The following is a 57,671-nucleotide window of genomic DNA, read 5'->3' as shown; positions in this document are numbered from 1 at the left end:
GCCAGCAGGCGCCAGCATATCGTGCATGTCGAGCTTCCCGCGGCGCTGCCCGGCTACGTGGCCGGGCTGCGCCAGGGCTGGGCTTTCGCCTGGCGCTCGCTGATGGCGGCGGAACTGATCGCGGTGGGCGGCTCACTCGCCCTGGGCGTCGGCTCGCTGCTGCAGCGCGGCCGGGATCTGGCCGACCTGCCCCTGGTGATGTTGGTCATACTGGTGATCCTGCTGGTGGGCGTGCTGATCGAACTACTGTGTTTTGCCCCGCTGGAACGCAAACTGCTGCGCGACCGCGGAATGACTCGAACTGGAGAAAACCATGGCTAACGGACATATCACCCTCATCGGCGGGGGACCGGGCGACCCGGAACTGATCACGGTCGCCGGCTACAAGGCCCTGCTCGCCGCGGACGTGGTGCTGGCAGACCGGCTCGGGCCGACCGAACTGCTTGCGGACCTGGCTGACGACGTGATCGTGGTGGACGTGGGCAAGGCCCCGGGCTGCCACGTGAAAACCCAGGACGAGATCAATGAATTGCTGGTCAAATACGCTTTGGAGGGAAAGAACGTGGTGCGCCTGAAGGGCGGGGACCCGTTCGTGCTGGGCCGCGGCGGCGAAGAGCTGCTCTATGCGGCCAAGTTCAACATCCCCACCCGGGTGATCCCCGGCATCACCAGCTCCATTTCGGTTCCGGCGGCCGCCGGCATCCCGGTGACCCACCGCGGGGTGGCCGCAGGTTTCACTGTGGTCAGCGGCCATACCGAGCTGGCGGACGTGCCCATCCGCAGCGACCACACCCTCGCCGTGCTGATGGGAGTCTCGAATTTGCCGAAAATTGTTGAGACATTGCTTACCCGCGGTTTACCGTCAAGTACGCCAATTGCGATAGTTGAGCGAGGTTACTCACAGACGCAGCGGACAACTATCGGTACGCTAGAAGGGATTGTAATGCGAGCCCGCAAGGCCGCAGTGGCGAATCCGGCCGTCATCGTGATTGGTGATGTCGTTCGGCTAGCCCCGGAAGCCTCCGACAGCCTGGCAGGCCTCCTGCCGCTAGAGAACGCCGACGTCCCTGCGGCGGCCACATTCGTTGACTAAGAAAGAGATGTTGTTTGATGAGTGAACTGATCGTCCCCGAGCACCTTTCGGCCCGCGCCCTGCGCGTGGCAATTGTCGGCGCCGGCCCGGCAGGCATCTATGCCGCTGATCTGCTCAACAAGAGCCAGCCGGTCTCCTCCGGCGCGCTGAGCCTGAAGGTAGACCTGTTCGACGAGCTGCCAACCCCGTTCGGCCTGATCCGCTACGGCGTGTCCCCGGACCACCCGCGTATCAAGGGCATCATCACCGCCCTGCACAAGGTGCTGGACAACGACTGGATCGACTTCTACGGAAACGTCGGACTGGGCCGTGACATCACCCTTGAGGACCTGCGTGCCCGCTACGACGCGATCATCATCGCCACCGGCGCCCAGAAGGACGCGGACCTGAACATTCCAGGCATCGACCTGGACGGTTCCTTCGGCGGCGCTGACTTCGTGTCCTGGTACGACGCCCACCCGGATGCAGACAAGGACTGGGACCTGTCGGCCCGCGAAGTCGCTGTCATCGGCAACGGCAACGTGGCGCTGGACGTGGCCCGCATCCTGTCCAAGCACGCCGACCAGCTGCTGGAAACCGAAATCCCCGCCCACATCTACGCGCAGCTGAACGACTCAGCCGTCACCGACGTGCACGTGTTCGGGCGCCGAGGCCCGGCCCAGGTGAAGTTCACCCCGCTGGAACTGCGCGAGCTGTCCCACTCCAAGGACGTGGACATCGTGCTGTACCCGGAGGACTTCGAATTCGACAAGGCCTCGGATGAGGCCATGAAGACCAACAACCAGACCAAGACCATGGTCTCCACGCTGACCAACTGGCTGATCGAGCAGGAAGAGCGCGAAGAAGCTCCAAGCGCTTCGCGCCGCCTGCACCTGCACTTCCTGCAGTCCCCGGTCGAGGTACTGGGCGAAGACGGCAAGGTGACCGGCCTGAAGGTCGAGCGCAACGAGCTGGACGGCAACGGCGGCGCCCGCGGCACCGGCGAATTCATCGAGTACCCGATCCAGGCGCTCTACCGCGCGGTGGGCTACTTCGGCTCGGCCGTCGGCGAGATCGAATACGACGGCGCCAAGGGTGTGCTGCCGAACGTCGAGGGCCGTGTCCTGGACGCAACCGGCACCCACGTGCCCGGCCTGTACGCCACCGGCTGGATCAAGCGCGGTCCGGTAGGCCTGATCGGCCACACCAAGGGCGACGCCCTGGAGACCATCAACCACCTCTTGGAGGACCTGGGCTCCCTGGCCCAGCCGTCCATCGAGCAGTCCATCGCGGATCTGCTGGACGAGCGCGGTGTGCAGTTCTCCGACTGGGATGGCTGGAAGTCCCTGGACGCGCACGAGAAGGAGCTGGGCGCTGCCGAAGGCACCGTGGCCACCCGCTTCGGCGACATCACCCGCGACCGCATCAAGGTTGTAGAGCGCGAAGACATGTTGGAATTCTCCCGCGCAAAAAAACTAGCTGAGAGTCTGTAAGCTCCACCCCAGACTCTGACATCTCAGGGATGGTCCCGCCGCACTGCCGGCGGGGCCATCCCTGGGTGTTTGTGCAGTGAACCGGTCCTGAGGGCGGTTCAGGCGAGCAGCGTGTCCCAGAGGTAGTCCTCGGACACCACTGGAATGCCGTAGTCCCGGGCCTTCTTGGCCTTGCCTGACAGGGAATCCGGATCCGCGGCCACCAGCAGGCTCACCTTCTTGGTGATGGCGCCATGCGGAACATAACCAGCGGCCCGGAGGTCCTCCTCGATCTGCGCGCGGGCCCGGGACATGTCCCCGGTGAGCACCACCAGAGATCCGGGAGCGAGTTTTCCGGCTGATGGCACCGCCTCAGCCGTGGCTAGTTCGATATCCGCAGGCGGTCTCAGCGCTCCCTGCACGCTTTGCTGCCCAAGCCCGAGCAGGCCGGCGACCGTCTTGAGATCCAGAAGTTCTTCCTCGGTCAGCGTGCCGTCGGCCCAGGCTGCGCGCACCAGCTGCTGGAAATACAGCTCGTGGAGTTCCAGCGCCCCGGCCCGGTCGAGTCCCAGCTCCGCGGCCAGCGAGATCAGCTGCTGTTCCTCGTGGGCCGACAAGTACCGGTCCATCAGCGCCCGGTCGAGGATCGCCAGGTAGTCGTCCTGGGCTTCGGTGCCGGTGAACTGGGGCAAGCGGGTGGTCAGCCGGTTCAGGAAGTGGCGGGCCGGTTCGGCGTCGGCGGCGGCCCGTCGCACAGGAATGATGCGCCCTCCCGGGGACGCCTTGATCCACGCCGATTGCGCCGCCCGGCCAAGGCGCAGATCCCATTCGGGATTCTGCTCATCGAGTTCCATGTAGCGCGAGAGCAGGACTGCGGTGGCGGCCGCGTCCCCGGCCGCGCTGTGGGCTTCCAGGAGCTCGATGCCGAAGGAATCGCAGCAGTCCTGCAGCGAGCGCCCGGCGCCGTGCAGGTACTGATGGGACATGCGCATGGTGCACAGCCCATGCTCTAGAAAGTGCCCCGGCACCGGCATGCCGGCCCGGCGGAACTCCGCGTCCAGGAACCGTGCATCGAAGGAGAGGTTGTGGGCCACCAGCACGGTGCCTGACAGCCGCCATGCCAGTTCTGCGGCCAGGTCGCTGAACGTCGGGGCACCGAGCAGATCACAGCTGCGGATTCCATGCAGCGACTGCTTGCCCAGGTCCCGCTGCGGGTTGACCAGCGTTTCCCAGCGGTCCAGCACTTCGCCGTCGCGGTTCATTCTCACGATGGCGATCTCCGCGATCCGGTCATGTCCGCCGGGGAACAGCCCGGTGGTCTCGGTGTCGAGGACGGAGAAGACTCCGCTGGCCATTTTCATATTTCCCCCTGTACTTTTCTCCGGCTGAATCCGGTAACTCCCATTCTGCCCACCGGATGCGCGTGGCTGAAACCCTGGGGTTCACATATGATCAGTTCACAGTCGCTTTTTCGTTCAGGTCGATCCCGACGCCCCAGGCCTCGGCATGAAATGGATGGTGTACCGTTTATGCGCAACGCTTTTCCTTCATCCCTGCGCCACCTCGCCGAGGGGACACGGCTGTATGGCCGGGACCAACCAGGGCAGATGGCGGCCATTCTCGCCCTGAGCATTTACCTTCCCTTGACCCTGCCGCTGCTGCGCGAGGGAGTCTGGATCGGCTTTTCCGCGTGGGTTGAAGCCGTGACGGTACCGGGTCCCGGGCTGATTCTGGCAGGCTATGCGGTGATTGTTGCCATCGTGATCGCGTTGGCCCTGGCAGCTCCGGGCCTGGCCGCCACTGCGCCGCTGGCGCCCTACCCTGTGGAGCGGCCGGTGAAGATCCGCATCCTGCACAATTGCCGGCTCTTCCTGGGCAGCATGATCGGTATGGGCGCGATCGGGGTGCTCTTTACTTCCGGCATTGAGCGCCTTGAACACATCGTCTGTGTTGCCATCGGCGCCCTGCTGCTGCAATTGGGCCATCTTGACGAGGTCAACGCGGCGCAGGCCGACGCCGTGCTTGGACTTCTGGGGGAAGAACCGCTGCAGGCCTACGACCAGTGGTATGCCAAGCAATGGGGGAGGCCAAGAGCCGGTGGACGGGTCCGCGCCCGGGCTTCGCTGGTTCGCCGCAAGCTCTGGATCATCGCGCTGATGATGCTGGTTCATCTGGGTGTGCTCGTGGCCTACATTGCGATTGTCCACGGAACCGCGGGCTTGGCCCGCCACTGGGCGACGGTGCTGTTCCTGTCCGCTGCCGCGTCGGTGGTGAACCTCTTGATCATCGACGCGGTCCTTATGACGCTGCTGGCGATACGGCACACCAGGGGGAGCCGTCACAGCAGATGGGTTTCGCATCCGGAAACGTATTTCGCGCTCATGGCCATGGGCGCCAAGGTCCTCGCCACCGCGGCCATGGCCGCGCTGCCGGCGCTGTGGATGAACGAAGAGAATCGGCAAACGTCGCTGGCGTACCTGCTCTTCCTTGGCATTGAATTGCTCCTGGTTTTTGTGCTGGTGCTGCTGCTAGTTCGCAGATGGCTTGCACCGGGCAGCTTGCCTCCGCAGCCGCTGGGACGATACGACGGCGATGCGATGGAGGTGCTGCTCAAGAAGCGGGCGGCCCGGGACCGCGCAGCCATCCGCGGGGCGGTTGCCTACCGAAGGCATTATGCCGCCGCCATGGCATGGGGCAAGTCTTCCTGAGCCGAACAAACGCCGCGGCCGTTCCCGGCTGAATCGGGGGAACGGCCGCGGCGTTATTTAGTCGGCGGGTGCTAGGCCCTTAGGCGCCAACAGCCTTCGAAGCCTTGGCGGCAGGAACGCTGCGGCGCAGCATGACGAACAGCAGAACCATGCCGACCGTCAGCGCGATGTGCCCCAGCCCGGCGATACCTGCAATCATGGCGCTGGATTCCTTGCCCAATACGGTCAGCGATCCGTGCACGGTGAGCATGGCCGCGGTCAGGACGACACCGATGTTGTAGGTCCACATGAACCATGCGTAGAGCTTGGCATGGGCGCTGATGTTGAACGCCTTCTCCAGCAACAGGACCATGAGCAGGACCATGAATCCGAGCACCAGCAGGTGGGTGTGGACGACTGACAGCTGGGTCCAGCCGCCTTCCGGGAAGTCGTTCATTTTGGTGAATTCGCGGTAGAACAAGCCGGAGGCCACACCGACGGCCATGTAGATGAACGAAAGATTGACGAGCTTACGCATTGATGGAGCTTTCTGTCGAAGGTGAAGTTTCGGATTCAACGGCATACTGGACGCCTGAACCCTTGCCGAAGACCGGCTTGTTGTTGGAACCGAGGACTGCGAACAGTGCCGGCAGCAGCAGGGTGCGGACCACGACGGTATCCAACAGGACGCCGAGGCCGACGATGAGTCCCAGCTGTCCCAGAACCATCAGCGGCAGGGCGGACAGGGCTGCGAAGACTCCGGCAAGGACCAGGCCGGCGCTGGTGATTACCGAGCCGGTGCTGCGTGCCGCATTGGCCACGGCATCTGTCAGCGAGGACGTGGCGGAGTTCTGGCGGACTCGCTGGGTGAAGAAGATCGTGTAGTCAACACCCAGAGCGACCAGGAACACGAAGGCCAGCAGCGGAACCTGGACGTCCAATGCCGAGACATCGAAGACCATCGACGAGATCAAGGAGCCGAGTCCCACGGCCGCCGCGGCGCTGAGCAGGTTGACCAAACCCAGAGACAGGGCCGTACGCCAGGAACGGGTCAGCCAGCCGAGCATGGCGAAGCAGATGATCATGATCATCGGAGCGATGACATACAGGTCGCGTAGGTGGCCCTGATGCGAGTCGTACTGCGATGCGCTCTGCCCGCCCACCAAGACCGTGGCAGTGCTTGCCTCGTCGGCGGTCGAACGGATCTGGGCGACTAGATCCATGGCCTCGGAGCCGGAAGGATCATCCGAGGAGATCACGGAGAACTGCTGCCAGGAGGAATCCCCGAGTTCGCGGGCTTCGCCGACGCGCAGCACCCCGCCGAGGCCCTTGAGCCGCTCCTGCAGGACAGTGGTGTCGGATCCATCAACCAGCACGGTGATTGGCTGTGCTTCGCCGGCCGGGTAGTGCTCGGAGAGCACGGTCATGGCGCTCGCCGATTCGGTCGGGGTACGGAACTGCTGGGTCTGGTCCAGACCGAGACGGGTTCCGGTCAGCGCGCCGGCCAAGACCAGCAGCAGCACAACCAGGGCTGCGAGGTTGGCCCCCGGTTTGCGCATGACCGCGGTGGCGGCTTTGCCGAAGTACTTGCCGCGGGTGTTCGGCTGGCCCGGCTTGGGAACCAGCGGCCAGAACACCTTGCGTCCGCACAGTGCGAGGACCGGCGGCAGCAGCAGGAAAACGAACAAGGCTGCGATGAGCAAGCCGGCGGCGCAGACGATGCCCAAGCCGCGGGTGTCTTCCATGACGGCAAGAGACAAGGTCAGCAGAGCCAGGACTACGGTGAGGTTGGAAGTGAGGATTGCTTCGAAGCTGGCGGCCCAGGCCTTGGCCAGCGCCTTGCGGTGGTCCTCGTTCTTCTGCAGTTCATCGCGGTAGCGGGAGATCAGCAGCAGCGCGTAGTTGGTGCCCGCGCCGAAGACCAGCACGCTGAGCACGCCGGGATCGAAATGCAGGTCCCAGGCGTTGCCAAAGACGTTGGCGACCATCGAGGCGCTGCGGTCGGCCAGTGCCACCACGGCCAGCGGAATCAGCCAGAGAATGGGGGAGCGGTAGGTGGCGATTAGCAGCACCGCCACAATGCCGACGGTGACTGCCAGCAGGGTGAAGTCGGCGCCGGCGAAAGCCTGGCTGACGTCAGTGGCGAAAGCGGTTGAACCAGTCATCTGCAGCTGGACGCCGGACAACTCGTGCGCGCCCAGCCAGTCGCGGATCTCGGTCAGGGTCTGCTTGTCGGCGTCCAGGTCGACGGTGTCCCAGGAAACTGGAACCATCACGGCCTTGGCGTCCTCGCTGGGAAGAGCTGGACCTGCCTTGACCGCCAGGTCGGAAGCCATCTGCGGGGCGAGCTTGGTGACCTGATCGATTTGGCTGCTGCTCAACGCTTGCCCAGTGGAACCATTGGCGACAAGGATGGCGGAGGTTGTGGTGCTGTCGCTGTTCTGTGCCAGCAGTTCGGCGACCTTGGCGGAATCTGAGCCGGCAACGAGCGAACTGTCTGCGCGCTTGGGGGCATCCACCCCGCTCAAAGCGCCAAAGAGCAACACGACCACGGCGAGCAGGGCCACGGTCCACCAACGGGCTGAACGCCGGGAAGTCAGCGAACTGGCGACGCGGGAAATGACTGGAACTTTCATACTTCCAGTCAACTCGGATTAACAGTTTCTGCCATCGTGGCTTGTGCTGATTCAAAGATCAACCGAACGGTTGAGCCGGCCTCGGGCGAGTCGCCATGGCTTCCGCCTGGTTAGAGCAGGCCGAGGTCCTTGGCTGCATGGATTGCCCCCGTGCGGGAGCTTGCCTGGAGCTTGTCGAAAATATGCACCAAGTGGGTTTTGACTGTCGCTTCCGAGACGAAGAGGGTCTTGGCGATCTGCTTGTTGCTGGCACCGGTCGCCAGCTGCTGCAGCACTTCGGACTCTCGCTGGGTGAGTTCCACCTTGGGACGGCGCATCCCAGCCAGCACCCGCTGCGTCATTTCAGGTGCCAAAACCAGCTGCCCTGCCGCAGCCTGGCGGATCGAGTCGATGATGGTCTGGGACGAGACGTCCTTCAGCAGGTAGCCTGCCGCTCCGGCCTCGATGCACTGGATGATCTCGGCATCCTTGTCGAAGGTGGTCAGAATGAGCACCTGCGGGGGATTAGGCATCGCCCGCAACGCAGCAGTGGTCGCCACGCCGTTCATGCCGTCGCCCAGGCGTAGATCGCACAGCACCACATCCGCCGGATCCTTCTGGGTGATCGCGACCGCTTCCTCGCCGCTGGAGGCCTCCCCGAGCACTGAGATTTCCGGGTAATTGGCCAGCAGCGCCCGCAGTCCGGTGCGGACAATGGGATGGTCATCAACCAGCAGCACTTTGATCACTGTGCATCCTTCCGAGGAGTCATTGGCAGGTGCGCGCACAGGGCGGTGCCTTCACCTGGTGAGCTTTCAATGTCCAGACCGCCACCGAGCTCGCCCAATCGCTGGGTCATTGCGGTCAAACCAAAGCCGCCGGCTGGTGTTGCCCCGTGTCGCGGTGACTCGACATCAAATCCTATGCCGTCATCAACGATATCCATGCGCACCTCGTTGGCAAGCACCCCAAGGTTCAGGCTGACCCGCGTGGCCTGCGCGTGGCGCCTGACGTTGGACAGTGCTGACTGCGCCGTACGCAGCAACGCAATCTGGATGCCCGGATCCAGCGCGGGTATGCCTTCCTCGATGTTCAAGCGAGTCGCGACTTTCGAATCAGTTTCGAATGACGCCAGAACACGTTCCAAGGCTCCGGCGAGCGCCTGGGCGTCCAGTTCCGCCGGGGCCAGTGCAGCGATGATCCGGCGCAAGTCGTTGAGCGACTGGCCTGAGAGCTCATCAATACGCGCCAACGCGTCAAGGGCAGTCTGCGGATCCGCGGCTGCGGTGGCCGCCTTGGCATGGAGCCCGATCGAGGAAAGCTGCTGGGCCACGGTGTCGTGGATCTCCCGCGCCAAGCGGGTGCGCTCGGCAGCGATACCCGCCTCATGCTGCGAGCGGGCCAGTTCTTCCTGGAGGTCCGCCATTTCCTGCTGGGCGCGCATCAGCGAATCAACCAGCTTGCTGCGGATCTCCGCATCGCGTTCAAGCTGCAGGTAGCCGCGGGAGATGCCCCAGGCGAATAATCCGCCAACCAAAGGCCCGACGACGGACGCCAAGGAGGACTGACCGTTGTGCAGGTACGGGGTCATGATGGTGAAGGCGTAAAGCACCAGAGACCACAGGATGGACGGAAGCAAGGGCAGCTGGTGCCCCAGCAGCAGCCAGAGACTGAACGCCAGCCACATGAACTCCGGGGTCGTCCATAGGCTTCCCACCCAGATGGCCAGGAGCACGGCAATCCACCAGGAAGGAAGCTTGGCTTCCCCGCGCATCGCCATGCGGACGAAGCCGGCTACGTACCACCCGGCAAATAGCGTGGCCGCCAAGAGCACCGGCCAGAGGCTGGCTTCCGTGGAAAGGCCGCGCAGCACCACCACCGCGAGAAGGATGGCAGTGACCACGTGCTGGCCCCAGCGCAGGATCGCCGGCGAAGTGATCAGCTGGTGTCCTGATTCCAGATATGGTGCTGAAGACGGGTAAAGACTCATGTCTTGAGACTATCTAACAACCTTGGTTGGCCGTGTCCATCTTCTGAGGAAGGGAAGGTATGTGCGCTCGCCGATTTCACTGGCTCCAATCCGATGTCTTATACCTCGGCAAAGTTGCTGCCCGAATGGGGCAAGGCAAAAGGGGACATAGGAAAAACACCTCCAACTATGCTCAGTACATGTGCATAACCTTCGTCCAGATGTCGGCCAGTGATGCCGACGACCTGCTCACTTTCCTGACCGCCAATCAATTTCCGTTCCATGTCCAGCAGACACCTCGCGAAGAAGACGTGCGGGCAAGAATCGGAAGCAGCTATTACTGGAATGAGGATCGGCAAGGCTACTGGGTAAGACAAGGGGAACAACGCCTTGGCATGGTTGTCTTGGAGGACTTGCAGGACGCCGAATCTCCGCTGTTCGATCTGCGTCTGGCCGAATCGTGTAGAGGGCAAGGCATCGGGGTGAAAGTACTGAGGGCCCTATGTGACTTGGTTTTCGAATCCATGCCGAAGACTCTTCGCTTCGAAGGACAGACGAGGGAAGACAACATCGCCATGCGCAAGACCTTTATTCGCTCTGGATTTCTTAAGGAGGCGCATTACCGAATGGGATGGCCAACGACGGATGGTCGACCCATGGCCTCGATCGCCTACTCGATCCTGCGTGACGACTGGTCCAGCGGAACCGTCACCCGATTCGAATGGGAAGATATCGAGCCGTAGGAATTTTCTGCCATTCGTCATCGGTTCCCGCAATCCGCCGGACTTCTCTAGATGCCTCGTCGGTTCATAGGGTGCCTGTTCCAGCCGCATCGCACAGCACCACAAGCTGCGAGGTGGCTCGGGTCATGGAGACATAGCGTCGCACGGCACCTTCCACTCCTGAGCCGAAGCGCTCGGGCCGGTAGAGCAGGACAAGGTCGAATTCCAGCCCCTTGGCCTGCTCAGGGCGCAACACGGCCACCCTCGGCCGCGGCGCGAACGTGTTGTGGCCAATGACCGCGGCGATACCTTCAGCGTGGTTTTCCAGCCAGACATCGAGAATCGGCTCCAGTTCATCGGGGTGCACATAACGTACCGGTGCGCCATCGGAGCGAATGGACACGGGAACATTCGCCTCAGGCATTTGCTGGCGGATGACACTTGCCGCGGCGTCCATAACCTGGGCGGTGGTGCGGTAATTGATGTTCAGCTGTGCCACATGGACGTCCCGTATGCCTGCCCGGGCCAGGCGCCCTGCCCAGCTCCCGCGGAAACCTACAGTTGCCTGCGCCCGATCGCCGACAATCGTCAGGCTGCCCGAGGGACAGCGCCTGCGCACCATGGCCCACTGGGCATCGGTCAGATCCTGGGCTTCATCGACAATCACGTGGGAGAAAGGCCCTGCCAAGGCATCGCCTGCCGGCTCCTCGACGGCTTGGTGCCGGACCAGACGATCCTGTAAGTCGGTATTCATCAGCTGCGAGGACAGGTCTTCCTTGTCGTCGGCGGAAGCGATCAGGTCGTCAATGACCTGTCGCATCAGCCTGCGCTCCGAGGCGAACTTGGCAGCACGCCGCAAACGGACTTGTTCACCGTGCGGGTCGCCAACCAGCGCCCGTGCCGCATCCAGCAACGGCACATCAGACTCGGTCCACGCGGTCCCGGCCCCTGCTTCCAGCAGCGCGTCGATGTCGTCCAAACTCAGCTGCCGGGCACAATAGCGCAGCAAGTGTGCGTTCGAATACAGGGTCCGCAGGAGATGCTCCGGATCCAAGACAGGCCAGTACTCTTCCAGACAGGCATCCAGCTGGTCGCTGGTAGCAACTGCATGCCTGGCTTCTGAAACGCTGACCTCGTCGCCGGATAGCCTCGCAGCCAACTGGTCGACAAGTATCTCGCGCAACTGGGAGCGCGCGGCGTTATGGTCCAAACCCGATTCAAGCGAATCCACCGCAGCCGCCCAATGGGCAGGGGAGAGCGTGAGATCATCCCACGGGGTTTCAACGACGAGCGGCAGCACGGGAGGCTGCTCGAACACCTGCACGGCTCGTTCCACGGCGTCGACCATGGCGGCGTCGGACTTGATCCTGCCAATTCGCGGGTCGGGATCCACGCCGACAACACCTGCATTCGAAACCATGTTCGAAAGTGTTGAAACCAGGACCTCGTCCTCTCCCAGGTTCGGCAAGACGTCGGCAACGTAGGCCGTGTAGGAATCATGCGGACTCACCACGAGCACCCGTCCGCCCCGGCTTTGCATCCGAGCGTCCGAATACAGCAGATAAGCGGCGCGATGCAGTGCTACTACGGTCTTGCCCGTCCCCGGGCCCCCATCCACCACGAGGGCCCCGGCCGAGGGACGTCGGATGATCGCGTCCTGGTCGCCTTGGATCGTGGCCAGGACATCCTGCATCTTCCCGGTGCGCTGTTCACCCAGCGAAGCAAGGAAAGCCGAATGGTCGTCCAGCGAGGTGCTGTCGCCCAGATGGTCCAGGTCGAATACCTCGTCGTAATAGCCGGTAATCAACTGCTTGCGCCAGCGGTACCTCCGGCGCATGGCCAATCCCAGCGGGTTCGCATGGGTCGCAGCGAAAAACGGTTCGGCAGCCGGTGCCCGCCAATCAACCATCAACTGGTTTCCCTGTTCGTCGCTCAGGCCCAGGCGCCCAATGAAAAGGCGCTCGCCGGAAGACGTCTGCATGAATCCCAGGCAGGCTGGCGGTCCGACGCGGTCCAGCTGCGCCAGCCGCTGGCCCAGCTCGCTGACTTCCACGTCCCGTTCCAGGGATTGCTGCAGCACCCCCGCCCGGTCGGCTCCACGCTCGATGAGCCGGTGCCGGGTTTGGGCTCGAAGGTGCTCCACCCGCTGCCCAATTTCCTGCAGCCGCTCATTGTCCGCGTCGAGCGTCCCGGCAGGCACGTGGCAGGCCTGCGCGTCGGACAGCGCGAAAAACTGGGGTAGCGGTGCGCTGGCGGCTGAAGGGGGAAAGGGCATTCAAGGACTCCTGAAATTTCATCAAACTAGCGGGGCAAACATCGATTATGCGCCCTGCCCGGGGCCTTGCGGCAAGGGGGTGCGAGTGGGCTATTCTGAAAATGCAGGATAGGGGTTGTCCGGTTGTACGCAGCAAGATATGTGATTGATGTAAGGTTGCCCATCCGTGACATTGGCCTCGGTTGATGCGGAGAGTCGGAGAATATCAGTATGAGTAGTTTTCAATTTTCTCTCAATTCGTCATTGAGAACTACGATAGAGTTCGTTTTACCTGCCGTTCAATGTCCAATTATTCGCCGATAAGACATCAACGTGAACTTGGCCTCCCGTAGAAGGAATGTGACCTGTGTCCCTAGAAGATAAAAATGCTCGTGGTGTCGTAGTGCGTAAGTACGAAACGGATGGACGCAGCACTTCAGTATTTGAGTTCACTGGTGAGTTAAGAGAAAAACTCATTGGCAGTTTCATGACGCAGTATTTGGCCACTGGCAATTATTCAGCGGGGGCGAGAGCTGTCTCGCCCCAAGGCGCATCCTCTATGGCAGTTGCTGGAGCGGCAGCCGGTGCAACGGCTCTGTCTGCCGCGTTTTCCTCGACCCTATACGTGGCAACGGCAGACCCTTCTTCGCTGATGCAATTGGGCGCTGGCTTAGGGACTGCGGTAATGGGGCAATCCGGGATTATTGGGCATGCACCGTTCATTGCGATTCCCGGGGCGCTGCCAGTCGTTGGGCCGATCCTTGGAATACAAGCGCTAGCGACGGCTGTGATTATGCAGCAGTTCAAAAGCGTAGATCGAAATCTTCAACTGATTAAAAAGAAATTGGATGATGTAGTAATCCGTGCCGAAATGACTGAGGTGGCCCAATTGTTGGTCGCATCTCGCGTTATTGAAGATATCTACGTTCAGTTTGAAGCTGCGGGCGCATTTTCCCAAGACATGTTGATCCGACTGGCGCTCGCAGAAAAGGATGTTAATTCGATCGCAGAAAAGTTCAGGTGGCTGGTTGAAAAGCACGACGAGGCGACTTTGATGGACTATGACGCATCCGAGTCCAATCGCGACGCGAACAATGCGTTACTAGCAACTTTCTTGGGGATTCGGATCTCATATTTGAGGGTTGGTGTTGATTTGCAGGAGAATCCTAAATCAACTTCCAGATCCGCTCAGGCGCTTCGCGATAAGCTTAGGCAGGAAATCGAATTTTGGGAGAAGATTCTTGACCGCGATAAGAAGTTCAAAGATCAGATGGCATCACTGAAATCCGAGATTGATGATCAAAATGGAGTTCTAAAGGCGTTTAAATCTCGGCAGGGTGACTCACTGGAAAACTTGTTGAAGCGGGCCGATGATGCGCATCGGGCAACGCTTGAGAACGGAAAGTTCATGGCAACGGAATTTAGCAACCTTGTGTCTTCTGCCAAGGACATGCTGCACAGCTTTGAGCGGATGGACCCCAAAGAGTTGGCGGCAACTGCATTGGTGTATTGGAAAGATGACACTGGTGAGCACTCGTTCGCGGTGGATGCTCAAGAGCTGCACCAAATTGCGGCTTCCGAGGATATTTAAATTCTGCGCATATTTATTGATCGGATTGCGAAAGTGTGATTGTGCGCTCATCAGCCTTGTGGATGGCTGCAGGGAATTCCCTGCAGCGCACCCTCCGCGCTAAGATGGGAGGACCATGACTTTGAACCGGCCATCACCGGGGAGTCGTCGGAAGAACAGCGTTTTTCGATCAAGTTCGCCGAACGCCAAGTAGAACCGACCGGGTCCAGCCCGTCACAGCTGAAGAGAAGCGATTTTCCGCCAGTGCCCACAGCGCCCGGCGGGGGATAAGCGGGGTGGTACCGCGGCGCATGCGTCGTCCTCGTAGGCAAGGATTTATCGACCCTACGCTTGAAGGACGGCCAAAGCGATGAGCTTCTACCCGAAGGTCACTACTGACCCAACCGGTTCGACCCCGGCTTCGCCGCGTTTCCCAGAAATTGAGAAGCGCGTGCTCGACTACTGGAAGAACGACAACACTTTCCAGGCCTCCATCGACCAGCGCAAGGGCGAAGAATTCGTCTTCTACGACGGTCCTCCATTCGCCAACGGCCTGCCGCACTACGGCCACTTGCTGACCGGCTACGTCAAGGATCTGGTTGCCCGTTACCAGACCCAGCGCGGCAAGCGCGTTGAGCGCCGCTTCGGCTGGGACACCCATGGCCTGCCGGCGGAGCTGGAAGCCATGAAGCAGCTGGGCATGAACGACAAGCAGCACATCCTGGAGATGGGCATCGACAAGTTCAACGACGCCTGCCGCACCTCGGTGATGAAGTACGCCGACGAATGGCAGGACTACGTCACCCGCCAGGCGCGCTGGGTCGACTTCGAGAACGACTACAAGACGCTGAACGTCGAATACATGGAATCGGTCATCTGGGCCTTCAAGCAGCTGAGCGACAAGGGCCTGACCTATCAGGGCTTCCGCGTGCTCCCGTACTGCTGGAAGGACGAGACCCCGCTGTCCAACCATGAGCTGCGCATGGACGACGACGTCTACAAGGACCGCCAGGACCAGACCGTCACCGTGGGCTTCACCATCCTCGCCGGCGATAACCCGGTCTCGGCCGAGCTGGCCGGCGTGCAGGCCCTGGCCTGGACGACCACCCCGTGGACCCTTCCGACCAACGAAGCCCTGGCCGTGCACCCGGACGTCGAATACGTGGTGGTGCCCGCGGGAGAGAACGGCGTGAAGGCCTCCGAGGCCGCCGGACCGTTCCTGCTGGCCAAGGATCTGCTGGGCTCCTACGCCAAGGACCTGGGCTACAAGGACGCCAAGGCCGCCGCCGCTGCCATCACCGCCAGCTACACCGGCGCCCAGCTGGCCGGCGTGCGCTATGCTCCGCTGTGGGACACCTACACCGACACCGAGAAGTACGGCACCGAAAACGCCTGGCAGATCCTCACCGCCGACTACGTCACCACCGCGGACGGCACCGGCCTGGTCCACCAGGCTCCCGCCTACGGCGAGGAAGACCAGAAGGTCTGCGAGTCCAACGGCATCCCGGTGATCCTCTCCGTGGACGAGGGCGCCAAGTTCCTGCCGGTCTTCACCGGCGGCCCGCTGAACGACATCGCAGGCGTGCAGGTCTTCGAGGCCAACAAGACCATCACCAACGTGCTCAAGGCCGACGGCCGACTGGTCAAGCAGGCCTCCTACGAGCACTCCTACCCGCATTGCTGGCGCTGCCGCACCCCGCTGATCTACCGTGCGATCTCCTCCTGGTATGTCGAGGTCACCAAGATCAAGAACCGCATGCTGGAGCTGAACGAGCAGATCAACTGGATCCCGGGCAACGTCAAGCACGGCCAGTTCGGCAAGTGGCTGGAGAACGCCCGCGACTGGTCGATCTCCCGCAACCGCTTCTGGGGCTCCCCGATCCCGGTCTGGGAATGCGACGGCGTGGAGTGCGAGCACCGCGAGGTCTTCGGCTCGCTGGACGAACTGAAGAACTTCTTCGGACGCCTTCCGGTGAACCACGACGGCGAGCCGGATCTGCACCGCCCGTTCATCGACGAGCTGACCGCCGCCCATGAAGGCTGCGCCGCCGGCGGCACCCTGCGCCGCGTCGAGGACGTGCTGGATGTCTGGTTCGACTCCGGCTCGATGCCCTACGCCCAGGTGCACTACCCGTTCGAGAACCAGGAATGGTTCGACGGCGGGCACAATCCTGCGGACTTCATCGTGGAGTACATCGGCCAGACCCGCGGCTGGTTCTACACCATGCACATCCTGGCCACCGCGCTGTTCGACCGCCCTGCCTACACCAACGTGATCTCCCACGGCATCGTGCTGGGCTCGGACGGGCAGAAGATGTCCAAGTCCCTGCAGAACTACCCGAACGTCACCGAGGTCCTGGACCGCGACGGCTCCGACGCGATGCGCTGGTTCCTGATGGCCAGCCCGATCCTGCGCGGCGGCAACCTGATCGTCACCGAACAGGGCATCCGCGAGGGCGTGCGCCAGGTCCTGCTGCCGCTGTGGAACGTGTGGCACTTCTTCAACCTCTACACCAACGCCGCGAACAACGGTGCCGGCTACGAGGCCAAGTTCTCCACCGCCTCCACCGACCCGTTGGATACGTACATGCTGGCCGCCACCGGCCAGCTGGTGCGCGAGGTCACGCAGGCGCTGGATTCCTACGAGGTCTCCGACGCCACCGAGGCAGTGCGCCGCTACATGGACACGCTGACCAACTGGTACGTGCGCCGTTCGCGCCAGCGCTTCTTCGACGAGGACACCCAGGCCTTCGACACCCTGTACACCGCGCTGGAAACCCTGGTGAAGGTGACCGCCTCGCTGCTGCCGCTGGCCAGCGAGGAGATCTACCGCGGCCTGACCGGTCAGCGCTCGGTGCACCTGACCGACTGGCCGGACGCCAATGACTTCCCGACCGACGCCACGGCCCTGGAAGCCATGGAAACCACCCGCAAGATCTGCTCGGTGGGCTCCTCGCTGCGCAAGGCCAAGAACCTGCGGGTGCGTCTGCCGCTGGCAGAGCTGAAGATCGTGCTCACCGATGCCGCCCGCCTGGCCGGCACCTACGAGTCGATCATCGCCGACGAGCTGAACCTGAAGTCGGTCACCCTGATCGATGCGGCCGGAGTGGACTCCGCCAGCTACGGCATCAGCCAGCAGCTGGTCGTCAACGCCCGCGCCGCCGGCCCGCGCCTGGGCAAGAACGTGCAGCAGGCCATCAAGGGCGCCAAGTCCGGCGACTGGTCGGTCACCGACGGCGTGGTCACCGCCGGCGGCCTGGAACTGGCCGAGGGCGAGTACACGCTGGACACCGTGGTGGACGACGCGGCGGACATCGCCGCAGCGGTCATCGACGGAGGCTTCCTGGTGCTGGACACCGAGGTCACCGCCGAGCTGGCCGCCGAAGGCACCGCCCGCGACATGATCCGCTCCATCCAGTCCGCCCGCAAGGACGCGGACCTGCAGGTCTCGGACCGCATCCGCACCGTGGTCACCGCTAAGGCGGAAACCATCGCGGCGCTGGAAGCCAACCGCGAGCTGGTGGCCGGCGAGACGCTGACCGCGCAGCTGGAGCTGCTGGTCGACGACTCGGTCGAATCCGAGCAGGTCACCGTCGTCGTGATGCAGGACGCGGCCAAGTGAGCGAACTGAGCCGCGTCTACCGCGAACTGCTGGACCGTGCGCCGGAAAACAAGATGGAACCGCGCATGGACCCGATGTTCCGCGCCATGGAGATCCTGGGCGAGCCGCAGAAGGCCTGCCCGGTCATCCACATCACCGGCACCAACGGCAAGACCTCGACCGCCCGCATGATCGAGTCCCTGCTGCGCGCGCACGACCTGCGCACCGGCCGCTACTCCTCGCCGCATCTGGTCTCCGTGACCGAGCGCATCAGCGTGGACGGCGAACCGGTATCGGAGGAAACCTTCGTGCGCGTCTGGGACGAGATCAGCCCGTTCCTGGAGATCGTCGACGCCGAGCTGGACGAGCGCGGGGAAACCCGCCTGACCTACTTCGAGGCAGTCACCATCCTGGCCTTCGCGATCTTCGCGGAGGTGCCGGTGGACGTGGTGGTCCTGGAGGTGGGCCTGGGCGGCATCACCGACGCCACCAACGTGGCCGACGGCAACGTCTCGGTCATCACCCCGATCTCGCTGGACCACACCGACCTGCTGGGCGACACCACCGAGCTGATCGCCCAGGAGAAGGTGGGCATCCTGAAGCCCGGCGGCTACCTCGTCTCCTCGGTGCAGCCGGTGGACGCCGCCGACGTGCTGCTGGCCCGCGCCCGCGAGCTGGAGGTCCCCACGGCCTTCGAGTCCCTGGACTTCAAGCTGCTGGACCGCCAGGTCGCCGTGGGCGGCCAGCTGCTGAGCATCCAGGGCCAGGCCGCGACCTACGACGAGATCTTCCTGCCGCTGTTCGGCGCCCACCAGGCGCAGAACGCCGCGGTGGCGCTGGCCGCCGTGGAAGCGTTCCTGGGCGGGGGAGAGCGCGAGCTGAATGCGGACCTGGTCCGCGAGGGCTTCGCCGAGACCTCCAGCCCCGGACGCCTGGAACTGGTGCGCACCGCGCCGAGCATCCTGGTGGATGCCGGGCACAACCCGGACGGCATCCGCGTCTCGGCCGAGGCGATCCGCGAATCCTTCGGCTTCTCCCGGCTGGTGCTCATGGTGGGCATCCTGCAGGAGAAGGACGCCGAAGCCATGCTCTACACCATGCGCGAGGAGTACGGCGACCTGGTGGAGGACCTGTGCATCACCCAGTCCTCCTCGCCGCGGGCCATCCCGGCCGGGGAACTGGCAAACATGGCGCTGGCCGCCGGCTGGCCTGAAGAAGACATCCACGTCACCGAAGACCTGGAAGACGCCATCGAGTGGTCCGTCGGCCGCGCCGAGGCAGGCAACGACCTGTCCGGCGGCGTGCTGGTGACCGGCTCGATTACACTGGTGGGCGAGATTACGACCCTGCTCAAGGGAGGAGCCTAGTCATGGCGAAGCTGACCCGCGCCCAGCGCGAGTGGCGCCCGGGCATGCAGAAAAAGCAGCGCTCGGTTAAAACGATGTTCGCCTCCACCGTGCTGGTCTGCGAGGCCCTGCTGGCGGTATTCGTCACGCTGGCGGCCTTCGGGCTCAAGCGCGGCGAGCCGGCGGTGATCCTCAGCCTGGGCGCGGCGGTCGCGGTGCTGTGCATCGTGACCTGCGCGCTGCTGACCAAGAAGATCGGTTTCATCATCGGCTGGGCCCTGCAGGTGGTGTTCTTCCTCAGCGGTTTCATCCTGGTGGACATGTTCTACCTGGCCAGCGCGTTCACCCTGTGCTGGTGGTACGCGCTGTCCAAGGGCGAAAGCATGGACCGCGAGAACACCCAGCGCGCCGCCGCCCAGGAAGCCTGGGACAAGGCCCACCCCGAACAGGCCTAGGCCCGTTCGACCACGAAGTTTCAACCACCGATACGAAGAGGTAGTCACATGACTGAACGTACCCTGATCCTGGTCAAGCCGGATGGCGTCAAGCGCGGCTTGACCGGCCAGATCATCGCCCGCATCGAAGCCAAGGGCTACACCATCGCCGAGCTGAAGCAGGTCACCGCGACCCGCGAAGTGCTGGCCCAGCACTACGCCGAGCACGAAGGCAAGCCGTTCTACGAGCCGCTGGTAGAGTTCATGCTCTCCGGCCCGGTTGTCGCGATTGTGGCCGAGGGCCACAACGTGATCACCGGCTTCCGTTCGCTGGCCGGCACCACCGACCCGACCACCGCCGCTCCGGGCACCATCCGCGGCGACCTGGGCCGCGACTGGGGCCTGAAGGTCCAGCAGAATCTGGTTCACGGCTCGGACTCGGAAGAGTCTGCAGCACGCGAGATCGGCATCTGGTTCGGCAACTAGTTGATGAAACAAGCAATCCCAGGGACCCATCGGGGTCCCTGGGATTGCTTGTTTAAAGGGGATGCCTACAACCAGCCATCGAGGTTGTTGTTGGTTCCGGGAGGAGGGGCTGCCAGCGTGGGGGCCGGGAGGCCGCCGGTGCTGATCGAATCGAAGTCGTCCTTGGAGATCAGGACCACCGATTCATGGTTAGCACCTTGGACGGTGATGACCTCATGGCCGGTCACCACGTTGTCCAGCAGGTGCGGAAAATTCTGTAGGGCTTCTTCATAGCTGAAATTCAGCATGCAGATTCCTCCTGGTGTCATGTGCTCAAAGCGTCGAGGATGGGGCGATGCCTGCACCGTGGATGGAGGCCACGGTACTAAACGGCCAAGTGGCCGTCCGGGGGAGTATGTTCTCTGCACCGCTCCAGGTAATTCACATGAGTCACATTAAACACACAAACATCGGGCAATACAATCTTCAGCATTATTTTGTGACACGAATTGATGAATCCGTGGATTGCCGCTGGCGGTATCGATTCCGCCACGGTGGCAAGGTTTCCAAGATCCGCAGGACGCTGCCCCTGACGCAGCGCGAACCGATGGGACTAGTCCGTGGCGAGCCTGGCGAAGAGCAGCGAGTCGCGGCGACCGGTTGCCGTGCGCTTGTGGGCTCGCAAAAGCCCCTCGTAGCTGAACCCGGATTTTTCAAGCACCCTGCGCGAGGCGGTGTTCTCCGGCGCGCAGGTGGCCTCGATGCGCTGCAGTCCTAGGTCGCTGAAACCAAGGTCGAGCAGGAATCCCGCCACGACAGTTGCCTACCCCCGGCCCCAGCACGTGCTGTTCATGGCGTAGCCCAGTTCTCCGCATGCATGCTGCCCGCTCGCGGTCGATACCGCGCCAGCGCCGATGGCCTCGTTGTCCAGCGTCACCGCAAGGTTCAACGCGCCGGCGGCGGAGGCCATGGCCTCGTTGATGAACGCCTCGGTGTCGGGTCGGGAGTTCGGACCCCAGTCGACGTACCGGCAGACCAGCGGATCCGGGCATAGGCATGCACGGCATCGATGTCCTGCAGGGTGAAGCTGCGCACTGCGAGGCGGCCGCCATTGGGCAACAGGTGTTCTCTGAGCGGTTCCATGCGGTGTTCGGTTTCCCTTTCACGGGTGAGTAGCAGGGTATGGCGCAGGCGGGAGAAAACAAGGGGTCCAGCTTCCGGATGATGGAAGCTCGACCCCTTGGACGTACATAGCGGGCAGTGCGCGGTATTGAACTACTCGGCGGTGTCCTTCACCTCGTCGGAGGCCGGATGAGCAGGCTTGGCTGCTTCCGCCTTGTCCTGAGGCGCCCGCTCCTTGGCGGCCTTCTCCTTGGCGTCGAGGCGTTCGAGTGCGGATTCCTCCTCATCGAGCGCGACCTCCGCGAGGATGTCCTGTTTCGCCTCGACCGCTGGATCCTTCTTCTCGCGTCCTGTCCAGACCTTGATCACGGCCCATGCAGCGGCCGTCAGGGGCACGGCGAGTACCGCTCCGATGATGCCGGCCAGCACGGTGCCGGCGGTCAGCGCCATTAAGACGACCAGCGCATGCAGGCTCAGGGCGTTGGCCATGACGACCGGCTGCAGGAAGTTGCCTTCCAGCTGGTTCACGATGATGACCGCGGCCAGCACGATCAGGGCAACCACCGGCCCGTTGGTGACGAGGGCGACAAGGGTGGCCAGCACGCCTGCTACCGTCGCGCCGACCATCGGCACGAAGGAACCCAGGAAGACGATGACACCCAGCGGGATGGCCAGCGGAACCTGCAGGACCAGCAAGGTGGCGGTGATGCCGATCGAGTCGACTGCCGCCACGATCGAGGTGCCGCGGATGTAGCCGCCGAAGGTGTGCAGCGCGCGGTCGCCGGACAGGATCCACTTGTTGCGGTAGTGCTTCGGGGTCCAGGAGACCGCGAAGGCCCAAATGCGGTCGCCGTCCTTCAAGAAGAAGAACAGGATGACCAGCAGCAGGATTAGCCCGGTGATGAAGCTGCCGGCGGCACTGATCGTATTCAGCGCCCCGGTGCCGAACTGGGAACTGGTCAGGAATCCGGTGACGGTTTGGACTGCCTTGTCGATCTGCTCCTGGTCGATGGTGAACGGAATGTCGACCAGCATTTTCTGGACAATCTCGTTGAGCTGGTTGAAGCCCTGGACCGCCTTGTCGACGAGCGTCGACCATTCGTTGGTGACGGAGAACACCAACCCCGTGCCGATGCCGCCGAGCACGAGCAGGGAACCGAGGAAAACGATCCACGCCGAAAGCAAGGCGTTGAAGACCTTGCGCAGCTTGACAACCAGTGGCCACAACGCGCAGGCGATGATGATAGCCAGCAATGTCGGGATGACGATCGTGGTGAGCCTGAGCATGCCGACGATGATGAACCCGGCCAACGCGCCGACAACCAGGATCTGCGCGCTGCGGATTCCCATGCGTCCAAGCAGGTCGGTCCACAGCCCGCTGACGGTGAATTCCGGCGGCTGCTCGGCGCTTAAGCCTAACGCCGCGTCGGCCTTCACTTTTGGCGCCCTCTCCTTCGTCGAGGGTTTCGCCCTGCGAAACAAACTCATACTCGCTCCTCTATGCCGTTTGTGATAGCTCCAACAATAGGCTAGCGAAATGAATAGCTGGTTGATCAACACCGTGAGGATGATCTTTTGCCAGCTCAGTGATGACTTGCTCGTGCTCTGGGTGGATGATCGGGGCTAGGAACGCGGTCCGAAGTATTCGCTGGCCAGCAGTCCCATGATGATCCGATCGTGGAACTGGCCATCATGGAAGCCAGCCTGGCGTTCGCGTCCTTCTTCGCGGAATCCTGCCCGGTTGAAGGTGCGCAGCGCACGCTCATTGTAGGCCCAGACGCTCAGTCCGATGCGGTTAAGCCCCATTTCGCGGAAACCGAAATCGATAATCATCTTGGTTGCCATGGTGCCGTAGCCCTGGCCCACGTTGGAGCCGCCGATCATGATCATCAGCTCGGCCGAGCGGGCCGGGGCGTTGTAGTTGTACAGCGCCGTGTGGCCGATCAGGGTGTCGTCGGGCAGCGTGATGCACAAGCCCACCCCGTCGGTGGTGCCCCGGTTCAGGCTGCGGCCCTTGAAGAGCTCGGCGGCTTCGGTTCCCGGATGCGGGAGCACCAGGGAGCCCTGCAGCGCCATGAACTCCGGGCTATTCCACCACTGGGTAAGGATTGGCAGGTCATCGTCCTGCAGTTCGCGCAGTCGGATGTGCTCCGAAATCAGCAGATTGATTCCGTAGTCCTGGGCGTTCTCTGTGTTCCATATGTCACTGGCCATGCATCCAATCTACCCTGTTGCGTATTTCACGTTCCTGGAAACGAGCTGCGGCTGGATCAACGTATACGCAACGGAAAAGCTGGTTTGGCTAGGAGTTAAGCTAAAGAATTGCTTCGGTGGGATGCGCTGGACACGCCGGAGTCGCTCACCGGGGCTTGGGCGCGGACTTCGAGTGTTTGCCCAGCCAGAAATCCAGCGCTGCGGACAGCAGGATCCCCAGCGCATAGGCCGCGAGATCCAGCGCAGCGAATCCGGAGCCGAACACCAGATGGGCTGCCGGGAGCATGGAAGCCATCAGCGCTGGCAGGCCGGTGAGCTGCAGGAATTCGATCCCGAAGCACCACAGGAATGCCAGGGAGGCTGGTAGCCACGGGGAACGCCTGACGAAGATGAAGGCGAGCAACACGTAGAACAATGCTGCGTACAGCACCCCGCCGGAGAGGTCTGCGGCCAGCCCGTCGGCCAGGTATCTTGCGCTTAAACCAACGGGGACCATCGCGATGGCGATGATCCCCAAGGTCAGTCGGCGTGCGGAAACACTGCCCATGCTTATCCGAAGAAGGCGTTGGGGAAACGCAGGATGACGGTCGCAGCGACCAGCAGCCACAGGATGGCGGTGATGATCCAGCTCCATTCGCGGAACAGCTTCTTGACTCCGTCGCCGGCGGGGATCACGCCGTTGAGCACGTTGCGTCCGGTGGTGAAGACAAAGAGCGGGATGACCATGGTCCACACGACCATGCAGTAGAGGCACAGGGCGTTGATTTCGTACAGTGCCTGGTACCAGAACCAGATGACCAGGCCCAACGCCGCGGTGATGCCCAGCTGGAAGCAGATCCAGAACCAGCGCTGCAGCTTGGTGGCCCCGGCCAGCAGCGTGAAGCCGATGGTCACCACGACGGCGAAGCAGACGATGCCGAAGAACGGGTTGGGGAACCCGAAGATGCCGGCCTGCTCGGTCTTCATGACCGTGCCGCAGGAAATCCATGGATTGACGTCGCAGCTGGTGACGTAGTCGGGATTCTTGTAGAGTTCGATCCGCTCCAGAACCAGGATTCCGGCCGCGACCCAAGCGATGAAGCCGGTGATGATGGTGAACAGGCCGAACCCGCGATCCCTCGCCCACCAGGGCAACACGCCCGGGGCCTGTTGATTTTCAAGTGATGAAACCATGCTTTGACTATTCCATATGTTCCTAGGAAAGCGGATGTCTCCGCCGTGTGCGTTCTCATCCTAGAAAGATTTTCTGTGCAACGGATATGTGCCCGTGAACGCGATGTGAACGAAATATGAGAGAATGGGAATGGTTGTTCGCGGATCCACAGTCTGCTTTCAACCCAACGAGAGACTTTCGAAACGACAGATCGTCAGGCGATGCATCGCTTCGGTTGAGTGCCCAATATGTGCGCCTCCCGAGGGAATACCGCGGATCGAAGGGCTGCAAAGGAAAGCAGCTGGTTTGAAAGGGCCGCGTTGAGCCGCAGTTGCTGCGTCGGGATCGGTAAACCGGACCCGCGGCGTGGATAGCTGCGGAATATATAGAGCTTTTGCGTCCGGCCGACTCATAGAAGAAGGCCGAGCCGCACGTCATGATTGTAGATTCAGCCAAGGCGCCGTCTGTGGAGGATGCCGACGTTGGACATTAGTAGGAGTACGCGAAATTAAATGAGCGCATCAAATCAGCGAAAGGGTGGGGCGCAGGGAAACAAGCGAGGCAATCGTTCGACGCGCGCCCGCCGCACCCAGGTGTCCACCACTCCGGCCCGTCCTTTGCGCCGTGCCATGACCTTGGCAGAGCTGAACGCCGCTGCCGGCGTCGAGGATACCCAGTACCGCTGGCGGGCCACCCGCCGCACCCAGGTGTCCACCCCTGACTCCAGCAAGCGCGCCAGCCGCCAGGCTGACCGCCGCGCCCAGAGCGCGCGCAGCGCAGCCGCCGACGAGGCAGTGAACGAGCAGGCTGCCAAGCAGCAGGCAGCCGAGGCCGCCGCTTCCGAGCAGCCGCAGGATTCGGCCGCCGAAACCGTCGAGGCGGCCGCACCGGCAGCTTCGCTGGAAACCGTCGAGGCCATCGCCCAAGCAGCCATCGAGGCCGAGGCGCACGCCGAGCCCGAAGACCGCACCGGCGCGTTGCTGGCCGAGCACGGCAACACCATGATCATGAACCCGTTCGCGATCCCAGAATCGGCCCACTCGGTGCTGGCCCAGGCCGTCGCGAAGAAGACCCGCACCACGCCGCGCCCTGAAGCCGAGGAGCAGTCCGACGGCGAAGACGTCACCTCGCGCCGCCGTCGTCGCCGCCGCCGCGGAGACGTGGACCTGGAACTCGAAGGCGGCTCGCAGGACGATCCGCCGAACACCGTCACCCGTGTCCGCGCCCCGCGCGCCGGCATCGAAAGCCACGCCAGCGTGAACAACAAGGTCGCCTCGGTGCGCGGTTCCACCCGCCTGGAAGCCAAGCGCCAGCGCCGCCGCGAATCCCGCGAGACCGGCCGCCGCCGCCAGGTGATCACCGAGGCCGAGTTCCTGGCGCGCCGCGAGTCGGTTGAGCGCAAGATGATTGTGCGCCAGCGCGAGGACCGCATCCAGATCGGCGTGCTGGAAGACGGCGTGCTTGCCGAGCACTTCGTGTCCAAGACCCAGCAGGATTCGCTGATCGGCAACGTCTACCTGGGCAAGGTGCAGAACGTGCTGCCGTCCATGGAGGCCGCCTTCGTGGACATCGGACGCGGGCGCAACGCCGTGCTGTACGCCGGCGAGGTCAACTGGGACGTGGCAGGCCTCGAAGGCCAGCCGCGCCGCATCGAGAACGCCCTGAAGGCCGGCGACTCGGTCCTGGTGCAGGTCACCAAGGACCCGGTGGGCCACAAGGGCGCCCGCCTGACCAGCCAGGTCTCCCTGCCGGGCCGCTACCTGGTGTACGTGCCGGGCGGCTCCATGACCGGCATCTCCCGCAAGCTGCCCGACGTCGAGCGCCAGCGTCTGAAGAAGATCCTGAAGGACCACCTGCCGGAGAACGCCGGCGTGATCGTGCGCACCGCAGCGGAAGGCGCCTCGGAAGAGGAGCTGACCAATGACATCAACCGCCTGCGTGCCCAGTGGGAAGGCATCGAGGAGCAGTCGACCTCGACCAAGACCCTGGCCCCTGAGCTGCTGTACTCCGAGCCTGATCTGACCATCAAGGTCGTCCGCGACGTCTTCAACGAGGACTTCACCAAGCTGATCGTCTCCGGCGAGCAGGCCTGGGACACCATCGAGGCCTACGTCATGTACGTGGCGCCGGATCTGATGGGCCGCCTGGAAAAGTGGGAGCAGGACGAGGACATCTTCGCCAACTACCGCGTGGACGAGCAGATCGCCAAGGCGCTGGACCGCAAGGTCTTCCTGCCTTCGGGCGGTTCTCTGGTCATCGACCGCACCGAAGCCATGACGGTGATCGACGTGAACACCGGCAAGTTCACCGGTTCGGGCGGCAACCTCGAAGAGACCGTCACCAAGAACAACCTGGAAGCGGCCGAGGAAGTCGTGCGCCAGCTGCGCCTGCGCGACATCGGCGGCATCATCGTCATCGACTTCATCGACATGGTCCTTGAATCGAACCGCGACCTGGTGCTGCGCCGACTGGTCGAGTGCCTGGGCCGCGACCGCACCAAGCACCAGGTGGCCGAGGTGACCAGCCTGGGCCTGGTGCAGATGACGCGCAAGCGCATGGGCACCGGCCTGCTGGAAGTCTTCGGCGAGGAGTGCGAGCACTGCGCCGGCGCGGGTGTCATCACCCACGAGGAGCCTGTTGAATCCCGCAAGTCCTTCAACTCGCATGGCGAGAGCCATTCGAAGAAGTACGCCGAGAAGCCTTCGCGCAACCGCCGCCGCCGCGGCGGGGACAAGGACGAGAGCAAGCCGGTAGAGCAGGAGCACACCGAGGTCGTCGAGGAGAAGACCGAAGCCACGCGCCATGCCCTGGCCAACATCGCCGCGGCCTCGCACCTGGATCACCCGGCCGAGCACGCCGTGAAGATCGGCGACGACGAGGTACCGATGCCGAAGCACGTCGAGACCGGCTCCGCCGACTCGTCCCTCACCCTGGAATCGCTGGAAGCAGCGCTGCCGGAAGGCGAAGGACAGGGCGAGCAGTCCGACTCCGGGCGCAAGCCACGGCGCCGCTCCCGTTCCCGCGGCCGCAACCGCGGCCAGGACGAGCAGCAGGGGGCCGAGTCCCAGACCGAAGAGCAGCAGGCTGCCGCCGAGCCGGAGAACGCAGCAGAACAGGTTTCCTCGAAGCCTGCCCGCAGCCGTTCGCGCCGCGCCTCGCGTCCGCAGGAGGCCTCCTCGGGGGAGCAGCCGGTCCTGACCGGCCTGGCCCTGCCGGCTTCCCAGGCCCCCGTTACCGAGCAGACCGCAGCACCTGCTGCGCCTGCCGCCGCCGCTTCGGCGGCCCCACAGAGTTCCACCAAACCAAAGCGACGCAGCCGTCGGGCCACCTCGGTCCAGGGCAATGCGAACGCGGCGGTGGAAGTGGTCGAGGTATCCGCTGCTACCGGTTCGGTAGTCCAGATGGATACCGCCAGTTCACGGGCTGAAAAGCCTGCCGAACCGGCCGGTGCTCCGGTCATGTTCGGTGTCGGAGTTCCGGTCCGCGAACTGAAATAGATGAACTTGGTCACGGTTCACCCACTGGGGCAGTTTGTATTTGCCCCAGTGGCGTGGACTAGCGTAATCTAGTTGATCGGTGCTAAACGCCAAGATCACGGACTTTTGGTCCGCTCGGCGTCAAGGCACAAGCGCATGAGATCCCTGCGTAACGGACCTGAACAAGGTTTGCGGGTTGATTTCTGCGCCGGTAAGACAATAAACGTCGAGTAGAAGTGAGTACCCACGTGGTGTACGCAATTGTCCGCGCAGGCGGCCACCAGGAAAAGGTTTCCGTTGGAGACCTGATCACCGTTGACCGTCTTCAGGCTGCCCCAGGTAGCTCCATTGAGCTTCCTGCCTTGCTGCTGGTGGACGGCGAGAAGGTAACTTCCGCCGCTGCCGACCTGGCTAAGGTCAAGGTCACCGCCGAGGTCGTTGAAAACCTCCGCGGTCAGAAGATCGTTATCCAGAAGTACAAGAACAAGACCGGTTACAAGAAGCGCCAGGGTTTCCGTGCTGCTCTGACCAAGGTCAAGGTCACCTCGATCGCCTAATTAGGCGCTCGTACTATCCATTTTTTGTAGCGAAAGAGGCTAAATCATGGCACATAAGAAAGGTGCGAGTTCCACTCGCAACGGTCGCGATTCCAACGCACAGTACCTGGGCGTAAAGCGCTTCGGTGGTCAGGAAGTCAAGGCAGGCGAAATCATCGTTCGCCAGCGTGGCACCCACTTCCACCCAGGCGCCGGCGTAGGCCGCGGCAAGGACGACACCCTGTTCGCTCTGGCTGCCGGTGCAGTCGAGTTCGGCACCCGTCGTGGTCGCCGCGTGGTGAACATTGTGGCTGCTGCCTAACTCAGGCACGCAACAGCATTTTTAGTACACAAGGGGTGGGCCGATTCCGGTCCGCCCCTTGCGTGCGTAGATAGACTTTTAAGCGAGCAAAAGTTCGCACCCCTTTTCTAGGAGTAGATGGCCCCGTGGCTGCATTCGTTGATCGCGTTACCCTTCATGCCACCGCAGGCAACGGTGGTCACGGTTGTGTGTCCATCAAGCGTGAGAAGTTCAAGCCGCTGGGCGGCCCCGACGGCGGCAACGGCGGCAACGGCGGCGACATCATCCTGCGTGTCGACCCGCAGGTCACCACGCTGCTTGACTTCCACCACCTGCCGCACCGCAAGGCCGGCAACGGCGAGCCGGGCAAGGGCGGCCTGCGCCCGGGCAAGCAGGGCCAGGACCTGATCCTGGGTGTGCCTGCAGGCACCGTCATCAAGACCCGCGACGGCGACATCCTCGCCGACCTGGTCAACGTGGGCGATGAATTCCTCGCCGCCGCCGGCGGCCAAGGCGGGCTGGGCAACGCCGCGATCGCCTCCGACAAGCGCAAGGCCCCGGGCTTCGCGCTGCTGGGTATTCCCGGCCAGGAGCAGGACGTCGTCATGGAGCTCAAGTCCGTGGCCGACATCGCGCTGGTGGGCTACCCTTCGGCCGGCAAGTCCTCGCTGATCGCCGCGGTTTCCGCCGCGCGCCCTAAGATCGCCGACTACCCGTTCACCACCCTGGTGCCGAACCTGGGCGTCGTGCAGGCCGGCGAGGTCCGCTTCACCGTGGCCGACGTGCCGGGCCTGATCCCTGGCGCCTCCGAGGGCAAGGGCCTGGGCCACGAGTTCCTGCGCCACGTCGAGCGCTGCGCGGCCATCGTGCACGTGCTGGACTGCGCCTCGCTGGAATCCGACCGCGACCCGATCACCGATCTGGAGACCATCGAAGCCGAGCTGGCCAACTACGAGGCCGACTCCACCTTCACCGGCACCGACGGCACCATCGTCCCGCTGGTCGAGCGCCCCAAGCTGGTGGCCCTGAACAAGGTCGACATGCCGGACGGCAAGGACATGGCCGACTTCGTGCGCCCGGAGCTGGAGAGCCGCGGCTACCAGGTCTTCGAGATCTCCGCGCTGGCCCGCGACGGCCTGCCCGATTTGTCCTTCGCGATGGCCAAGCTGGTGGAGGAGGCCCGCGCCTCGCGTGTCGTGGAAACCCCTGTGGTCGAGGTGCCGGTGATCCGCCCGCGCTCGGTCAACAAGCGGGAATTCTACATCCGCCGCGAAGAGCAGAACCTCGAACCATTGTGGCGCGTCATCGGCGAGAAGCCGGAGCGCTGGATCATGCAGACCGACTTCCGCAACGACGAGGCCGTCGGCTACCTGGCCGACCGCTTGGCCAAGCTCGGCGTGGAGACCCAGCTGTTCAAGGCCGGCGCCAAGCCGGGCGACGCGGTGGTCATCGGCGTGGAGGAGAACTCCGTGGTCTTCGACTGGGAGCCGACCATGGCCGCCGGCGCGGAGCTGCTGGGCAGCCGCCGCGGCGAGGACGTGCGCCTGGAGGACCGCGGCGCCCGCAAGACCCGCGAGGAGAAGCGCGCTGAGCACGAGGACCGCAAGGCGGCCAAGGCCGCTGCCCGCGACGAGCTGGAGGCAGAGCGCCGCGCAGGCATCTGGACCGAGTCCGTGCATGCGAAGGCCGCTGAGCGCAAGGCCAAGCAGCGCGCCCAGGAAGACCAGTGAACACCACCAAGACCCTCTCCGCGGTGTCCTCCCGCGCCCAGCTGCCCCAGGCCAAGCGCCTGGTCGTCAAGGTGGGCTCCAGCTCGCTAACCACCGTGGAAGGCGGCATCTCCCAGGAGCGGCTCGACTTCCTGGTGGATACGCTCTCGCGCACGGTGGCCGCGGGCACCGAGGTGGTGCTGGTGTCCTCGGGCGCCATCGCCGCCGGCCTGGCTCCGCTGGCGCTGGCCAAGCGCCCCAAGGACCTGGCCACCCAGCAGGCGGCCGCCTCGGTGGGGCAGGGCCTGCTGCTGGCGCAGTACACCGCGCAGTTCGCGCAGCAGGGGATCACCGTCGCCCAGGTGCTGCTCACGGCCGATGACCTGATGCGCCGCACCACCTACACCAATGCGCTGCGCGCGCTGGTGCGGCTGCTGAACCTCGGGGTGCTGCCGATCGTCAACGAGAACGACACGGTCGCCACCCACGAGATCCGCTTCGGCGACAACGACCGCCTGGCCTCGCTGGTGGCCCACCTGGTCAAGGCCGATGCGCTGCTGCTGTTCTCCGACGTGGACTCCGTCTACGATGCGCATCCCGCCCAGGGCGGCAGCCGCATTCCGCTGGTCGGCCACCCGGACGAGATCAGCGCCATCGACCTGGGCACCTCGGGTTCCTCGGTGGGCACCGGAGGCATGATCACCAAGGTGCAGGCCGCCACGCTCAGCGCTTCGGCCGGCATCCCGGCCCTGGTCACCTCCACCGCCAACGCCGCCCGCGCGCTGGCCGGCGAGGACGTGGGAACCTGGTTCGCCGCGCGCAACACCCGCCGCTCGGCCCGCGACGTCTGGCTGGCCCACCTCGCGGTGGCCCACGGCCGGCTGATGCTGGACGCCGGCGCGGTGCGCGCCATCCGCAGCGGCGAGAAGTCGCTGCTCGCCGCAGGCATCACCTCGGCTACCGGGGACTTCGAAGCCGGGGACGCGGTGGAGATCTGCGACGCCTCAGGAACCGTGGTGGCCCGCGGCCTGGTGAACTACGCCGCGCTGGAACTGCCGGCAATGTTCGGCCGCTCCACCTCCACGCTGCTGGCCGACCTCGGCGAAGGTTACGAAAAACCGGTAGTACATGTCGATGACTTGGCGCTGATCTAGGTTTCGGAACCTACAATGGGTGCATGACCCTCACCGTTTCCGAGACCGATGCAGCCGTCCACAAGCTGGCCGACCGGGCCCGCCGCGCCTCGCGCGTGCTGGCCCGCGCCAACCGCGACTGGAAGGACAAAGCCCTGCGCGCCATTGCGGCGTCCATCGACGCCAACCGCGCAGGGATCATCGCCGCGAATGCCAAGGACCTTCAGGCCGGCAAGGCCAACGGGACCTCGGCGGCGATGCTGGACCGCCTGAAGCTGGATGCTCCGCGCATCGATTCGCTGATCTCCGCCTTGCACGAACTGGCCGGCCTGCCCGATCCGGTCGGCCGCGTCGTGCGCGGTGAAACCCTGCCCAACGGCCTGCGCATGCGCCAGGTCAACGTGCCCATGGGAGTCATCGGCACCATCTACGAAGCCCGTCCCAACGTCACCGTGGACATCGCCGGTTTGTCGTTGAAGAGCGGCAACGCGGTCTTGCTGCGCGGCGGCTCGGCGGCCCTGAACTCCAACCTGGCGCTGGTCGGCTTCATCCGCGACGCCCTGGAATCCGTGTCGCTGCCCCGCGACCTGGTCATCTCCGTGGACGAATACGGCCGCGAAGGCGCCGACGCCATGATGGGGGCCCGTGGCAAGATCGACGTGCTCATCCCGCGCGGCGGGCGCGAGCTGATCCAGCGGGTGGTCACCACCGCCAAGGTGCCGGTCATCGAAACCGGCGAGGGCAACGTTCACATCTACCTGGATGAGAGCGCCGACCTGGAAATGGCCACCGACATCCTGCTCAATGCCAAGACCCAGCGTCCGAGCGTCTGCAATACCGTGGAAACCCTGTTGATCCACCAGAATGCCGCGGCCGCCGCCGGCGTGCTGCAGGCCTTGGCGGCCGCCGGGGTCACCCTGCACGCCGAGGAACGCGCCGCCCAGCTGGTGCCGGAGATTGCCACGGTGCAGGCGGGGGAGGACGACTGGGCCAACGAGTACCTCGACCTTGACATCGCGGTGAAGGTGGTGGACGACATGGACCAGGCGCTGGAGCACATCCGCGCCTACTCCACCGGCCACACCGAGGCGATCATCACCTCCTCGCTGCGCAATTCAGAGCGCTTCATCGCTGAAATCGACTCCGCCGCGGTCATCGTCAACGCATCGACCCGCTTCACCGATGGCGGCCAGCTTGGCCTGGGCGCCGAAGTTGGCATCTCCACCCAGAAGATGCACGCCCGGGGACCCATGGGACTGGCCGAACTGACCACGACCAAGTGGATCGTCCAAGGCGACGGACATGTCCGTAAATAGTTTCTGACCGCCTAATTCGGTACCATGTAGAAGAACGTTACCGTGACCTTTCGGGCCACTGCCCGGGCTAGCCCCCGACGCGGCAGGCAACGAGGAAAACAACTGGAGAAATATCTTGAACGCGCTGATTATGGCTTCCGCAGCCGCAAGCACCACTGGGTTGGATTCGCATACCTGGGCCCTGATCATTGGCGGCGGCATCTTCCTGGCATTTATGCTGTTGCTGCTGGTCACTGTTTCGTACACCAACGTAGGCCTGCGCCACGAAATCAAGCCTGACGATTTCGACGAGCACCGTCAGTTCAAGACCCACGCTGAGCACCACTGATCTTGGCGGACGAACAAGTCAAGAACCGCCCATTGCGCCTCGGCGTGATGGGCGGTACTTTTGACCCCATTCACAACGGCCACCTGGTTGCCGCGAGCGAGGTCGCCGCGGAATACGACCTGGACGAAGTGGTTTTCGTGCCTACGGGCGAACCTTGGCAGAAGGCCGACCGCAGCGTCACCGATGCCGAGCACCGGTACCTGATGACCGTCATCGCCACGGCGTCGAACCCGCGCTTCACCGTCAGCCGCGTGGATATCGACCGCGAGGGCGCCACCTACACCCGTGATACGCTGCTCGACCTGCGCGCCCAGCGCCCCGACGCCGAGCTGTTCTTCATCACCGGTGCCGACGCCATGAGCCAGATCATGAGCTGGCGGGACATCGACCAGGTCTGGGACCTCGCGCATTTTGTAGGCGTTAGCCGTCCGGGGTACGTGATTTCCGATTTGGGCCGGGACAACGTCTCCCAGCTGGAGATTCCTGCACTGGCGATTTCCTCCACCGACTGCCGCGAACGCGTCGCCGAGGACAAGCCCGTCTGGTACCTGGTACCCGATGGTGTGGTGCAGTACATTGCAAAATATGGGCTCTATACCGAGTCGTAACCTCACATTGAGCCGTAATACACGGCATAATCGATTAAGGTGACGGTATTTGTCTATGCGGTCGGGAGTAGCACCAGATGAGCGATAACTCGCAGCCAGTTTCCAGTAGGCGGGCATTGCGTGAAAAGCGACGCGCCGAAATGGAGGCGCTGCTCGCCAATAGCAAGGCTGAACAGGCCGCCAAGGAACAGGCGGACAAGAAGGCCAAGGCTGAATCCGCCAAGACCGATTCCAAGAGCTCTTCTGCTCCGGCTAAACCCGTACCATCTGCATCGAAGCCTGCTGATTCCAAGCCTGCGCCTGCCAAGACAACGGAATCCAAGCCTGCCGCCAAGCCGGCAACTGCTGCCAAGAAACCGGCAGCCAATTCCGGTACCCCGAAGGCTCCCGCGAAGCCTGCCGAGAAAACCCCGGCCGCCAAATCTGCGCCCAAACCCCAGCCGGCCAAGACGGCAGCCTCCAAGCCTGCGGCACCTAAGCCCGCTGAAGCCAAATCAGCACCGGTCAAGAGCGCACCGGACAAGCCGGCGCAGTCCAAGCCCGAAGAGAGCGAGACTGCCGCTTCCAAGGCAGCTGCATCTACTCCCGCAGCGCAGAAGCCTGAAGCATTGGGGGAGCGCGCCTCATTGCGTCGCGCCCGTGACCGCGAAGCCTTGCGTGAGCGCCGCCGCCTTCAGGAAGAAGTCGGCTCGCTGACAAGCCATGTCCCAACCGTGGAGCCTGCCGATGATCCGAAGCCGCTGACCCGCCGGCAGCTGCGCTTGCAGGCATTGGCCGACCAGAACAAGGGAGCCGCTACGGCCAAACCTGTCCAGGCTGCCAAGCCTGCAAAGCAGCCAGGAGCGGAGGGCGCGCCTGATACAACTGTCATGAGCGTCGAGGACGCGTTGGCCGCACGACGTGCACACGACCCGAAATCTCCGGTCGAACCAATCCTGCTGGGCGAAGACGACTCCGAAATCGATCTTGAAGTTCTGGCCCATCAGCGCGAAATGGCTGCGCGTGCCGCAATTATTTCGCGCCGTGCTGCCGAGCGTGAGCGCCTGCGCGTGGAAAATTCCAAGCAGGGCAAGGAAGAAGTTGCTTCCGACCCATTCACTGGCGCGATGGGCAACATTCGCGAAGTCGAAGAGCGGATCGCCAAAACTGGTATCTCCGGGCCGAAAACCGAAAGCGTCTCGCTGTCGTTGGATGCCCAGGGAAAGATCGCTTCCAAGCCTCCCGTGAAGCCCGCCGCCAAGCCTGCGCCGAAGCCTGCAGCGAAAGCTCCTGCCAAACCTGCACCGAAACCGGCGGCAGCCAAACCAGCTGCAAAGCCAGAGCAAAAGCCTGCTGCGAAACCGGCTCCAAAGCCGGGTCCGTCCGCGAAGCCGACACCGGTTGCCAAGGCCCCTGTCGCGGCCAAGCCCGCGCCGGCATCAGCGTCCGAAAACAAGGTCGTCGAACTACCTCGTATCGAGGCAGTTGATGCCCAAGGTCTACAGCCGCTTGACGTGCAGACTCACGGTGTACGCCGTGCCAATAACATGCTTATCGCCATGATCGTGGCCTTGGGCGTTGGCGGCGCGGCCCTAGTGGCCGGCCTGATCATGTTGTTGACCAACTAGTTTTTATAGGACAATTAAGTCCTTGATCCACCCCTTCCTAAAGGAGACACCCAACTTCATGGGCGCACACGCAGACTCAATTGCCCTCGTGCATACCGCGGCACTGGCCGCCGCAGAAAAACTTGCCGAGGATATGGTCGCACTCGACGTGGCCGAACGTTTGGGCATCACCGATGCCTTCCTGATCGTCTCCGGCGGTTCCGAGCCTCAGGTCAATGCCATTGTGGACGAGATCCAGGCCAAGGTGATCGAGAAGTTCGACCTGCGCCCCGTTCGCCGTGAAGGCTTCGGCCTCGGCCGCTGGGTGCTGCTCGACTACGGAGACGTGGTAGTTCACGTACAGCACCAGGAAGACCGGGTCTTCTACGCGCTGGAGCGCTTGTGGTCCGATTGCCCGGTGATCGAGCTGCCTGCTGCCGACGGCAAAAAGAACTAGTCGAGATGGATTTGCATCCTGTTCAGACATTCATTTATGATAGATGAGTTGCATGATCAGGTAGCGATCCTCACGGGGGTATGGCGCAGTTGGTAGCGCGTCTGCATGGCATGCAGAAGGTCAGGGGTTCGAATCCCCTTACCTCCACAAATGTGAAGAGTCGAGAGAACCTTGACAAAATTTGATCAGAATCCCCCGGCCATCGGCCGGGGGATTTCTGCTTATCCGGCCAGTAGTTCCGGGCCGGGTCGATCAGGTGCCGGCTGAGGATTTCCGAGGTCTGCGGGTCCAGCACGGTGACTTCTTCGGTGTCGATCAGCATCACCACTTTCTTGCGTCCGTGGATATTGCGGACCCCCAGGTGGCGCAGTTTCCCGTCGTGTCTCAGGGTCACTTTCCCGTCCTTGTCGATGTGGTTGTGGCAGTTCCGGAACTCGCGGTTGCGGGTCACATCGATCTGATTCAGGGTTTTCCGCGCGCCACGAATCGGTTGTAGTCCATCGCGGCACCGACCCAGAAAGACAGTGGACCACCTTCGCTCAATGCGTCCGCTGCGATTTCGATCCACCCCGGCGCCATTTCGCGACCAGATCCCATGAGTGCTTTTGTTGCCTCCGGCCGTTCCAGATACTCTTCGAGCTGATCGGTATTGACGCGTACAAGCAGGGTCCCGCCTTTTCGAACGCTCACGACCATCTTGCCATTCACCATGATTGACCTGCCTCCAAACATCGATACTTCGCGAAGTTCCGGTTCGTCGGCCAGCAGGCTACGGATGCGCTGGACGATCACAGTCTGCTCGGGCGTCATCTCGTCTACCTCGGCTAAATCCGCTTGGGAGGACCGTAGGAGAGCCGATCGAAGATCAGAATGTTCTCTACAATTTTGCCGTCAGTGATGGTGAATAATTCTGCTGCGGGTGCTGTGGAAGTCGCAGCAGTCTGGGGGTAATAGAACAGCGCCACGCGGTCCCCGTCGACGAACTCCGCGATCTCCCCAATGCCGACGAGCGTCGGAGCAAAACCGGCGATAAAGCTCCTGTAGGCGTCTTTGCCCTGGAAATCCGCCCCGGGGGATCGGCAGGTGATGTCATCGGAGACGTAGCTCATCGCCAAATCCACATTGCCGCTGGTCCACGCACGGTGGTAGTCCAGCACGATGTTGTAGGCGCTGTCCTACTTCATGAGACGCTCCCTGCTCGAAAGTGTGGATGCGGATGCAATGTTTCCGTGATGCAGTGGCTCCCAATAATATTCTCTGAAATCGACTTCGACACCGACTTGCGTGAATCATGTCAACAACATTTCCTGTCCAGCCGTTTGCCACGAGAGACTTTGGCATTGCTGGAAGATCCGTGGGCCAACACCTATTGACAGCGCAGCTGACGGAGTTGATCATTCAATACATGAAGTGTAATCCCGGGGGTGACATATCTCTGGACAGTTTCGATGTTCGTGCTGATCCGGAATGGTTACGTGTGCTCGCACATCGCCAGCGCGAACCAGTTGCTGTCCTGGAAGCTGTAATTGAGCGATTTCGCGCGGCCGGTGTCACCCCAGGAAGTGTTGAGTCCCATCTCCAGGATGCCGGGGATCGACTCTACGCGGCCGCTGCTTCCGGACGGGTTTCGTGGGCCGCTGAATTTGGGGGAGACCGCGTAGTCGCTCTTATCGCTGCGGAAGTTAGCGCACTTGCTTCACATCTAGTCGCTCGCGCGGCGGGCATACGTGCAGCCAGCATTGAAGCGTTGCTGGAGGAATACAGCGCAGTCACCGTGGCCAGCTCTCTGGGTGTGGCCAGGCAGAAAGTCTACGAACTCGCCAAAGGCAGTGTAGGCACCGACTTCATAAAAACCACGCCGTGGAGCTCGAAATGAATGAGATGAACGAAGCTGTAGATCTGCCAGATTTCTCGAAGAAAAAGTTCTTGCATCCCCTCGACGTGGCGGAGGCACGCGCACTTTACTTGCGTGGATGGTGGTTTGCACGATTGAATTCAGTACCGGTGCTTGTCGCCATTGGGGCAGTCGTATGGGTCGCCACGAACGATCTGTTTGCGGCCCTAGTCGCACCCGCTGGATCCCTGGCCATCGGCTTGCTCTCAAGCCGTTGGTTTATTGCTCGAGCGTGGGATTACATCCCGCGCAAGCGCCAACTCAACGAGGGAGCAGGGAGGTGGCGGGTAATCGCATCCGTTATCGATGCTGTTGCGATCTTGGTTATTGCAGCAGTAGTGATTGTCTCGATTCAAACTGCCGCGCCGGACCCTGGCGTCATTGCGTTCGCAACTGGTTCGGGCATCGGTGTTGCGCTGGTACAGGCCACAGAGCTGTTTGCAGGGTGGAAGCATGGTGCGGAGAACTTGGAAACCGCTAAGCGACTCATTCTGTTGGCCGCCGTTGTCGTGGCAACGGCGACCGTTGGATTGATACGACTCGGTACGGTGTGGGGCGCCTGGACCATCGGAACCGTTGCGATGGGCGCCGTGACCGTAGTGGCCGCCCAGACAATTTTCTGGCTTGCGTCAACCACACTCCATCGTGGCCGCTTGGCGTAGAATTCCACCGGCCGGTCGGTAACCCGTTCAGCCTTCCGCGCCTGGGGGCTGCGGTCGTGAATTCCCGGGCGCGCAGCGCCGTTTCGGAGACTAGTCCTACGAGGCAGATTTGCGGCTGACCATCTCAGTGATCCAGATGGGTGCGAAAGGCGAGGTGCATCCCGGAGGTGTTGGATAATCGGCCAGGACCTGCAGATCCTCGCCGATTTGCAGGGCGCGCGACCGCAATGGCTCATGTTCGATACCGATTTGGGCCAAGGTGTTGTTCATCGCCCACTGCAAGCGTTCGGGTGCTGTCTTCATTTCGGCTTCGACAGTGTCCAGCAAATTCGTAAGCTCCAGATTCTCCGGTGCCTTGACGACCTGATGCGCGGTCAATTCCCAGCCGGCACTGGCAACAATTGGGTCCGCGTCCTCAACGAGCATCCTACGGAGGTCTTCCAGATGCTTGCTTTTCTTCACCACGTAATTCACGAACCAGCCTTGGACCTTCGGAGTCCTGGCTTCACGGAGCCATCGCTCCAAATCATCAAGGGTGAATACGCGCGGCTTGCAGATCAGGATGGCGACCAGTCGGGTGGCCGTCTCACGGGTTGCCCAGAGCTGCTCCGCCAATTCCTGATTGCTTTTCAGGGCTTTCGCCAGGCCGCGAAGCTTGGTGAGATTCACGCCGAGGTCATCACCATGCTTTTCATTGACTGCACGCATGCGCGGGTCGTCCAACTCGGCGAGAGCCGTTTGAACCTCGGCCACCGTGCTCTGCGGCGTCAGGACAGTGCTCATGACTTGCTCCTTGAGTTTCCTTGGGTTATTTGCGCGAGGCCAGGACCACCGGCTGGCGAAGTATGGTACGAAGCTTCTCTGGTTGAACTCGACGAGGGTCGGAGAGGTAGATCTCGTGATGCTTCCCGCTCAGGTCCATGCCTTGCTCATTGATGAATTCATGCATTCGAGCCAATACGGGTGCTTCATCGTCATAGGAGCCGATGTGCAGCACCTGGACACAACTGCCTTCGGAAAGGCATCCAAGCCGGATCTTGTCTCCGGCGGGAAGTTCGCCCGAGGACTGTGCGGTGTCCAACGCCTGCGCGACGTCATCCGGGCCAAGCCATTCGGGAACCATCAGCATCATCGTCCAGTCCCACTGGGACTTGTCCCGCGCCACCGTGAACGATTCCATCTGCTCGGCCCACCAGAGACCTTCCAATGGCGGCATCACATAGTCCCGACCCGCCAGCTTGCTGGCGAACTTTAGTTTGTAGGCCACCGGGTAGAGGGTCTTCAGTGCGTCCTGGTAAGCCTGTGCGGTGTTCGGGTCACCATGTCCATCAATCATGAGATACTGCATCTGCGGCACATCGATGGACTGGAACGTCTTGGGCGCATGATAGGAATCGGTCTTCTTGAAATCGATCTTGTCCATCAGAACCACTTTCTCCATTTGAAGACACCATAAAGCCCGGCGGCAAACAGCACCATGCCCCCGATCGCCACGGGGTACCCCAGCGCCCAATGCAACTCCGGCATGTTGTCGAAGTTCATGCCGTAGATGGCGGCAATGAGCGTCGGAGCGAACAAGATTGCCGCCCAACCGGAGATCTTCTTCATGTCCTCGTTCTGGCGCTGGGCCACCAGCGTGGAGTTCACGTTGAGGATCTGGGACAGCGCGTCCCGGTACTCCTGCGTTTGGGTGTGGGCGCGGGTCAGGTGGTCCGAGACATCCTGGAGGTAGGTCTGCAGTTCGCCGGGCACGTTGTACTTCTCGAAGCCGGAAGCCAGCGAACGGACGACCTCGCTGAGAGAGGAGGTCGCATGCTGCATGTCGATGACTTCCTGGCTGAGCCGGTAGATGCGCTCGGTGACCGTGGCATCGCCGCCGAATACCTGCAGCTCGATTTGCTCCTTGTCGATGCCGAGTCCCTGCAGGGCAGGGACGTAACCGTCGACAATTTCGTCCAACAGCCGGTAGAGAATCGCTTCGGCCCCCAACTTCAACAACGCCTGGTTTGCCAGAAGCTGCTTGTCCAGAACCGCCTGGCTGCCGCCTATGTCCTCGGCCCAGTCGCGCCCCGGGGTCCCATCAATCCAGCGGTTATCCTGGCACAGGATCGCCAGCGCGCCGGGTCGAAGCAGCACATGGAATTCCGAAAGCTCGACTTCTTCGGCCTCGTCAAGGTACAACGCAGATCGGACGACCAGCAAAGTCACGTCCCCGTAGCGTTCGAGCTTTGGACGCTGCCCGGCATGGAGCAGGTCGTCAACTAAAACTGGGTGCAGCTGCCAAGCCCGAGCCAACTCGTGGATGTCTTCGCGAGCGGGGGCCGGGTAGATTCCCAGGCCAACCCGATTTGCCTCCGGCTGGGAGAATTCCAGCACCGACGCGATATCGGCATCCTTGGGAGCTTCAACGATCGCTCCATCTTGGATGAAACGGAAGATGGCCGGTACGCGGCTTGGCGTGCGGTGCTTCGGCGACCAGCGGGGGAGACTACCTGCCAAGGGACGAGACCCCACTCTCTTTGCTCGGTTCTCTATCGAACCTGCCGACGTTTGATTGTGGAAGCGCATGATACGAAAACAGCCGGGCTCATGATTCATGAACCCGGCTGGGAATCCGTGGAGCTAAGGGGAATCGAACCCCTGACCTCTTCATTGCGAACGAAGCACTCTACCAACTGAGCTATAGCCCCCTACTGGGTAAACACTACTCCGATGGGCTTTCAACGCAAAACCGGGCGCGCCCATGATTCAGGTTCCTGAGCCCGCCAGCCGCAAATGCGAAGCCGACTACGGCACCCAGGGCGTCGATGGAATCACTCAGCGTTCCTGGCCTTGGAAGTAATCCCGTTGGGCGGGGTAGTAGTCATCCCAGACGGGAAGCGGCCCACCCGTGATTGAAGCGAGCAACTGGTCGAGGTAGTACTCCCAGCCCGGTCCAATGTCCCCGACTGCTCCTGGCAGGAGTCCATGGTGCACAAAACGCAGCTCGGTCGCGTGGGCTGCTGCGGTCAACTCGATGGACAGATCCCATGAGCCGGATTCATCGATGGTCTGGACCCGCAGGAAATTCGGGGCCCGGCATTCGGCGATGACGACGTCTGACCAGGAACTGCCTTGTTCGAAGCCCATCTGAAGCTTGATGGTCTGCCCCTGGGCCCCGGTTCCTTCCCACCGTCCGATCCATCGAGCTGTGCTTTCGGGCTCGGTGAGTGCCGCCCATGCCTCCTGAAGTCCAACAGGAAGCATTCGTGTCAGGGCAAGGTCGATTCCGTTCGCATTTTTCTCCACGCGCCCGGTGGGTTTCGGTGTTCTCATGCCGGCTCCTCGGTGATGATCGCTGCTGCGAGCCATATGGGTTCTCTCCGTGCTTGTTCGCGCTGAACTCGGAACCTCGGTGAGAGCTGTAGAGCCAAGGGTAACGAGTCGAGCTCGAAATGTCTGCAGCTTGAATGAATCTGCCGTTGCGGTAGGTTTTTGAATCCGGGTAAAGAAAAATCTCAGGATGCTGGTGCATCCTGAGATTAATTTTCGTGGAGGTAAGGGGATTCGAACCCCTGACCTTCTGCATGCCATGCAGACGCGCTACCAACTGCGCCATACCCCCGTGAGGATTGCTACCTGATGAGGCAACTTGATAATCATAGAACACAATTCCGGGAACGCGAAATCGGGCATCGCGCCAAGTGAAAACCACCTTGAAAGCGACAATGGCTCCGACCCGCAGTGCGGATCGGAGCCATTGGCCATGGGACCTAGGCGACCTCGTCGACGTGCTCTACGTCGATCACTTCAGGTACGTTGCGCAGCGCGATCTTGGAAACGATCCAGATCACTGCGGTCAGTCCCGCGGTCAGCAGTAGCTGGGTGCGGGCTGCCGCATCGGTCATGGAGACACCGATGATGCCTGCCAAGACCACCATGGTCGCGATGGACAGGTACGGGAATCCCCACAGGCGCACCGGCAGGTGCTCGCCGTTCCGGTCGGCGCGGCGGCGCAGGATGTACTGCGTGACAGCGATGAATGACCAGATCACGATGATCGTGGAGCCGACCACGTTCAGCAGGATCGGCATGACCTTCTCCGGCCAGATCCAGTTCAGGCCAACGGCCAGGAAGGAGAAGGCAACGGAGCTGATCACGGCCTTGGCGGGAACGCCCTTGCCGGTCACGTGGGTTACTGCCACCGGGGCCAGCTTGCGCTTGCCCAGCGAATACAGCATGCGCGAGGAGCCGTAGATGTTGGCGTTCATGGCCGAGAGCAGCGCGATGACCACTACGGCGTTCATGACGACCTCGACACCCGGGACGTTCAGCACGCTGAGCACCGCGGCGAACGGCCCGGTCACGATGGCCGGATCATTCCACGGCACCACGGCGACGATGACCAGGATGGAGCCCAGGTAGAAGACCAGGATTCGAGCCATCACCGAGCGCACCACGCGCTTGATGTTGTCAGCCGGGTCGTTGGACTCGGCCGCGGCGATGGCAACCACTTCGGTGCCGCCGAAGGAGAAGATCACGATCAGCACTGCGGCGGCGATGCCTGCCATGCCGCCCGGGGCGAAACCGCCGTGCGCGGCCAGATTGCCCAGGCCCACCGGCTGATCGGTCGGGATGATGTAGCTGAGCACCAGAGCGCCGAGCACCAGGAAGGCGATGATCGCCGCGACCTTGATGACCGCGAACCAGTATTCGAAGCGCCCGTAGTTGCGCACGCCCAGCAGGTTCGCGCCGGACAGGGCGATCACGAAGAGCAGGACCCAGCCCCACTGCGGGACGCTGGGGAACCATCCGGCGACGATGGCCGCGGCGCCGGTGGCCTCGGCGGCCACGACCACAACCAGCTGGACCCAGTACAGCCAGCCCAGGGTGCTGCCGGCCGATCGTCCCATCGCCTTGTGGGCGAAGGTGCTGAACGCGCCGGAGGACGGGTTGGCGGCGACCATCTCGGCCAGCATCGCCATGATGACGATGATGACGGTGCCGGCCAGCAGGTAGGAGACCAGCACGGCCGGGCCGGCAATGGAGATCGCCTGGCCGGAGCCGACGAACAGGCCGGCGCCGATGGCGCCGCCAAGGCCCATCATGGAGATCTGGCGGCGGGTCAGCCCCGCATGCAGATGCTGCTGCGACTGGTCCTTCAATGCCGCGCTCACGCGATGGCACCTTCGGCTGCGGCCACGGCGGCGGAATCGGCACCCAGCGCTGCCAGCACGCGGTCCACGTCCAGCTCGAAACCGGAGGAGATGCGCAGGCCCTCGCCCGGGAAGGCCCGGGCGACCACGCCGCCGGCCTCAAGGCGGGCCTCGATGTCAGCGGTGGCGTCGCCGGCGGCGATCCATACGAAGTTGGCTTCGGACGCGACGACCGGGTAGCCGGCGGCGGCCAGGCCCGCGTACATGCGCTCGCGCTGCGCGACGACCTCGTTGATGCGCACGGCCAGCTCGTCGGCGGCTTGCAGCGAGGCGACTGCCGCGCGCTGGGCCAGATCCGAGACGCCGAACGGGATGGCGACCTTGCGCAGGTTCTCGGCCACCTCCAGCGGGCTGATGGCGTAGCCGATGCGCAGGCCGGCCAGGCCGTAGGCCTTGGAAAAGGTGTGCAGCACCGCGACGTTTGGGTTCTTCTTGAACAGCTCCACGCCGTCGGCGCGCACTGCCGAGCGGTCGAAGTGTACGTAGGCCTCGTCGATCACGATCAGCACATCGCGCGGCACGGCGGCGATGAAGCGCTCCAGCGCCTCGGCTTCCACCACGGTGCCGGTCGGGTTGTTCGGGTTACAGATGAAAATCAGACGGGTCTTCTCGGTGACCGCGGCCAGCATGGCATCCAAGTCGTGCTTGGCGTCGGCGTCCAGCGGCACCTCGACCGGGGTTGCCCCGGCGATGCGCACCAGCGACGGGTAGGCCTCGAAGGAGCGCCATGCGTACATGACCTCATCGCCCTCGGCGGCGACCGCATGGATCAGCTGCGCGGCCACCTCGACGGAGCCTGCGCCCAGGGTCAGGTGCGCCGGATCCACGCTGTGCAGCGCGGCCAGTTCCGCAGTGACCTGCGGGGCGGCGATGCTCGGGTAGCGGTGGATGCTCTGGATCCCGTCGCGGATGGCGTCGAGCACCGACGGCAGCGGCTCGTGCGGCGACTCGTTGGACGAGAGCTTCGAGGCTCCAGCGGCGGCGGGCTTTCCCTGCTTGTAAGCGGGGACTGCCTGCAAGGAAGGGCGCTGGTGAAGGGTCATGGGTTCCTCTCTGAAGACCATGGGCACAAATGGGGGTGCGGGTGGCCCCGCTCATATCCTCGCGTGTCGCGATTCACAAGCTTCGACTCTAGAGTGGCAGATCAGGCCGTTTCAATCGCCGCGCGCACCGCTATGCAACCTGCATAGCGTAAATTGGTCAACACCCCATTTTACTGGTCAGTCTGCACAGTTCCCGAACCAGCTTTCGCACAGGCTTCTACCAGGGGAAGGGTGCGTCCCTGGAAATGCTCGTGCAGGGCGAAGGACGAGGAGGTGCGGGCAACCCCGGGCACGGTGTTGATCCGGTTGAAGATGTCCTGCAGGTCCTCGGGAGTCCTGGCCACTACGCGCAGCTGCAGATCCGAGGTGCCGGTGACGGTGTACATGTCCACGATCTCCGGGATCGCTTCCTCCAAGGCGGTGGCCACCGGATCGTGCCCGTACTTCTGGATGATCTCCACCGAGCAGAAGGCCACCAGCGTGTAGCCGAATCCCGCAGGCTCGATGCGCGGCACGATGCCGCGGATCACCCCCGCCTCGTGGAGCCGCGCCAGCCGGCTGCTGACGGTGCCGCGGGCCACCCCGAGGCGGCGGGCGCATTCCATGACCGGCAGCATGGGGGAGTCGGTGAGCAGCTCAATCAGGTCTGCATCCAGTTGGTCGATGCGCATTCGGTCCTCACTTCGTCTTCGGCTGCATAGGCTGCGGAGCGATCCCGCAGATTCAAGGCTAGCGCGGCGCGCCGCCTGCCCGGGGTCCCGGGACAGCCTCGCGGCTATGGGGCATCTCACAAGATATTCTGGCCTTTTCAGACCCCCGGGGAAAGGTGCATCATGGCGCGCAGGCAGGTTTTGGAATCGGTCGACGGACTGGCGGTGCTGGTCACCGGAGCGGCCCAGGGCATGGGGGAGCTGTTCGCACGCCGGGCCTGCGTCGACAAGGCGGCGCGGGTGGTCCTCTGGGACCTCAACGAGCTGCTGCTGGAACAGGCCGCCGATGCCCTGCGCGCGGCATTCCCGCAGACCGCCATCGAGACCCGGGTGGTGGACCTGGCCGACCCCGCGCAGATCGCCGAGGGCGCAGCGCAGGCGCTGGCGGCCGGCGGCATCGACATCCTGGTCAACAACGCCGGGGTGGTGACCGGCAAGCCCTTCGCCCAGCACAGCACCGGGCAGATCCACTCCGCCATGGCGGTCAATGCGCTGGCGCCGATGTACCTGACCCATGCGCTGCTGCCGCAGCTGGGAGTGCGGCGGCCGGGCCGCATCCTGACCATCGCCTCGGCCGCGGCGCTGGTATCGAACCCGAACATGAGTGTGTACGCGGCGTCCAAGGCCGCTGCCGCCAGCTTCAGCGACTCGCTGCGCCTCGAGCTCGAGCGGGAGCCGGGAAGAAACCTGGCGGTGACCACCTTCTGCCCGACCTACGTGGATACCGGAATGTTCGCCGGGGCCCGGCGTATGCTCTTCACCCCGATGCTACAGAAGCAGCAGGTGGCGGACCGCGCGTGGGATGCGATGCTGCGTGCCACCCCCATGGTGCTGCTGCCGTGGACCAGCAAGCTGGGGCCGGCGCTGCGCGGGGTGCTGCCGCGGGCGGCCTGGGATTTGCTGGCCGAAAAGGTGCTGGGCATCTACCACTCCATGGACGAATTTTCCGGACGGGCCCCGGCTGCTGACCGGTCGGCGCAAGCCCCGGGCAACAGCGCGGTGTAGGGCTGGCAAACCCGAACTGGGAATCGGTCTCGAAGTATTCCGCGCGCGCTGCGCAGCAGGTAGCATCAGGTGCGCGGACGGCATCCGCCGCGGCCGCGCGACCTGGCCATACCCCGGCATGCCGGTGGGCAGATCGGCATCGCAAGAGCGCACATTCGTGAGGACCAGTCATGCAGAAGCTCAGAGTCAATTTGTGGATGAACGGCACCGGCGAGGAAGCCGGAAACTTCTATGCCGATGCCCTGCCCGGGAGCTCCATGGAGGTGGAATCGCGCTACCCCACCGAGGGCCTGCTGGACTTCCAGCAGCCGCTGGCAGGCCAAGCCCTGACGGTTGCGGTGTACGTGCGCGGCCAGCGGATCACCCTGGTCAATGCCGGCCCCGATTTCACCCCCAACCCCTCGATCTCGCTGATGCTGAATTTCGACCCGGCGGACTACGAGGGCAGCGTCGACGCGGCCCGGGCCGACCTGGACGCCACTTGGGCCAAGCTGTCGGCCGGCGGGCAGGTGCTGATGGAGCTGGGCGAATACCCCTACAGCCCCCGCTACGGCTGGGTGCAGGACAAGTACAACGTGTCCTGGCAGCTGATCCTGAGCGGCCCAGAGGGTGATCCGCGTCCCTTCGTGATGCCCAGCCTGCTCTTCGGCGGAGCGGCCCAGAACCGCGCGGCGGAAGCGGTGGCCCACTACAAGGAAGTGTTCGGCGCCCGCGAGGGCATGTTCGTCACCTATCCCGAGCCCACCGGGCCGGCGGCCGCCGGATCGGTGATGTTCTCCGACTTCGCGTTGGACGACGACTGGGTGACCGCCATGGACTCCGGTGTCGAACAGGACTTCTCCTTCACTCCCGGCGTCTCGCTGGAGTGGCCCTGCGACGGGCAGGAGGAGCTGGACCGGGTGTGGGATGCCATGAGCGCGGTGCCCGAAGCGGAGCAGTGCGGCTGGCTCGCGGACAAGTTCGGGGTCAGCTGGCAAATTGTTCCCGCCAACTTGGGTGAGCTCATGTCCAGGCCAAATGCCTTTGAGCACATGATGGGCATGAAGAAGCTGGTGATCGACGAGTTCTAGGGGATCGGGCGCGTACAGTGGGGTGGCAGTACCATTCACGCCGCACGTCAGGAGCACCATGCCAGCGCCCAAGATCCGTCCGTTCATCCTGCCCGAGCTGGCCCAGGGCTACGCGGGGGATCTAGACGCCGGAGGCTACCTCGACCAGCTGCGCTTTGCCGGGCTGGACGGGGAGATCGCGGCCGACGACGTGCGGTTCGAGCAGTGCGAATTCTCCGGACTGAACGCCGACCGCTTCTCGCTGTGCAATGCCCGGGTGTTGCAGAGCGAGCTGAACCAGGTCTCCGCTCCGGTGCTAGCCGCCGCCGCCGTGCGCCTGGACGAGGTGCGCATCTCGCACAGCCGCTTTGGCTCGGCCGACCTGGCCGAGTCCAGCGTCGACTCGCTGCTGGTGGAGAACTGTAAGTTCGGTTGGCTGAACCTGCGCGGCGCCACGCTGCGCGATGTGGAGTTCCGCGATTGCCAGTTCGACGAACTGGATTTGGGCACCCTGCAACGGGTGCGCTTCACCAGTTCGCGGACCAAGGTGCTGGCGGCCCATCAGGCGAAGCTGAGTTCGGTGGACCTGACGGGCCTTGAATTCGATATGGTCGACGGGGTGACCGGGCTGCGCGGCGCGCAGGTCACGCAGCTGCAGCTCATGTCGCTGGCGCCGCAGCTGGCCGACCATCTGGGTATCAAGATCGCAGGCTGATCTGCGGGTGGCGCTGGGCCAACTGGCCCGCGGTCTGCAACAGCAGCTCGCGCATCGCGATGGCCGCCGCCCCGGGAGGGGTGTCGCGGCGATGCGCCAGCCCGATGGTGCGTTCAAGGTTCGGCTGGGCAAGATCCGTGTCCTTGCGCGGAGTGCTGCGCAGCGCCCTGCCGTGCAGCTGGCTCCGTCCGACCAAGGCCGTGGCCGGCACGATGGCCACGCCCAGTCCGACCTGGACGAAGCGCAGCACTGCGTCCATTTCACCGCCGTCAATGACCACGTTGGGGCTCAGCCCCAACGTACGGTAGGCGCTCTGCGTCGCCGCCCGCAGGTCGTAGCTGGGGGAGAAGGCGATCTGCGGCACCATTGCCAGGTCCCGCAAGTCCACCGGACCCTGGCCCAATCGAGGATGCTGCATCGAATCGGCCACCACCAGCTGCTCCACCAGCACTTCGGTGTGCGCCAGGCTTGGCTCGGTCACCGCGTGCTCGCTGGTGACGATCAGCGCCAAGTCGAGCTGGCCGCCGGTGAGCTGCTCCAGCAGCGTCCGGGAACCTGCCTCGGAGATCTGCAACTCGATGCCGGGATACGTCGCGCGATAGGTTTCCAGCACCTCGGCCACCAGCGACACGCATAGCGTCGGCGGCGCGCCCAAGCGCACCCGGCCGCGGCGCAATCCGGCCAGTTCGGCCATCTCCACGCGAATCGACTCCGCATCTGCAAGCATCCGGGTAGCCAGCGGAAGCAGAGCGCGCCCCGCGGCGGTCAGCGTGAGGTTGCCGCGCGTGCGGTTGACCAGCGTGGTGCCCAGATCGTGCTCCAGCGTGGAGATCTGCCGGCTCAGCGACGGCTGGGAGAGGTGCAGGGCCTCGGCCGCGCGTGTGAAGTGCCCCACGCGGGCAATGGTGGCGAACCCTCGAAGTTGCTCTAGATTCATGATGCATAGCTTACTGCTATGGAAATCATGAAGATAATTCATTGGACGTATCGTGGACCCGGGCAGATGCTGGAAAACATGAAACCAGAACAGCAGATATCCACGTCAGTCCTCGTCATCGGCACCGGAGGATCCGGCCTGCGCGCCGCGATCGAATTGGCCGAGCAGGGCGTCGACGTGTTGGCGGTGGGCAAGCGCCCGCGCCACGACGCGCACACCTCCCTGGCCGCCGGCGGCATCAATGCGGCGCTGGGCACTATGGACGAGGAAGACAGCTGGCAGCAGCACGCGGCCGACACCATCAAGGAAAGCTACTTCCTGGCCGACCCGCGCACCGTGCAGGTGGTCGCCCAGGGCGCCGCCCGCGGCATCGAGGACCTTGAACGCTATGGGATGAACTTCGCCCGCGAGGTGGACGGCCGCATCTCGCAGCGCTTCTTCGGCGCCCACACCTTCCGCCGTACCGCCTTCGCCGGGGACTACACCGGCCTGGAGATCCAGCGTACGCTGATCAAGCGGGCCGAGCAGCTGCAGGTGCCGATCCTCGACACCGTGTACATCACCGAGCTGCTCACCGCCGAAGGGCAGATCTTCGGCGCCTACGGCTTCGACGTGAACCACGGCACCGGCTATCTCATTCACGCCGATGCGGTGATCCTGGCCGCTGGCGGGCACAACCGCATCTGGCGCCGCAGCAGCTCGCGCCGCGACGAGAACACCGGCGACTCGTTCCGCCTGGCCGTCCAGGCCGGCGCCCGGCTGCGCGACCCCGAGCTGGTGCAGTTCCACCCCTCGGGCATCATCGAACCGGAAAGCGACGCCGGAACCCTGGTCTCCGAAGCCGCGCGCGGCGAAGGCGGCATCCTGACCAATGCGCTGGGCGAACGCTTCATGGCCCGCTACGACGCCAAGCGCATGGAGCTGTCCACCCGCGACAGGGTCGCGCTGGCCGCCTACACCGAGATCCGCGAGGGACGCGGCACCGAGAACGGCGGGGTGTGGCTGGACGTCTCGCACCTTGACCGTGAGGTCATCATGAAGCGCCTGCCGCGGGTCTACCAGACCATGATGGAACTGCAGATGCTGGACATCACCCAGCAGAAGATGGAGATCGCACCGACCGCGCACTACTCCATGGGCGGGGTCTGGGTGGACCCGCTGACCCATGCCACCGAAGTTCCCGGACTCTACGCCATCGGCGAGGCCTCCTCCGGGCTGCACGGGGCCAACCGGCTGGGCGGCAACTCGCTGATCGAGCTGCTGGTCTTCGGGCGCATCGTGGGCCAGCACGCGGCGCAGTACTCCGCGTCGCTGGCTTCCCAGCCGCGCTCGGCCCAGGCCATCGCCGCCGCCCGCGCCCACATCGCAGAGCTGCTCGGATCCCGCGGACAGGAAAACGTGCGCAACTTGCAGCGCGCCATCCGCGACCTGATGACCGAGCACGCCGGGGTGGTGCGCGACGAGGCCGGGCTGCTGGAAGGCCTGGCGAAGCTTCAGGCCATCGAGCAGCGCATGGCCAACGTGGGAATCCACCCGGACATCGCCGGCTACCAGGACCTGGCCCACGCCTTCGACCTGCAGTCCTCGGCGCTGGCCGCCCGCGCCACGCTGGAAGCGGCGCTGGAACGCCGCGAAACCCGAGGCTGCCACAACCGCAGCGACTACCCGGCCATGGACCCGGCGCTGCAGGTGAACCTGGTTTGGTCGCCGAGCACCGGGATCACCCGCGAACCGATTCCCGAAGTTCCGGCGCAGATCGCGGAACTGATCACCGAGGTGTCCCAGGAAGGCAAACTCGTGGAGTAACGATTCGGCGCGGACTTGCCACCCGGGCATCGGTATCTGAAACTGTGGTTAGCGGCAGGACGCGGGTCCCGATGCCCGGATCCGCATCCGGGTGCGCCGCGTGCGAGTGGAGGAACCCATGGTCCATGTCGGGCTGGTTTTTGTAGGCCTCATCCTGTTTGTCAACGGGCTGGTTTCACTGGGCCGGATTCCGGCGCGGTCGGCCGCTGTGCTGAACCTGCTGGTCGGTGGGGTGCAGATCCTGCTGCCCACGCTGATCATGGTGCAGGCCGAGGGCGATCACGTGCTGATCAACGATACGTGGCCCAGCTACTTGTTCGGCATGACCTACCTGCTGGTAGGGCTGAATACGCTCTTGGGCTTCGATGCAACAGCCTTCGGCTGGTTCAGCAGCTTCGTGGCGGGCATTGCCATCTACAAGGCGCTCATGTCCCTGGACTTCGACCCGGTTTTCGCGGTCATTTGGCTTGCCTGGGCGATCATGTGGCTGTGCCTGTTCCTGCAGCACGCGCTGGGCGTGAGCAGGCTGGGGCGCATCGACCTGCAACGTTTCGCCGGATGGCTGCTGGTTAGCGCCGGCATCCCGTCGAGTACGGTGCCGGCGCTGTTCGCGCAAAACGGGTTGTGGAGTACCAGCGGCGCCGCGGGCCTCGGTGCGCTCCTCGCCCTGGCCGCGGCCCTGTGCTTCAGCGCGTGGCAGGGGAGCAGGATGCCCAAGCCCGCGGCCAGCACCGGGCACCTCGCCGCGTAGCATCCACTGTCGGGTTTAGCGTTCGCGCTGCACCCGGGTCTCGTCCCACACCGGGGTGTCGGATTCGTAGACCTTGCCGTCCGAGCCGAAGACCAGAAAGCGGTCGAAGCCGCGGGCGAACCAGCGGTCGTGGGTGACTGCCAGCACCGTGCCCTCGAACGCGTCGATGGCGCGCTCCAGCGCCTCGCCCGAATGCAGGTCGAGGTTGTCGGTGGGCTCGTCAAGCAGCAGCAGGGTTGCGCCGGAGAGCTGCAGCAGCAGGATCTGGAAGCGCGCCTGCTGCCCGCCGGAGAGCGAATCGAACTTCTGCTCCGACTGGCCTGCCAGCCCGTAGCTGTCCAGCGCGCCGGCGGCCGCCTCGCGCGGCAGGCCGGAGCGGTGCTCGTCGCCGCGGTGCAGGATGTCCAGCAGGGTGCGGCCGAACAGATCCGGGCGCGAGTGCGTCTGGGCGAAGTAGCCCGGACGGATGCGCGCGCCGAGTTTCACCGTGCCGGCATGCTGCACCGGCTCGATCACCACGTCGGACACCGGCAGGTGCTCGCGCTCCGGATCCGTGCCGCCGGAGGCCAGCAGGCGCAGGAAGTGCGACTTGCCCGAGCCGTTGGAGCCGAGCACGCCCACGCGGTCCCCGAACCAGATCTCCGCGTCGAAGGGCTTCATCAGGTTGGTCAGTTCAAGCTTTTCGGCGACCACCGCGCGCTTGGCGGTGCGCCCGCCCTTCAGGCGCATGTTCACGTTCTGCTCCAGCGGGATGGCCTGCGGCGGGCCGGCCTCCAGGAACTTTTCCAGCCGGGTGGTCGCGGCCTGGTAGCGGTTGGCCATGTCGGAGCGGAACGCTGCCTTGGTCTTGTACATGTTCACCAGCTCTTTGAGCTTGGCGTGCTCCTCGTCCCAGCGCTTGCGCAGCTCCTCGAAGCGTTCGTTGCGCTCCTTGCGGGCTTGAACGTAGGAGCCGAATGCGCCGCCGTGCACCCAGGCGGTGGCGCCGCCGTGGCCCGGTTCCAGAGTCACGATGCGGGTAGCGGCATTGTTCAGCAGCTCGCGGTCGTGGCTGATGAACAGCACGGTCTTGTTGGAGCGGGACATGGTGTCCTCGAGCCAGCGCTTGCCCGGCACGTCCAGGTAGTTGTCCGGCTCGTCGAGCAGCAGCAGTTCGTCGTTGCCCTCGAAGAGCGCTTCGAGGACCAGGCGCTTCTGCTCGCCGCCGGAGAGCGTGCGGGCCAGCCGGTCGCCGGCCTTGTCGAACCCGATGCCCAGGGCCGCCATGCAGACCTTGTCCCAGGTGGTTTCCAGTTCGTAGCCGCCGGCGTCGCCCCATTCGATGATCGCTTCGGCGTAGCGCATATGGACTTTCTCGTCCTCGCTGGTGAGCATCTTCGCCTCGTACTCGGCGACCTTTGCGGCGGCCTGGGCCAGGGCCGGGGCGGCGGTGGACAGCAGCAGGTCCTTCACCGTGGACTCGTCGCGCACCTGCCCGACGAACTGGCGCATGATGCCCAGGGTGCCGGTGCGGTTGATGGAGCCTTCGTCGGCTTTCAGGTCGCCCGCGATGATCTTGAACAGGGTTGTCTTGCCGGTGCCGTTGGGTCCGATCAGCGCGGTCTTGGAGCCGGCGGTGACCTTGAAGGTCACCCCGCCCAGCAGCTGGGTGCCGTCGGAAAGGAAATACTGGATGTCTGTCACGTCAATATGAGCCACCTGGCAATCCTATCGGGCTTTGGCCGGTTCGTTCCGTCGCCGGCGCGTGCGTTCGGCTACGGTGGTGCCATGCAGATCGAGTTGGAAATCCACGGGGCGCTTCACGCCTGCTGCCACCCGGGCTTCGAGGTGGGCCAGCAGGTGCAGTGGGAGATCGCCCGGCTGCGCCATCCGGATGGCACCGTGGTCTACGAACTGAACGACCATGACGTGCTCAGTGATTCCGGCGTGCCGGTCGCGGCGGTTCACGGCACGGTGAAGGAGATCCACTACATCGACCGCCGCTACGAGCCGGCCATCGGCGATCCGGTCCAGCTGCTGCCGACCGGGGAGCCTGCCCGGATCACCCCGACCACCAGCGTTCCGGCGGGCACTGACTTCGACCACGACCTGATCCATGTCACCCTGAAGCTGCAGGACCCCGGGCAGCTGCCGGAGATCTGCGACTGGGATCCGCAATTGGAATGCCCAGCGGAGCCGGGAGCGCGCGAAGGCGTCGCCCGTGCGCAATTCGAGCTCAGTGACGCAGCCGTCCAATTGCGTGAACTCGCGGAGGAACTGGCCCAGCGCTACGGCCACCTGGCCGACGCGCGGATCGACGCCACGGGTCTGGCCTCGTTGCTGCCCCGGGCCCGGGGAGCCGCCGAAGTGCACTGGCGACTGGATTTCACCGACGTCCCGGCACAGCTGGTGATGGAGATTGCAGGTGTCGAATTCACCTTCCTGCCGGATACAGCGTCCATCAGGCAGGTGGAGCGGATCGTGGAGGCGGTCTCCGCCGGACGGCTCCGCGAGGAGCAGCGGGCAAAGGGCGCCTCCCTGGTCCTTGAAATGAGCATCGAACTGGCCGACGGCACCACGATCACCCAGCGGGACACGGTGCAGGGTATTGCTGGGCAGGATTCCTTTTCGATCATCGGTCCCCTCGGAGACCGGTTGGCTCGAACCGGCGCATTCAAGGCCTGGGCTTAGCGGCTGCCTGTCTGCTGGAGTGTGGGCCCATCGAAAATGACGACGAGTGGACTACTACGCGTCGCCCGGTGTTCACCTGCCGGTCGGAAAGGATTGCGACTCTTGGGAGGCCATCTTGAGCAAACACCAAGCTATTTTTTGGGGGGACTACCCACGTGAATCGAACCGCAAAGAGGTCAGCAGGCATTATTGCCGCGCTGGCATTGGGGGCCGGCGGTCTGGCGCCGCTGACACTGTCCGCAGCCGCCAGCGCGGACACCGGAAGCTATTTTGAACGCACCGCCACCTACCCAGTTTACCAGAACCACCCCGAGGGGGCCGCGGCTGAGACCGCCGCGGAAATCTCCACTGTCTCAGCCGACGGACAGACGCTGATCTATACCGATGCCTTGTCCCGCATGATCGGCTTCGTCGACATCTCGGACGCCTCGAATCCAGCGGGCTTGGGAACCCTGCCGCTGCACCAGCTGGGTAGCGCCGAGGACGAGCCGACCAGCGTCGCCGCCTACGGCGAGTATGTGTTCGTGGTCGTCAAGACCTCCAAGAGCTACATCGACCCGTCGGGCCGCGTGGACGTGGTGCACATCGCGGATCGCAAACTGGTGCACAGCATCGAGCTGTCCGGGCAGCCCGACTCCATCGCCCTGTCCGCCGACAGATCCTACGCGGCGATCGCCATCGAGAATGAACGCGATGAAGATGCCGGGGACGGTGGACTGCCGCAGACTCCGGCCGGTTCGGTGGCCATCCTCGATCTGCTGGGCGGCGCCCCGGACGAATGGACGCTTCGCGAAGTGCCGCTGGCCGGCGGCACCCGTGAAAAGCCGGTAGCCCTCGACCAGCTTGCCCAGGCCGGACTTGATACCCCGCAAGATCCGGAACCCGAATATGTCACTATCAATGACCGCAACCAGGTGGCGGTAACCCTCCAGGAAAACAATGGCATTGTCCTCATCGACCTGCCGAGCGGAAAGATTACCAAGGCGTTCAGCGCCGGATCCGTGGATCTGGCCGGCATCGACACGCAAGACGACGGAAAACTCGACCCCAGCGGTTCGCTTCAGGGAGTTCCCCGCGAACCGGATGCCATCGGATGGATCCAGGACCGCTACCTTGCGACCGCCAATGAGGGGGATTGGAAGGGTGGCAGCCGCGGCTTCACCATTTTCGATTCCCTCACCGGCGAACCGGTGTGGGACGCCGGAAACCGTTTTGAGCGCCTTGCGCTGTCCCAGGGGTTGTTCCCCGAAGGCCGCGCAGGCAAGAAGGGCACCGAGCCCGAAGGCCTGGCCGTGCATGAGTACCGGGGTGTCGAGTACGCCTTCGTCGCCTCCGAACGCGGAAATTTCGTGGCGGTCTACGACCTGAGCGACCCGCGCGAGCCGAAATACCTACAGACGCTGCCCACCACCAATGGTCCCGAAGGGATCCTTCCGATCCCGGGGCGCGACCTGCTCGCCGTCTCCTCGGAAACCGACGAGGCCGACGAGGGTGTGCGTTCGGCGCTGACCCTGTTCAGTTTCGGTGCCGCCACGCCGCAGTTCCCGCAGCTGTCTTCCGATCCGTCCGCTCCAGTGCCCTTCGGAGCGCTCAGCGGGCTGAGCGCCGACCCGGAGGCTGCGCACCAGATTTTCGCGGTCAGTGACAATGCCTACGAACCGCTGATCTACACCATCGATGCCGGCCAGGGGCTGGTCACGGACTCCCTGCCGGTGACCGAGGACGGCGCCCCGGCGAAATTGGACCTGGAAGGCATCTCCGCCCGTGCAGGGGGCGGCTTCTGGGCGGCCAGCGAGGGAGCCGAGGGCGCGGGCAACACGCTGGTGCGCATCGATGCCGACGGCGCGGTCGCCGAGCGGGTGCAGCTGCCGCAGGACATTGTCGGGACGTTGAAGGGCCAGGGGCTGGAAGGAGTTGCGGCCTTCGGCGCGGGGGAGGAAGAAGAAGTGGTCTTCGCCCTGCAGCGCGAGGTGGGGGGCGAGGACTTCGTCCGCATCGGGCGCTACCTCCCAGCCAGCGGCGAATTCTCCTGGTATGGCTACCAGCTGGAGGATGCCGGGGACGACGGGAGCTGGAACGGTCTCTCGGAGATCACCCGGCTCTCGGACGGCAGTTTTGCGGTGATCGAGCGCGACAAGCGCATCGGCGAGAACGCCAAGCTGAAGGCCGTGTACCAGTTCGCCCTGCCCGATGCCTCGGCCAGCGCGCCGAACGACACGGTTCCCCTGCTGGAGAAGAAGCTGGCGGTGGACGTCCTGCCGGTGCTGGAGCGGACCAACGGCCGGACCCAGGAAAAGCTTGAAGGCCTCGCTGTCGCCGGCAACGGCCAGGTCTACGTGGTGACGGATAACGACGCGGTGAAGGATGCCAGCGGAGAAACCGTCTTCGCCAGCCTCGGGGCCGAGGCCGAAGCCTTCGCCCTGGCGCCTGCGGCGAGTACCGCTCCGACCGAATCTGCGGCGCCCACTGCATCCTCGACTCCCACCGATTCGGCTGCACCGAGCACCTCGCCGTCGAGCACTCCGTCCACCAGCGAGGGCAAGGGTGACGGCTCAGCGGGCGCGCCGGACGGCGCCGAGTCCGCGGCGCCGGACGCCGGGGAAACCTCGGCCGCGGAACCAGCCACGGATGACCTGGCGCAGACAGGGGTGGGCAGCCTGTGGTTCCTGCCCCTGGGCTTGGTCCTGGCTGGGGTTGGCGTGGCCGCGGCCCTGAAGGCACGCGGCAATGCACGCGGGCACTGACAACCGAGAATAGCGGGGACCGCGGTGGCTGCCGACAGCCGCCGCGGTCCCCGCTTCATGCGTGGCATGCTTCTATACTGGCATAATGCAGATCACCGTAATGCTTGATCCCGCCGAGCAGGCCTGCTGCGGCGGGATGCTGAGCCTCGGCCAGCACGTCGAGTGGGTGCTTGCCTACGCTACGCGCGGCGACCAGCCCTACTACATGCGTGATACGCACGAGCAGTTCTCCTACCACGGTGCGAAGACCAGCATGGTTTCCGGTTCGGTGTCGGCGATCCGCGAGCTGGCCATCCACCCATCGCGGGCGGATGGCACGCCAGTGCGCCGCATCTGGCGTTCGC

52 protein-coding genes, 3 tRNA genes and 1 pseudogene (2 of these 56 cut by a window edge) are annotated in these 57,671 nt (G+C 63.8%); 31 read left to right on the top strand and 25 right to left on the bottom strand.

Features of this window, described 5'->3' with window-relative positions; translation table 11 throughout:
• The 3 genes in view from RF641_RS08245 to RF641_RS08235 are tightly spaced (at most 17 nt apart) and all read left to right on the top strand, a layout consistent with a single transcriptional unit that may run on beyond the window.
• Positions 1–321, top strand: the 3' portion of a protein-coding gene (locus RF641_RS08245) for an ABC transporter permease (RefSeq protein WP_424572953.1). It extends 537 nt beyond the left edge of the window; only the last 321 of its 858 coding nucleotides appear in the window; its start codon lies beyond the left edge, outside the window; the stop codon is at positions 319–321.
• Positions 314–1,093, top strand: a complete 780-nt coding sequence (cobA, locus tag RF641_RS08240; RefSeq protein ID WP_047119291.1) for a uroporphyrinogen-III C-methyltransferase — start codon at positions 314–316, stop codon at positions 1,091–1,093. Before RF641_RS08245 ends, cobA begins: the two co-directional genes overlap by 8 nt.
• Positions 1,094–1,110: 17 nt before the next feature.
• Positions 1,111–2,565 carry an FAD-dependent oxidoreductase gene (locus RF641_RS08235; RefSeq protein WP_424572952.1) on the top strand — a complete coding sequence of 485 codons (1,455 nt, stop codon included), beginning with the start codon at positions 1,111–1,113 and terminating at the stop codon, positions 2,563–2,565.
• Positions 2,566–2,663: 98 nt separating this feature from the next.
• On the opposite strand, the gene RF641_RS08230 is transcribed toward RF641_RS08235, so the two are convergent.
• A complete protein-coding gene (locus tag RF641_RS08230; RefSeq protein ID WP_244910780.1) occupies positions 2,664–3,905 on the bottom strand; it encodes an exonuclease domain-containing protein in 1,242 nt (413 codons plus the stop codon).
• 246 nt (positions 3,906–4,151) lie between these two features.
• On the opposite strand from RF641_RS08230, the gene RF641_RS08225 reads away from it, so the two are divergent.
• Entirely contained in the window at positions 4,152–5,252 is a 1,101-nt protein-coding gene (locus RF641_RS08225) for a hypothetical protein (protein WP_424572951.1), read from the top strand.
• Positions 5,253–5,331: 79 nt separating this feature from the next.
• Here RF641_RS08225 and RF641_RS08220 read toward each other — a convergent pair whose 3' ends face one another.
• The 4 genes from RF641_RS08220 to RF641_RS08205 all read right to left on the bottom strand — a co-directional run bounded on the left by RF641_RS08220 (position 5,332) and on the right by RF641_RS08205 (position 9,836).
• Positions 5,332–5,769 carry a DUF2871 domain-containing protein gene (locus RF641_RS08220; protein ID WP_120989330.1) on the bottom strand — a complete coding sequence of 146 codons (438 nt, stop codon included), beginning with the start codon at positions 5,767–5,769 and terminating at the stop codon, positions 5,332–5,334.
• Entirely contained in the window at positions 5,762–7,867 is a 2,106-nt protein-coding gene (locus RF641_RS08215; protein WP_424572950.1) for an MMPL family transporter, read from the bottom strand. Before RF641_RS08215 ends, RF641_RS08220 begins: the two co-directional genes overlap by 8 nt.
• Before the next feature lie 110 nt (positions 7,868–7,977).
• Positions 7,978–8,595: a response regulator gene (locus RF641_RS08210; protein WP_120989332.1), complete on the bottom strand. Its 618-nt coding sequence runs from the start codon at positions 8,593–8,595 to the stop codon at positions 7,978–7,980.
• A complete protein-coding gene (locus RF641_RS08205) occupies positions 8,592–9,836 on the bottom strand; it encodes a sensor histidine kinase (RefSeq protein WP_424572949.1) in 1,245 nt (414 codons plus the stop codon). The genes RF641_RS08210 and RF641_RS08205 overlap by 4 nt, the downstream gene beginning before the upstream one ends.
• Before the next feature lie 179 nt (positions 9,837–10,015).
• Here RF641_RS08205 and RF641_RS08200 point away from each other — a divergent pair, with 179 nt between their 5' ends.
• Entirely contained in the window at positions 10,016–10,558 is a 543-nt protein-coding gene (locus RF641_RS08200; protein ID WP_120989334.1) for a GNAT family N-acetyltransferase, read from the top strand.
• Positions 10,559–10,622: 64 nt separating this feature from the next.
• Here the strand turns inward: RF641_RS08200 and helR are convergent, their stop codons facing one another.
• On the bottom strand, positions 10,623–12,812 hold the full coding sequence (gene helR, locus RF641_RS08195; protein WP_424572948.1) for an RNA polymerase recycling motor ATPase HelR: 2,190 nt from the start codon (positions 12,810–12,812) through the stop codon (positions 10,623–10,625).
• A gap of 346 nt (positions 12,813–13,158) precedes the next feature.
• Here helR and RF641_RS08190 point away from each other — a divergent pair, with 346 nt between their 5' ends.
• The 5 genes from RF641_RS08190 (at position 13,159) to ndk (ending at position 20,228) form a co-directional block, all read left to right on the top strand.
• Positions 13,159–14,382, top strand: a complete 1,224-nt coding sequence (locus RF641_RS08190; protein WP_146955814.1) for a hypothetical protein — start codon at positions 13,159–13,161, stop codon at positions 14,380–14,382.
• A gap of 349 nt (positions 14,383–14,731) precedes the next feature.
• A complete protein-coding gene (gene ileS, locus RF641_RS08185) occupies positions 14,732–17,983 on the top strand; it encodes an isoleucine--tRNA ligase (RefSeq protein ID WP_424572947.1) in 3,252 nt (1,083 codons plus the stop codon).
• A gap of 53 nt (positions 17,984–18,036) precedes the next feature.
• Entirely contained in the window at positions 18,037–19,329 is a 1,293-nt protein-coding gene (locus RF641_RS08180) for a bifunctional folylpolyglutamate synthase/dihydrofolate synthase (RefSeq protein WP_120989539.1), read from the top strand.
• A 2-nt stretch (positions 19,330–19,331) separates the two neighbouring features.
• Entirely contained in the window at positions 19,332–19,763 is a 432-nt protein-coding gene (locus RF641_RS08175; protein ID WP_113606350.1) for a DUF4233 domain-containing protein, read from the top strand.
• A gap of 48 nt (positions 19,764–19,811) precedes the next feature.
• Positions 19,812–20,228 carry a nucleoside-diphosphate kinase gene (gene ndk / locus RF641_RS08170; RefSeq protein WP_047119281.1) on the top strand — a complete coding sequence of 139 codons (417 nt, stop codon included), beginning with the start codon at positions 19,812–19,814 and terminating at the stop codon, positions 20,226–20,228.
• 65 nt (positions 20,229–20,293) lie between these two features.
• Here the strand turns inward: ndk and RF641_RS08165 are convergent, their stop codons facing one another.
• From RF641_RS08165 to RF641_RS08140, 6 genes and pseudogenes are all read right to left on the bottom strand, one after another.
• Positions 20,294–20,515: a type II toxin-antitoxin system Phd/YefM family antitoxin gene (locus tag RF641_RS08165; protein ID WP_181728007.1), complete on the bottom strand. Its 222-nt coding sequence runs from the start codon at positions 20,513–20,515 to the stop codon at positions 20,294–20,296.
• Positions 20,516–20,820: 305 nt separating this feature from the next.
• Positions 20,821–21,249, bottom strand: a pseudogene (locus tag RF641_RS08160) (GNAT family N-acetyltransferase); the annotation flags it as partial.
• A gap of 233 nt (positions 21,250–21,482) precedes the next feature.
• A complete protein-coding gene (locus RF641_RS08155) occupies positions 21,483–22,766 on the bottom strand; it encodes an AI-2E family transporter (RefSeq protein ID WP_368733667.1) in 1,284 nt (427 codons plus the stop codon).
• 186 nt (positions 22,767–22,952) lie between these two features.
• Positions 22,953–23,543, bottom strand: a complete 591-nt coding sequence (locus RF641_RS08150) for a GNAT family N-acetyltransferase (RefSeq protein ID WP_047119278.1) — start codon at positions 23,541–23,543, stop codon at positions 22,953–22,955.
• 145 nt (positions 23,544–23,688) lie between these two features.
• Complete coding sequence (locus RF641_RS08145) at positions 23,689–24,090, bottom strand: DUF2809 domain-containing protein (RefSeq protein ID WP_183043096.1); 402 nt, start codon at positions 24,088–24,090, stop codon at positions 23,689–23,691.
• A gap of 2 nt (positions 24,091–24,092) precedes the next feature.
• Positions 24,093–24,716, bottom strand: coding sequence for a vitamin K epoxide reductase family protein (locus tag RF641_RS08140; protein WP_120989342.1), 624 nt, complete (start codon positions 24,714–24,716; stop codon positions 24,093–24,095).
• 609 nt (positions 24,717–25,325) lie between these two features.
• Here RF641_RS08140 and RF641_RS08135 point away from each other — a divergent pair.
• The 11 genes from RF641_RS08135 (at position 25,326) to RF641_RS08085 (ending at position 36,293) form a co-directional block, all read left to right on the top strand.
• Positions 25,326–28,193, top strand: coding sequence for an Rne/Rng family ribonuclease (locus RF641_RS08135; protein ID WP_424573020.1), 2,868 nt, complete (start codon positions 25,326–25,328; stop codon positions 28,191–28,193).
• A 227-nt stretch (positions 28,194–28,420) separates the two neighbouring features.
• Entirely contained in the window at positions 28,421–28,729 is a 309-nt protein-coding gene (rplU, locus tag RF641_RS08130; protein ID WP_047119274.1) for a 50S ribosomal protein L21, read from the top strand.
• A 46-nt stretch (positions 28,730–28,775) separates the two neighbouring features.
• A complete protein-coding gene (gene rpmA, locus RF641_RS08125; RefSeq protein WP_022875303.1) occupies positions 28,776–29,030 on the top strand; it encodes a 50S ribosomal protein L27 in 255 nt (84 codons plus the stop codon).
• A gap of 125 nt (positions 29,031–29,155) precedes the next feature.
• Entirely contained in the window at positions 29,156–30,739 is a 1,584-nt protein-coding gene (gene obgE / locus RF641_RS08120) for a GTPase ObgE (protein WP_424572946.1), read from the top strand.
• Positions 30,736–31,872 carry a glutamate 5-kinase gene (gene proB / locus RF641_RS08115; RefSeq protein ID WP_113606343.1) on the top strand — a complete coding sequence of 379 codons (1,137 nt, stop codon included), beginning with the start codon at positions 30,736–30,738 and terminating at the stop codon, positions 31,870–31,872. The genes obgE and proB overlap by 4 nt, the downstream gene beginning before the upstream one ends.
• 23 nt (positions 31,873–31,895) lie before the next feature.
• Complete coding sequence (locus RF641_RS08110) at positions 31,896–33,167, top strand: glutamate-5-semialdehyde dehydrogenase (RefSeq protein ID WP_424572945.1); 1,272 nt, start codon at positions 31,896–31,898, stop codon at positions 33,165–33,167.
• A gap of 115 nt (positions 33,168–33,282) precedes the next feature.
• Positions 33,283–33,495, top strand: a complete 213-nt coding sequence (locus RF641_RS08105; RefSeq protein WP_047119270.1) for a hypothetical protein — start codon at positions 33,283–33,285, stop codon at positions 33,493–33,495.
• Positions 33,496–33,497: 2 nt separating this feature from the next.
• On the top strand, positions 33,498–34,103 hold the full coding sequence (gene nadD / locus RF641_RS08100) for a nicotinate-nucleotide adenylyltransferase (RefSeq protein WP_082123911.1): 606 nt from the start codon (positions 33,498–33,500) through the stop codon (positions 34,101–34,103).
• 116 nt (positions 34,104–34,219) lie between these two features.
• Positions 34,220–35,710, top strand: coding sequence for a hypothetical protein (locus RF641_RS08095; RefSeq protein WP_424572944.1), 1,491 nt, complete (start codon positions 34,220–34,222; stop codon positions 35,708–35,710).
• A gap of 58 nt (positions 35,711–35,768) precedes the next feature.
• Positions 35,769–36,146 carry a ribosome silencing factor gene (gene rsfS / locus RF641_RS08090; protein ID WP_047119269.1) on the top strand — a complete coding sequence of 126 codons (378 nt, stop codon included), beginning with the start codon at positions 35,769–35,771 and terminating at the stop codon, positions 36,144–36,146.
• A gap of 74 nt (positions 36,147–36,220) precedes the next feature.
• Positions 36,221–36,293: transfer RNA gene (locus tag RF641_RS08085), tRNA-Ala, on the top strand.
• A 315-nt stretch (positions 36,294–36,608) separates the two neighbouring features.
• Here the strand turns inward: RF641_RS08085 and RF641_RS08080 are convergent.
• Positions 36,609–36,956: a TfoX/Sxy family protein gene (locus tag RF641_RS08080; RefSeq protein ID WP_424572943.1), complete on the bottom strand. Its 348-nt coding sequence runs from the start codon at positions 36,954–36,956 to the stop codon at positions 36,609–36,611.
• A gap of 14 nt (positions 36,957–36,970) precedes the next feature.
• Positions 36,971–37,303, bottom strand: coding sequence for a nuclear transport factor 2 family protein (locus tag RF641_RS08075; protein WP_280524245.1), 333 nt, complete (start codon positions 37,301–37,303; stop codon positions 36,971–36,973).
• Between the two features lie 197 nt (positions 37,304–37,500).
• On the opposite strand from RF641_RS08075, the gene RF641_RS08070 reads away from it, so the two are divergent.
• Positions 37,501–38,022, top strand: a complete 522-nt coding sequence (locus tag RF641_RS08070; RefSeq protein ID WP_147407181.1) for a hypothetical protein — start codon at positions 37,501–37,503, stop codon at positions 38,020–38,022.
• Complete coding sequence (locus RF641_RS08065) at positions 38,019–38,702, top strand: hypothetical protein (protein WP_424572942.1); 684 nt, start codon at positions 38,019–38,021, stop codon at positions 38,700–38,702. Before RF641_RS08070 ends, RF641_RS08065 begins: the two co-directional genes overlap by 4 nt.
• Before the next feature lie 96 nt (positions 38,703–38,798).
• Here the strand turns inward: RF641_RS08065 and RF641_RS08060 are convergent, their stop codons facing one another.
• The 9 genes from RF641_RS08060 to RF641_RS08020 all read right to left on the bottom strand — a co-directional run bounded on the left by RF641_RS08060 (position 38,799) and on the right by RF641_RS08020 (position 45,611).
• Positions 38,799–39,485, bottom strand: a complete 687-nt coding sequence (locus RF641_RS08060) for a DNA alkylation repair protein (RefSeq protein ID WP_120989348.1) — start codon at positions 39,483–39,485, stop codon at positions 38,799–38,801.
• Between the two features lie 25 nt (positions 39,486–39,510).
• Positions 39,511–40,125 (bottom strand): GyrI-like domain-containing protein, encoded by a 615-nt coding sequence (locus tag RF641_RS08055; protein WP_047119265.1) that lies wholly within the window; start codon positions 40,123–40,125, stop codon positions 39,511–39,513.
• Complete coding sequence (locus tag RF641_RS08050) at positions 40,125–41,201, bottom strand: magnesium and cobalt transport protein CorA (RefSeq protein ID WP_424572941.1); 1,077 nt, start codon at positions 41,199–41,201, stop codon at positions 40,125–40,127. The genes RF641_RS08055 and RF641_RS08050 overlap by 1 nt, the downstream gene beginning before the upstream one ends.
• 118 nt (positions 41,202–41,319) lie before the next feature.
• Positions 41,320–41,392, bottom strand: a tRNA-Ala gene (locus tag RF641_RS08045).
• 127 nt (positions 41,393–41,519) lie between these two features.
• On the bottom strand, positions 41,520–42,017 hold the full coding sequence (locus tag RF641_RS08040; RefSeq protein WP_424572940.1) for an SRPBCC domain-containing protein: 498 nt from the start codon (positions 42,015–42,017) through the stop codon (positions 41,520–41,522).
• Positions 42,018–42,233: 216 nt separating this feature from the next.
• Positions 42,234–42,306 (bottom strand) — tRNA-Ala (locus tag RF641_RS08035).
• Positions 42,307–42,454: 148 nt separating this feature from the next.
• A complete protein-coding gene (locus tag RF641_RS08030; RefSeq protein WP_424572939.1) occupies positions 42,455–43,858 on the bottom strand; it encodes an amino acid permease in 1,404 nt (467 codons plus the stop codon).
• Positions 43,855–44,940: a histidinol-phosphate transaminase gene (gene hisC / locus RF641_RS08025; RefSeq protein ID WP_424572938.1), complete on the bottom strand. Its 1,086-nt coding sequence runs from the start codon at positions 44,938–44,940 to the stop codon at positions 43,855–43,857. The genes RF641_RS08030 and hisC overlap by 4 nt, the downstream gene beginning before the upstream one ends.
• Positions 44,941–45,110: 170 nt before the next feature.
• Entirely contained in the window at positions 45,111–45,611 is a 501-nt protein-coding gene (locus tag RF641_RS08020; RefSeq protein WP_047119261.1) for an Lrp/AsnC family transcriptional regulator, read from the bottom strand.
• Between the two features lie 162 nt (positions 45,612–45,773).
• Between RF641_RS08020 and RF641_RS08015 the strand changes: the two genes are divergently transcribed.
• From RF641_RS08015 to RF641_RS08005, 3 genes are all read left to right on the top strand, one after another.
• Positions 45,774–46,655 (top strand): SDR family NAD(P)-dependent oxidoreductase, encoded by an 882-nt coding sequence (locus RF641_RS08015; RefSeq protein ID WP_424572937.1) that lies wholly within the window; start codon positions 45,774–45,776, stop codon positions 46,653–46,655.
• Positions 46,656–46,825: 170 nt separating this feature from the next.
• The gene (locus RF641_RS08010) at positions 46,826–47,725 is read left to right on the top strand and encodes a VOC family protein (protein WP_047119259.1); all 900 of its coding nucleotides are present in this window, start codon (positions 46,826–46,828) and stop codon (positions 47,723–47,725) included.
• A 58-nt stretch (positions 47,726–47,783) separates the two neighbouring features.
• Entirely contained in the window at positions 47,784–48,419 is a 636-nt protein-coding gene (locus tag RF641_RS08005; protein ID WP_052772384.1) for a pentapeptide repeat-containing protein, read from the top strand.
• Here the strand turns inward: RF641_RS08005 and RF641_RS08000 are convergent.
• The gene (locus tag RF641_RS08000) at positions 48,403–49,356 is read right to left on the bottom strand and encodes a LysR family transcriptional regulator (protein WP_424572936.1); all 954 of its coding nucleotides are present in this window, start codon (positions 49,354–49,356) and stop codon (positions 48,403–48,405) included. The two genes, RF641_RS08005 and RF641_RS08000, sit on opposite strands and share 17 nt — an antisense overlap.
• Positions 49,357–49,434: 78 nt before the next feature.
• Between RF641_RS08000 and RF641_RS07995 the strand changes: the two genes are divergently transcribed.
• Both RF641_RS07995 and RF641_RS07990 read left to right on the top strand, forming a co-directional pair.
• Positions 49,435–51,162, top strand: coding sequence for an L-aspartate oxidase (locus tag RF641_RS07995; RefSeq protein WP_053799415.1), 1,728 nt, complete (start codon positions 49,435–49,437; stop codon positions 51,160–51,162).
• Between the two features lie 118 nt (positions 51,163–51,280).
• Positions 51,281–51,913, top strand: coding sequence for an AmiS/UreI family transporter (locus RF641_RS07990; protein ID WP_113606332.1), 633 nt, complete (start codon positions 51,281–51,283; stop codon positions 51,911–51,913).
• Between the two features lie 15 nt (positions 51,914–51,928).
• Here RF641_RS07990 and RF641_RS07985 read toward each other — a convergent pair whose 3' ends face one another.
• The gene (locus RF641_RS07985; protein WP_047119256.1) at positions 51,929–53,611 is read right to left on the bottom strand and encodes an ABC-F family ATP-binding cassette domain-containing protein; all 1,683 of its coding nucleotides are present in this window, start codon (positions 53,609–53,611) and stop codon (positions 51,929–51,931) included.
• Between the two features lie 69 nt (positions 53,612–53,680).
• On the opposite strand from RF641_RS07985, the gene RF641_RS07980 reads away from it, so the two are divergent.
• The 3 genes from RF641_RS07980 to RF641_RS07970 all read left to right on the top strand — a co-directional run.
• Positions 53,681–54,583 (top strand): hypothetical protein, encoded by a 903-nt coding sequence (locus tag RF641_RS07980; protein ID WP_424572935.1) that lies wholly within the window; start codon positions 53,681–53,683, stop codon positions 54,581–54,583.
• Between the two features lie 155 nt (positions 54,584–54,738).
• Positions 54,739–57,327, top strand: a complete 2,589-nt coding sequence (locus RF641_RS07975) for an esterase-like activity of phytase family protein (RefSeq protein ID WP_424572934.1) — start codon at positions 54,739–54,741, stop codon at positions 57,325–57,327.
• Positions 57,328–57,412: 85 nt separating this feature from the next.
• Positions 57,413–57,671, top strand: the 5' portion of a protein-coding gene (locus RF641_RS07970; RefSeq protein ID WP_424572933.1) for a DUF6578 domain-containing protein. The gene runs 110 nt beyond the window's last position; 259 of the gene's 369 nt are visible here — the first part of the coding sequence; it begins with the start codon at positions 57,413–57,415; its stop codon lies off the right edge, out of view.

Origin of the sequence: Arthrobacter sp. 'calajunan' (genome assembly GCF_046940185.1) — a bacterium.
GTDB lineage: Bacteria > Actinomycetota > Actinomycetes > Actinomycetales > Micrococcaceae > Glutamicibacter > Glutamicibacter soli.
The sequence above is the reverse complement of the archived record's forward strand: the minus strand, read 5'-3'. Positions and strand labels throughout refer to the sequence as shown.

Bases quoted from the DNA above. Each gene is read 5' to 3' on its own strand.
- cobA (WP_047119291.1), top strand. From the start codon at position 314: ATGGCTAACGGACATATCACCCTCATCGGCGGGGGACCGGGCGACCCG.
- RF641_RS08235 (WP_424572952.1), top strand. From the start codon at position 1,111: ATGAGTGAACTGATCGTCCCCGAGCACCTTTCGGCCCGCGCCCTGCGC.
- RF641_RS08230 (WP_244910780.1), bottom strand. From the start codon at position 3,905: ATGAAAATGGCCAGCGGAGTCTTCTCCGTCCTCGACACCGAGACCACC.
- RF641_RS08225 (WP_424572951.1), top strand. From the start codon at position 4,152: ATGGCGGCCATTCTCGCCCTGAGCATTTACCTTCCCTTGACCCTGCCG.
- RF641_RS08220 (WP_120989330.1), bottom strand. From the start codon at position 5,769: ATGCGTAAGCTCGTCAATCTTTCGTTCATCTACATGGCCGTCGGTGTG.
- RF641_RS08215 (WP_424572950.1), bottom strand. From the start codon at position 7,867: ATGAAAGTTCCAGTCATTTCCCGCGTCGCCAGTTCGCTGACTTCCCGG.
- RF641_RS08205 (WP_424572949.1), bottom strand. From the start codon at position 9,836: ATGAGTCTTTACCCGTCTTCAGCACCATATCTGGAATCAGGACACCAG.
- RF641_RS08200 (WP_120989334.1), top strand. From the start codon at position 10,016: ATGTGCATAACCTTCGTCCAGATGTCGGCCAGTGATGCCGACGACCTG.
- helR (WP_424572948.1), bottom strand. From the start codon at position 12,812: ATGCCCTTTCCCCCTTCAGCCGCCAGCGCACCGCTACCCCAGTTTTTC.
- ileS (WP_424572947.1), top strand. From the start codon at position 14,732: ATGAGCTTCTACCCGAAGGTCACTACTGACCCAACCGGTTCGACCCCG.
- RF641_RS08180 (WP_120989539.1), top strand. From the start codon at position 18,037: ATGGAACCGCGCATGGACCCGATGTTCCGCGCCATGGAGATCCTGGGC.
- RF641_RS08175 (WP_113606350.1), top strand. From the start codon at position 19,332: ATGGCGAAGCTGACCCGCGCCCAGCGCGAGTGGCGCCCGGGCATGCAG.
- ndk (WP_047119281.1), top strand. From the start codon at position 19,812: ATGACTGAACGTACCCTGATCCTGGTCAAGCCGGATGGCGTCAAGCGC.
- RF641_RS08165 (WP_181728007.1), bottom strand. From the start codon at position 20,515: ATGCTGAATTTCAGCTATGAAGAAGCCCTACAGAATTTTCCGCACCTG.
- RF641_RS08150 (WP_047119278.1), bottom strand. From the start codon at position 23,543: ATGGCCAGTGACATATGGAACACAGAGAACGCCCAGGACTACGGAATC.
- RF641_RS08145 (WP_183043096.1), bottom strand. From the start codon at position 24,090: ATGGGCAGTGTTTCCGCACGCCGACTGACCTTGGGGATCATCGCCATC.
- RF641_RS08140 (WP_120989342.1), bottom strand. From the start codon at position 24,716: ATGGTTTCATCACTTGAAAATCAACAGGCCCCGGGCGTGTTGCCCTGG.
- RF641_RS08135 (WP_424573020.1), top strand. From the start codon at position 25,326: ATGACCTTGGCAGAGCTGAACGCCGCTGCCGGCGTCGAGGATACCCAG.
- rpmA (WP_022875303.1), top strand. From the start codon at position 28,776: ATGGCACATAAGAAAGGTGCGAGTTCCACTCGCAACGGTCGCGATTCC.
- RF641_RS08110 (WP_424572945.1), top strand. From the start codon at position 31,896: ATGACCCTCACCGTTTCCGAGACCGATGCAGCCGTCCACAAGCTGGCC.
- rsfS (WP_047119269.1), top strand. From the start codon at position 35,769: ATGGGCGCACACGCAGACTCAATTGCCCTCGTGCATACCGCGGCACTG.
- RF641_RS08080 (WP_424572943.1), bottom strand. From the start codon at position 36,956: ATGACGCCCGAGCAGACTGTGATCGTCCAGCGCATCCGTAGCCTGCTG.
- RF641_RS08065 (WP_424572942.1), top strand. From the start codon at position 38,019: ATGAATGAGATGAACGAAGCTGTAGATCTGCCAGATTTCTCGAAGAAA.
- RF641_RS08060 (WP_120989348.1), bottom strand. From the start codon at position 39,485: ATGAGCACTGTCCTGACGCCGCAGAGCACGGTGGCCGAGGTTCAAACG.
- RF641_RS08055 (WP_047119265.1), bottom strand. From the start codon at position 40,125: ATGGACAAGATCGATTTCAAGAAGACCGATTCCTATCATGCGCCCAAG.
- RF641_RS08040 (WP_424572940.1), bottom strand. From the start codon at position 42,017: ATGAGAACACCGAAACCCACCGGGCGCGTGGAGAAAAATGCGAACGGA.
- hisC (WP_424572938.1), bottom strand. From the start codon at position 44,940: ATGACCCTTCACCAGCGCCCTTCCTTGCAGGCAGTCCCCGCTTACAAG.
- RF641_RS08020 (WP_047119261.1), bottom strand. From the start codon at position 45,611: ATGCGCATCGACCAACTGGATGCAGACCTGATTGAGCTGCTCACCGAC.
- RF641_RS08015 (WP_424572937.1), top strand. From the start codon at position 45,774: ATGGCGCGCAGGCAGGTTTTGGAATCGGTCGACGGACTGGCGGTGCTG.
- RF641_RS08010 (WP_047119259.1), top strand. From the start codon at position 46,826: ATGCAGAAGCTCAGAGTCAATTTGTGGATGAACGGCACCGGCGAGGAA.
- RF641_RS08005 (WP_052772384.1), top strand. From the start codon at position 47,784: ATGCCAGCGCCCAAGATCCGTCCGTTCATCCTGCCCGAGCTGGCCCAG.
- RF641_RS08000 (WP_424572936.1), bottom strand. From the start codon at position 49,356: ATGAATCTAGAGCAACTTCGAGGGTTCGCCACCATTGCCCGCGTGGGG.
- RF641_RS07995 (WP_053799415.1), top strand. From the start codon at position 49,435: ATGAAACCAGAACAGCAGATATCCACGTCAGTCCTCGTCATCGGCACC.
- RF641_RS07990 (WP_113606332.1), top strand. From the start codon at position 51,281: ATGGTCCATGTCGGGCTGGTTTTTGTAGGCCTCATCCTGTTTGTCAAC.
- RF641_RS07980 (WP_424572935.1), top strand. From the start codon at position 53,681: ATGCAGATCGAGTTGGAAATCCACGGGGCGCTTCACGCCTGCTGCCAC.